This window comes from Pseudomonas sp. App30, assembly GCF_047947025.1.
GTDB lineage: Bacteria > Pseudomonadota > Gammaproteobacteria > Pseudomonadales > Pseudomonadaceae > Aquipseudomonas.
In genome coordinates, this window is sequence record NZ_CP133166.1 from 115,344 (window position 1) to 171,597 (window position 56,254).

Sequence of the window (56,254 nt, forward strand, 5' to 3'; positions counted from 1 at the left end):
CAGGTGTTGTACGGCCACGTATTACGTAACGCCATGCTGACGGTGGTCGCAGGGTTGCCCCACGCCTTGGTCCACGTGTTCTTCGGTGGGTCGCTGTTGATCGAGGTGTTGTTTTCCCTCGATGGCCTGGGGCGCATGAGCTACGAAGCCGCCGTATCCCGGGATTATCCGGTGGTCTTTGGCGCGCTGTTTATCTTCACCTTCGCGGGCCTGCTGATCAAATTGCTGGGCGACTTGTGCTACCGGCTGGTCGACCCGCGCATCGACTTCTCGGCAAGGGGGCACTGATGGGCCTTTCCCCGGTCAATCGCCGCCGCTGGCAGCGCTTCAAATCACACCGTCGCGGGTACTGGTCGTTGTGGCTGTTGCTGGCGGTATTCGCCATGAGCCTGGGCGGCAACCTGCTGGCCAATGACAAGCCCTTGCTGCTGGTCAGCCAGGGGCATTGGTATGTGCCCGTGCTGTCCAACCACACCGAGCGCGAGTTGGGTGGGCAACTGCCTTTCGAGCCGGATTACCGCAGCACCTATTTCCGCCAGTTGATCAAGCAGCAGGGCGGCTGGATGCTGTTCCCGCCCATTGCCTTCGGCGCGCAGACGGTGAACTACGACCTGCGCACTGCCGCACCCAGCCCGCCCAACCGGGAAAACTGGCTGGGCACCGACGACCAGGCTCGCGACGTACTGGCGCGGGTGATCTTCGGCGTACGCCTGTCCCTGCTGTTTGCGCTGGCACTCACGGGCATCAGCAGCCTGGTAGGCATTGCGGCCGGTGTACTGCAGGGCTACCACGGCGGCTGGGTGGACCTGTTTGGCCAACGCCTGCAGGAAATCTGGTCAGGCCTGCCCGTGCTGTACCTGCTGATCATTTTGTCGGGGTTTGTCCAGCCCGGCTTCTGGTGGTTGCTGGGCATGATGGCGGCGTTTGCCTGGCTGTCGCTGGTGGATGTGGTGCGCGCCGAGGTGTTGCGCGGCCGCAGCCTGGAGTACGTGAAGGCGGCGCGTGCCCTGGGCTTGAGCAACACCCAGGTGATGGTGCGCCACGTGCTGCCCAATGCCTTGACCGCGACCCTGGCCTACCTGCCGTTCATTCTCACGGGCGCCATCGGCACCTTGTCGGCGCTGGACTTTCTCGGCTTCGGCATGCCCGCGGGCAGCCCCTCCCTGGGTGAGTTGATCACCCAAGGCAAAAACAACCTGCAAGCGCCCTGGTTGGGCCTGACCGCCTTTTTCACCTTGGCGTTGCTGCTCAGCCTGCTGGTGTTCATCGGCGAGGCGTGCCGCGATGCATTTGACCCACGAGCCTGACATGACCAACCACCTGATTGAAATCGATGATTTGCGGGTCAGCTTCCGCGACCAGCCCGTGGTGCGCGGTGTCGGCCTGCACATCCGCGCCGGTGAATGCCTGGCCCTGGTGGGCGAGTCCGGCTCGGGCAAATCGGTCACGGCGCACGCCATCCTGCAATTGCTGCCAGCCAGCGCGCAGGCCAGCGGCAGCGTGAAGCTGTTGGGTGAGGAATTGCTGGGCACCAGCGCCGCGCGCCTGCGTGCCATACGCGGCAACCGCGTGGCGATGATCTTCCAGGAGCCTATGAGCTCTCTGAACCCGCTGCACAGCGTAGAGCGGCAGGTCGGCGAAACCTTGCGCCTGCATACCTCACTGGATGGCCACGGCATTCGCCGGCGCACCCTGGAGCTGTTGGAGCAGGTGGGGATACAGCGGGCCGAGGAACGTCTGCGCGCCTACCCGCACCAGCTGTCCGGCGGCCAGCGACAGCGGGTGATGATCGCCATGGCGCTGGCCTGCGAGCCGCAATTGCTGATTGCCGACGAACCCACCACGGCCCTGGACGTGACCGTGCAGCGCAAGATCCTGCAGTTGCTCAAGGACCTGCAACGGCAGACCGGCATGGCCCTGTTGCTGATCAGTCACGACCTCAACCTGGTGCGCCACATCGCCCAGCGAGTGGCGGTGATGCGAGAGGGCTGCATCGTCGAGCAGGCCGACTGCGAAACTTTGTTCACCCAGCCCCGGCACAGCTACACCAAGCTGTTGCTGGACGCCGAGCCTGGCAGTGATCCCTTGCCGGTGCAAACCAGCGGCACGCTGCTGCAAGGGCAGGGCATGCACGTGCGCTTTGCCCTGGGCGGGCCGTTCTGGCGGCGCCGGTACTTGGCGGCAGTGCAGGGCGTGGACCTGGTGGTACGGCGCGGCACCACTCTGGGCATTGTCGGCGAATCGGGCTCGGGCAAATCCACCCTGGGCCAGGCCATGCTCCGGCTGATCCAGGCCCAGGGGCAGGTCCGCTTTGATGGCACCTCGCTGGATGGGCTGGATGATTGGCAGATGCGCCCCTGGCGCCGACGTATGCAGATGGTTTTCCAGGACCCCTACGGCAGCCTCAGCCCACGCCTGAGCGTGCTGCAGATTATCGCCGAGGGGCTGGGGGTGCACACCGATCTCGGCGCTACCGAGCGAGAAAACGCGGTCATTGCCGTGCTGCAGGAAGTGGGCCTGGACCCTGAGGTACGTCACCGCTACCCCCATGAATTTTCCGGTGGCCAGCGCCAACGCATCGCCATCGCCCGGGCCCTGGTGCTCAAGCCCGATTTCATCCTGCTCGATGAGCCCACCTCGGCGCTGGACCGCACGGTGCAGAAACAGATCATCGACCTGCTACGCCGCCTGCAACGCAGCCACGGCCTGACCTACCTGTTCATCAGCCATGACCTGGCGGTAGTCCGCGCCCTGGCCCATGACCTGTTGGTGATGAAGGACGGGCAGGTGCTGGAACGCGGTGCCACGGCGCAGGTGTTCGATGCGCCCAGGCACCCCTACACCCGGCAATTGCTGGCCGCCGCCTTTGCGTCCGGCACGCCGGCACCGGCCGCGCTGGCCGATGTGCACTAACCCCAACTGAACCCAAGGCAGCCTGGCTGCCCCGCAATCGCTGTACAGGGAGTCGACTCAATGTTTGAAGATACATCCTCACTCAGGCTGCTGCTGTCGCGCTTCAGTCGGCTGCGCCTGGGCGCTGGCCAGTTTCACTCGCTGCGGTATGTGCAGCACGACACCGTGGGGCTGTCAGTCACCCGTAACGTCATCGACCCGCCGCGCCGCCAGTCCAGCTGCGGTGTGATGCTGTGCGTACGCGTCAATGGCAACGAGGCCTTCGCCGCCACCAGTGACTTGACGGAACAGGGCTTGAGCCGTGCATACGATCGCGCCTTGCAACTGGCTCAGGCAACGGGTGAGCTGGGTCTGTTGAAGCTGCCGTCCCTGCAGGGTGAGGCGGTACACACCGCGTATGCCTCGCCCGGCGCCGAGCAGCCTTTGCCCGACACGGCGTATTGGCTCGACGTGCTGCGTGGCGAGTCGGCCCGTGTGCCGCGCCATGAGAAGCTGGTGAACTGGTCTGCCGGGCTGCGGATCACCGACCGGCAGCAGCTGTATATCGACAGCACCGGCAGCGAAATCCTCACCCACAAGCGCCTGTTCTACCCCCGCCTGGACGTAACCGCTTTTGATGGCAAGCAAAGCCAGCGCCGCACCTGGACGGTGGCCCGCCAGGGCAGCAATGCCGTGGTGCAGGACAGTGGCTTTGTAGGCCAGATCGAGCAGGTGGCAGACCAGGCCCTGCAGTTGCTGGCCGCGCCCAATACCCCGCAAGGTCCGCGAGACCTGTTGCTGATGCCTGATCAGATGATCCTGCAGATCCATGAATCCATCGGTCACCCGTTGGAGATGGATCGCATCCTGGGCGATGAGCGCAATTTTGCCGGCACCAGCTTCGTCACCCCGGACATGTTCGGCCACTACCAATACGGCTCGCCGTTACTCAACGTGAGCTTCGACCCGCAGGTGGAGAGCGAGCTGGGCAGCTACAGCCACGACGATGAGGGCCTGGTGGCCAACAAGCACTTGCTGATCGAAGGCGGGGTGCTCAAGCGTCCCTTGGGCGGGGCGTTGTCCCAGGCTCGCACGGGCCTGGACGGGGTGGCCAACAGCCGCGCCTGCGACTGGAACCGCGCGCCCATCGACCGCATGGCCAACCTTAACGTCGAGCCGGGCGACCAGACGCTGGCCAGCATGATCAGCAACATCGAGCAAGGGATTCTCATGGCCACCAACCGCTCCTGGTCGATCGACCAGGCCCGCAACAAGTTCCAGTTCGGCTGTGAGTGGGGCCAGTTGATTGAAAACGGTCAGTTGGCCGGCGTGGTGAAAAACCCCAACTACCGCGGGGTGTCTTCGCAGTTCTGGCGCAACCTGAGCGCCGTCGGCGACCACTCCACCTTCGAGGTGCTGGGTACGCCCAACTGCGGCAAGGGCGAACCCAACCAATCGATCACCGTGGGCCATGCCTCGCCCGCCTGTGTGTTCCAGCAGATTGATGTGTTCGGGGGGCAAGCCTGATGAGCCATTTCCACTATCGAGACGCGTTCGACCACCTGGCCCACTGGCTCAATGAGCAGTTGGCCAGCGGCGAGCAGTTTTCCCTGGCCTACAGTGCCGAGGACTCGCAGTTCATCCGCTTCAACCATGGCCGCGTGCGGCAGGTCAGTGAGGTCAGGCAGATTGAAGTCACGCTGCGCTTGATCAGCGATGAACGCCACGCCAGTGAAACCCTGGCCCTGACCGGTGAAGTCGACCTGGACATTGCACGGCTGGGCAGGGCGCTGGCGCAACTGCGTGCTCTGCTGGTGCAGTTGCCCGCCGACCCTTACCTGCAATTGCACAATCAAGCGTTCACCAGCGAGCGTGAACGCGACGGTGAGGTGCCCAGTGCTGCCGAGCTGATCGAGCAGGTGGTGAGCCTCAGCGAGGGCCTGGACATGGTCGGCATCTACGCTGGCGGTCCCCTGTACCGCGGCTTCGCCAGCTCTTGGGGCGGGCGTGGTTGGCATGTGGCGACCAGCGCCAGCCTGGATTTCAGCCTGTTCCACGCCAACGGCGAGGCAGTGAAGATCACCTACGCGGCCAGCCACTGGGACCGCGATGCCCTGGCCGCGCAGTTCGCCCAGGGGCGCGAGCAGTTGGTGCACCTGGGCAAACCGCGCAAAAGCCTGAGCCCGGGCCGTTACCGCACCTACTTCGCCCCGGCGGCGCTGAACTCGCTGGTGTCGATGTTGCGGGGTGGCTTTTCCGCCCGGGCGCTGAATAACCGCAGCAGTGCCTTGCAAGCGCTGCAGTTGGGCACCGCCAGCCTGTCCGCCAGGTTCAGCCTGAGTGAATCGGCCTCCACCGGGCTGGAACCGCTGTTTAACGGCGACGGCAGCTTGCGTCAGGACCAACCGTTGATCAGCGCCGGTGAGTTGGTAGGCCAACTGGTCGGTGCCCGTTCGGCTCGCGAATACGGTTTGCAGGCCAATGGCGTGGACGGCAGCGAACTGCCTTCGTCGCTGGTCATGGCCGCAGGCGATCTGCCCACGGCCGAGGTGTTGCAGGCGCTGGGCACCGGCCTGTACATCGGCAACCTCTGGTACCTGAACTACTCGGACGTGGGCCTTGCCCGGGTCACCGGCCTGACCCGGTTTGCCAGTTTCTGGGTGGAGGACGGCCAGATCATCGCGCCCATCGACACGATGCGTTTTGACGACAGCCTTTACTCGGTACTCGGAGACAACCTGCTGGCGTTGACGCGCGAGCGGACCCTACGCATCAGCACCCGCTCCTACAACCATCGCGATGCTCAGACGGTACTGCTGCCCGGCGCCCTGGTGGAGGGTTTCACACTGACCCTGTAAGCCACGCCCCATTTCACCCTGGCGCAGCCGTTGAGGCGGCTGCGCCTCAACACTGCCAGGAAAGCCCGCTTGATGAGCGCTACCTCACGTTTTACCCACAGTATTCGCGATCTGCCGCAGATCGATCATCGCCTGACTTTACGCGAGCCGCTGCACCACAAGGATCCGCTCAAGGAGCGCCTGCATCGCAAGCAGCGCCTGGCCGCAGCCTATCGCCTGTTTGCCCAATTGGGTTTCGAGGTCGGGGTGGCTGGGCATTTCACCGCCCGCGACCCGGTGGACACCGACCATTTCTGGATCAACCCACTGGGCGTGCCCTTTTCGCAGATCCGCGTATCGGACCTGATGCGCGTGGACGGCGATGGCCGCGTGGTGGAGGGCGAGGGCGTGCTGAATACCAGCGCGCTGGAACTGCACTATGACCTGCAAAAAGCCCGCCCTGAAGTGGTCGGCATCGCCCATGTGCACGGTTTTCATGGTCGGGTGTGGTCTTCGTTGGGCAAGTTGTTCCAGCCCATTACCGCCGAGTCGAGCTATTTCCAGGGCGACCAGGTGCTGTTCCCGCGCCTGGCCCTGCGCAACGCCGAAGATGGCGTGGAGCGCGACCGCGACCGCGTCAGCCGCGCCTTCGTCGACACCTTTGCCCAGCACAACCTGCTGGTGTGGCAGAACCATGGCCTGTGGACCGTGGGCCAGAGCGTGGAGACCGCGGCCTGGCGCTTCATCCTGGCTGACGACACCGCGCGCGCCCACTTGCTGGCGTATTCGGCAGGGACGCCGGTGATACCCGACCTCGACCCACCCAAGGCAAGCGACAAGCCCGGCCAGGAGTTTTTCGCCTGGCTGAACTTCCTGCCGCTGTGGGACCGCATTCGCGCGGAACAACCGGACCTGCTCGACTGAGCCTGTGTTTACCCTTCCAAGGAGCCAACTTTGAGTCATTCCCCCAAGCAGATGATCCTGGGCGCATTCATCCCCAGCGCCGGTTTCATGAGTTCGGTGTGGCGCCACCCAGCGGCAGCCACCGATTTGTTTCGCGACTTCGACCATTTCCGCTGGACCGCGCAAACCCTTGAGGCAGCGAAATTCCATGCGGTGTTTTTCAATGACGCCGTCAACGTCGACCCGGACAAGGCCACGCTGTATGGCAGCCCGACCAGCGTGCGCTGGGACCCGTTGGTACTGCTGCCGGCACTGGCGCTGACTACCCAGCGCATTGGCCTGATCGGTACCGCCAGCACCACCTACAACGAGCCCTACAACCTGGCACGCAAGTTGGCCAACATCGACCACCTGAGCCACGGCCGGGTAGGCTGGAACCTGGTGACTTCCTTGGGCGGCGGCGAAAATTTCAACCTCGACGCCCATGTGCTGCACGCCGATCGCTACGCCCGCGCCGAAGAGTTCTACGACGTGGTCAGCGGCCTGTGGGACAGCTGGGAGGATGACGCCTTTGTCCAGGACAAAGACAGTGGGCGCTTCCTGGACGTGAACAAAATGCATGTGCTCAACCACCACGGCCAGCACTTCCAGGTGCGTGGCCCGCTCAACGCTTCTCGCCCGGTGCAGGGTTACCCGGTGATCGCCCAGGCGGGCTCATCCGACGCGGGGCGCGCCCTGGCGGCGCGTGCCGGCGAGCTGATCTTCACTGCCCAGCACACCCTGCAGCAAGGCCAGGCGTTCTACCAGGAAATCAAGCAGCGCGCCAAGGCGCTGGGGCGTAACCCCGAGAATCTGAAAGTACTGCCGGGTGTATCACCCATCGTCGGCCGCACCCTGGAAGAAGCCCAGGCGCGCTATGACCAGCAGCAGGCCTTGTTGAACCCACCAGAGTTCCTGCGTTCGATCTCGCGGTTTGTCGGCCTGGACATCGACCTGTCGGAGTTGCCGTTCGATTCCGTGGTACCGCTGCCGCCTGACGATCTTGACACCAACGGCCACAAGAGCCGGCAGAAACTGGTGGTTGACCTGATCCGCCGGGAGCGCCCCACCGTGCGCGAGCTGTTCAACCAACTGACGGCGGGCGGGCACCGCATCCTAATTGGCACGCCGCACACGATCGCCGACGATTTTCAGGCCTGGTTCGAAGGGGGCGCCGCCGATGGCTTCAACGTGATGTTCTCGGGGCTGCATCAGGGCATCACCGATTTCGCCGAACTTGTGGTGCCCGAGTTGCAACGCCGAGGGCTGTTCCGCGAGGAATACCAAGGGCAGACGCTGCGCGAAAACCTTGGCCTGCCCTTCATCGCCAACCGCCACGCCCAGGTTGTGGCGTAACTTGATTTCAGAAGGAAAGTGCTTGATGACCACGTATACCACCTTGATCGATGGGCCTGAACTGGCCGCGCTTGTGCAGCAGGGGCCCGCGCCGCTGTTGCTCGATTGCCGCTTCGACCTGGCCGCGCCAGGCAGTGGCGAAGCGGCTTTCGCCGAGGGGCATTTGCCCGGTGCGCAGTACCTGCACCTGGATCGTGACCTGAGCGGGGCGAAGACTGGCCACAATGGGCGCCATCCGTTGCCTGCGCGCGACACTTTGGCTGTCCGCTTGCGTGCACTGGGCTTGTATCAAGACCAGCAAGTCGTGGTTTACGATGCCCAGGGCGGTATGTTTGCCGCCCGCGCCTGGTGGCTGCTGCGCTGGCTGGGCCATGAAAACGTGGCCGTGCTGGACGGCGGGCTGCCGGCCTGGACCGCCGCAGGCCAAGGGTTGCAAAGCGAACGCTCGCAGCCGTTGCCGGGTAACTTTGTCAGCCGCCAGGCATTGGTCGACACCGTGGGCCGCGCGGCGGTGCTGGCCAACCTGCAAGGGCAGGGGCCGCTGGTGGTTGTCGATGCGCGGGCGCCCGATCGCTTCCGCGGCGAGAACGAAACCCTGGATGCGCGGGGCGGGCACATTCCTGGCGCGCGCAACCGTTTCTTCCGCGACAACCTGGGTGCCGATGGCCGCTTCAAGCCCGCAGCCGACCTGCGTGCCGAGTTTTCTGCCTTGCTGGGCGCCCATGAGGCGCAGCAATCGGTGCAGCAATGCGGCTCCGGTGTCACGGCCTGCCACAACCTGCTGGCCCTGGAAATTGCCGGTCTGGGTGGCGCTCGTCTGTACCCCGGCTCCTGGAGCGAGTGGAGCAGTGATCAGCTTGCGCCCATCGCCACCGGCGAGCCTGCCTGATATCACCCGGTGCCGGCAGGCGTAGGCCTGACCGGCACGTTGATCTGTCGTGTCGAACAGGGAGTCTGTGTCTTTCATGGTGGTGTTCAATCGTGTGTGCGCTTTTACTCGTCAGGCCGGGCAAGCATTGGGCCTGGTGTGGGAAACCTCCCGCGGGCTATTCCTGGGCCTGGTGCTGGCGACGCTGATCGCCGGCCTGTTGCCGGCCCTGGCGGCCTGGGTAGGGCAGCGTATCGTTGATGGCGTCGTCCAGGCCATGCAGGTTCACGCCGCCGGCCAGCCGCCGCCGTTGTGGCCGGTACTGCGTTACGTGCTGGCCGAGGCAGGGATGTTGGCGCTGCTGGCGGCGGCGCAGCGGGGGCTGTCCATGCAACAATCGTTGTTGCGGGTGCAATTGGGGCAGAAAGTGAACCTGCTGGTGCTGGAAAAGGCCCAGACCCTCTCACTGCTGCAATGTGAGGATTCGGACTACAACGACCGGTTAATGCGCGTGCGCCAGGGTGCTTCCAGCCGACCGTTGAGCCTGGTCACCAAAAGCCTGGGCCTGGTGCAAAACCTGATTTCACTGATCAGTTTTGCCGTGCTGCTGGTGCATTTCTCACCGTGGGTGCTGCTGGTTCTGGTACTGGGTGCGCTGCCGGTATTTTTCGCCGAGACGCATTTTTCCGGCAACGCGTTCCGCCTGTTCCAACGCAGGGCGCCGGAGACCCGCCAGCAGTCCTACCTTGAAACGCTGCTGTCCCATGAAGTGCATGTCAAGGAGGTCAAGCTGTTCGGGCTGGCGCCTGTGCTGCTGCAGCGTTACCGGGACAACTTCCTGCGTCTGTATGGCGAAGACCGGCGACTGACCCTGCGCCGTGACAGCTGGGGCTTTGCCCTGGGCCTGCTGGGTACCGCAGCGTTTTACCTGGCTTATGCCTGGATCGTGCTGGCCACCGTGCAAGGGGGTATCACACTGGGCCAGATGACCATGTACCTGGCGCTGTTCAAACAAGGCCAAAGCGCAATCACCGCCAGCCTCAGCGCCATTGCCGGGCTGTATGAGGACGGCCTTTACCTCTCCGACCTGCACGACTACCTGAGTGTCCACACGCCCCCCAAGCGTGGCACGCTTACCGCTGGCGTGAGCCCTGGCGAGGGCCTGCGCTGTGAGCAACTGGGTTTTCGCTACCCCGGAGCCGCCCATGCCACCCTCAGCGGGATCAACCTGCACATTGTCCAGGGTAAAAGCCTGGCCTTGGTAGGCGAAAACGGTTCGGGCAAGACCACCCTGATCAAGCTGCTCACACGGCTGTACAGCCCCCACGAAGGGCGGATCCTGCTCGATGGCAGTGACCTGCAGGATTGGGACGAAGACGCCCTGCGCCGGCGCATCGGCGTTATTTTCCAGGACTACATACGCTACCAGATGAGCGTGGGCGAGAACCTGGGGGTAGGCGACGTCAGCGCATTCGACGACCAGTCACGCTGGCGCAGCGCTGCCAGCCAAGGCGTGGCCGCCGGTTTCATCGAACGCCTCAGCAACGGCTACACCACGCTGCTGGGCCGTTGGATGGGTGGGCAGGAGCTGTCGGGCGGGCAATGGCAGAAGGTCGCGCTGTCGCGCGCCTATATGCGGCGTGACGCCGATCTCTTGATCCTGGACGAGCCCACCGCCGCACTCGACGCCGGGGCGGAGGCTGAGGTGTTCGAGCGCTTTCGCGAACACGCCAAGGGCTGCATGAGCGTGTTGATTTCCCACCGATTCTCCAGCGTGCGCAATGCGGATCACATCATCGTGCTGGATCAGGGGCGGATACTGGAGGAGGGCGACCACGATCAGTTGATGGCGGCACGGGGGCGGTACGCGAGTCTGTTTGATGTGCAGGCACGCGGATATCGATAGCCTGAAAGAGGCTTGCTAACCATTAGTCACCTCACACCTACACCGACAAGGACATCACATCAAGATTCGCCGCATCACCCCGGAGGATATCCATCAGTTTTACGCACTATTCCAAGAGGTCGTAGCGCAGCCATGAGGAGTAAGCCGCCAAGAGGACGTCGTAGGCATATCCACCGTCCTCCTGACTACTGTCAACGCTACGGCAAGGGCTGCGTCACCGGGCGGTCGGCAAAGCGATTGGCTTGCCTGTGCAGCGTCAACGATGCCTCCAGATCGGTGGCTGAGCGACCTAGAGCCACCTGGTAGTCGCCTGCGGGCACATTCCACTGGCGCTGATTGACATCAAAGTCCGCCAGTAGCCGATCATCCACCTCCACGCTGACCTGCTGGCTCTCACCCGGCTTGAGCGAGACGCTGCTCCAGCCGAGCAATCGCTGCTGGGGGCGGCCGGGAACGTGGGTCAAGTAGAGCTGTGGCACGTCCCGGCCAGCCACTTTGCCGGTGTTCGTCACGGTGGCCGTGACGCGCAGCGGGGCGCTGGAGGTCACCTTGACGTTGCTATAGGCAAACTGCGTGTAGGTCAGGCCATAACCGAAGGGGAACAGCGGCTTGGCGTGGGTACGGGCAAACCATCGGTAGCCTACGTCGGCCCCTTCGATGTCGTAGTTCACGTCCAGGCGTTCGGTGTCCTTCGCACCGAAGCTGGCTATCGCAGGGCGGGGCAATTGCTCAAGCGAGGAGGGGAACGTCACCGGCAGCCGGCCCGATGGCGCGTGTCGTCCGGTCAACAGGTCCGCGATGGCCTGGCCGCCGCTGGCGCCTGCATACCAGGCTTCCAGCACGGCAGCGGTCTTGTTCAGCCACGGCATGGCGACGGCGCCTCCTGTTTCCAGTACCACCACTGTGTGAGGGTTGGCCGACGCCACAGCATCGATCAGTTCATTTTGACCCTGGGGCAAATTAAGGTCGTAGGTGTCGTAGCTTTCCATCATCCACTGGGTGGCGAACACAATGACCACGTCTGCGTGTCGGGCCAGTTCCGCTGCCTCGCCGGGTGAGCGACCATCGTTGAACGTGATGACGCTCTGGGGCAAGGCACCCTTCAGGGCTTGCAGTGGCGAGGATCGATGCCAGACCTGAGCCCTGGTGCTGGCCAGCAGGCCTTCGCCGCCTTGCGGGATCGACAGCGCTGGCCCCTCGGGCTCGATGACCTGCGCTGAGCCCCCGCCCGATAGCACCCCAACGTCGGCGTGACCACCAATGACCAGAATGCGCTGGGCCGAGGTGCTCAGCGGCAGTGCCTGATGCTCATTACGCAGCAGTACGGAACCCTCCAGCGCTACCTTGTGCGCCACTTCCCGGCTGAGCGTATAGTCGATCGGTGTCGTGATCGGTGGATGCTCCACCAAGCCCGCCGCGAAGACCGACCGCAGAATACGAGTATTCATGTCGGCGACGCGGGTGCGGTAGGCGATATCAGCCGCGGCTTTTTGTGCCAGCGGTATCTGGAAAGGTATGCTGCCGTACAGCAGTTTGTCGATTTGCGTGCCCATTTCGATGTCGAGGCCCCTCAGCGCAGCCTCCGGGCTATGGACTGCCCCCCAATCGGACATGACAAAGCCGCGGTAGCTCCACTGGTCCTTTAGAATATCTTGCAACAGCGTTTTATTTTCGCAGTTGTACACGCCATTGACCCGGTTGTACCCGCACATGACCGCGCCTGGCTGGCCTTTCTCGATAGCCAGTTGAAATGCCAGTAGATCGCTTTCGCGCAGGGCCTGCTCGCCAATGTTGGCGCTGAGCCCCATGCGCGCGGTTTCCTGGTCATTGAGGGCAAAATGCTTGACCGTCGATAGCACGTGCTGAGCCTGCACCCCGTTGATGGTTTCCCCCGCAGTGGTGCCTGCCAGCAGAGGATCTTCACCGAAATATTCGAAGTTGCGGCCGTTGCGTGGGTCGCGCGCCAGGTTGACACCACCGGCCAGCATCACGTTGAAGCCCTTGCTCCAGGCTTCATGGCCAATCATGGAGCCAGCCTGGCGGGCGGTTTGCGGATTCCACGTCGCGGCGATTGACAGGCCAGACGGCAAAGGCGTTCCACCATCACCTGGCCGCACATTGTTGGGGTTGCCCACCCCCAGACTTGCATCGGTGACTTGCAGGGCAGGGATTCCATGCTTGCTGTCGGCGGGGATATACCCTGCCGAACCCAAGGCTCCAACAGGTACGCTGAAACCCAGAATGGGCATCGCCATCTCCGAGTGCACGCGTTGCAATTGCTCCTCCAATGTCATGTCCTTGACCACGCTTTGGGCGCGCATGTCCGGGGTCGCGTGGGCATCCGCCCAGGGTGGGGTTGCACCCGATGCGCCGGTGGCGTTCATCAACGCCAGTGTCACCAGGCTGATGGCAAAGGGCAGGGCAGGTGTTTTCATCGTCATATCCTTTAGTCGAATACTTGCATTGCATTGAGACCCATGAGGTTTCTGTTGACTAGAACGACACGCCCATCCTCAAGGCAAGCACTACGGCATCAGGCACCGAGTCTACGGCTCCGGGGTGTCGGTAATACTGGACGCCGGGTTGCAGATAGACTGAGCCCGTGGCCTGCCAGCGGTAATAGAGCTCGCTATTGAGCTCTTGTGACACCCCAGGGGAGTACAGAGGGGCATCGCTGTCATAGCCCTGCATCACGTTGTTGAGCGCCTGGTTTCTGGCCCAGCGGTCATTGATATGGGTCACGGTGGTGGCGAAACCGATGACGTCGCGGGGGCGGTTGGCGAAGGGGCCGGTGTAATAGAGGCCTGCCCCGTAGACGTAGTGGATCACCGAGGTTCGCGGATCGTTGACTTCGGCATTGGCAAACATCTGCAGGCCCTGGGCACTGCTGCCGCCCGGTCCTGTCAGTTGCTGGCTGGCATAGACCCAGGCGCTCTTGCGGTCGGTGCGCTGCTTAAACCCTGCGGAAGGATTCATTGCTTGCGCGCCACCGCTGGCGCCTTCGTAGACGTCACTGCTGTCGACGTTGCTGTAAAAGGCGCCGATGAAATAGTTACCTGCGTAACGCTTTGCCCCCCACTGAGGCTGCCAGCCGAGCAGCACGGGATAGATCTCTCCTCTGCCGCCTTTAAAACTGAACGACCACGCCCGCGACTTTTTGAGGTCATCAGGGTTCTGCTGGTATACGCCTGCCTTGACATACACGTGCTCAGTAATGTGCCAGCTGGTGGACAACCCCCAGGTCGCCACGGGCCAGCCATACCAGATGTTACTGTTGCCAGGCACCGTGCCGCAGTTCTGCAGTGCCTGGAAATCGCAACCATGTGGGTCGGGGAAATATTCCTCGGTTGGCGACATGCGCCCCACCCTGATGCCTGCTGCACCATCCAAGAGGTCACGGTGATAGGTGAAGTGGGTGATACGGGTGAACGACCCGCTGCCCCACACTTCCTGGCTCAAGTTGGTCAAGGGACCACGCGGATCATTCAAGCGGGTGGTATTGAGCAGTTGGTGGTTGTCACGGTTGGTGATCGCCAGGCTCCAGTCACCCACTATGCCCAAGGTAGGGGCCATGTTGTAGTTGATGATCAAGGCGGTCTGGTCGGAGCTGACCGTCTCATTACGGGTGTCGTGGCCCCCGTGGGTGTTATTGGCGAACTCGCTCAGGTAGTACAGGCCCACGTTCAGGCCTTGGGTTGCCAATTGCTGGCGAGAGCCACCCAGGTCGCCCAACAGCCAGGGTGAATCAGTGGCAAGGGCATCGGCGGAATGGCCGCTTGAGCTCCAGATCAGCGCCAGCAGAGCCGAAAGGCCGAGCTCCACACTTGTCAGTGGCTGTTTCATTCGCACAATCAATCCTCACGCGTCTGTGTGTGGCAGATTTTTTTGTCGTTATATCGAGGCGCTTGGCGAGCAAGGCGCTAATTGTTATTGCCATCGGTCTGCAGGAGAGGCGCAGTGACGGGAGTGCCGCCCCTCTTTTGTGATGTGTGCAACCTCACTAGGGGGCGCAGCAAACTTTATCGCAGGGACGGGGTGGTGAACCTCCCCAAGAATGATGAGGCTGTATCAGCCGGGGAGCGGCGGGAGCGAAACCAGGTGCTTGGCTGCTGTGGAGGCGAATCCGAGAAAAGCCAAGGCGTCGGGGGGGGAGGAAGAGTTACTCCAGCACCTATAGGCTGATGCATAGGGCTGGCCGTTCATCCTGAGCGTATCCGACCGTCCGCTTCTGGCCGAAGCTGGGTAAAAACGCTTTCGAGCAGCTTTGGTGGCCTGATTGGGGGCTAAAATCGCGCGCCTATGCAACTTCCAGCTCCGCTGATTAGCCAAATGCTGAAGGATTTCGCGTAGCAGCGCAGACTTCAAAACCGTGCCTGCGTTTTTACACACTCTGGGCCGAAAGCGGTCGATTACCAGATCAACAATCTTTTCGAAGCTGGCAAGCAGCTAAGGATAGCCAGCTCAACCGTTTTGCATTCATTGCACTGACCTTCAGTACAGTGGGCTGCAATCCCGTAAACGCCTTGCAAACTGAGGTGTGGGTGAACGTATATACGTGCTGGCTGCATGCGGTGGCGGTGGGTGGGTCGAAGAACTGCTGAAAATCATGAGGGAGTACAGGCGTACCCCTTGCCTTCAATTGGGTGAAGGGAATACGCGCGGAATCGCTCTGTTTTTAGGGCTGATTGATGTCTTCTTTGCCAAGTATTTCCAAGCAGGCCCCAATCAGAGCCGATGACTCGTCCAAGCCGTTCAGGGCGCTCCGCACATTAACCGCAGCCTCAATGCCTCCGCTGTTTTCAGCCCACAACGCTAGTTCTTCCACCGCCGCGCCGAGGGCGTGGTGGGCTTGCACTTGCGCCACCATCAATTTTTGCAACATTTGAATAGCCGTCATCATCGTTTCCTCCTGGTTAATTCTGAGGTTAGCAGCGGGATCCGCAGAGGTGTTTTTACGATAAGGGGCGGCGTGTAAGGCGATTTTCAGTGACCTATATACGGTGGCCGTTGCTTTCTCGCCTTACCCTGGACGTTGGGCTAATCGATATCGGGCTACGCCCGGCCAGAGTGACGCGCGGCCCTTCATTCCAGTCGCCGACCAGCGCGAGCGCCCCCACCTGTCGAAATACCTCGCCCCCAAGATTGACCCGGTGGACGATTTTACGTTTACTGTATGCATATACAGTTTTTGCAAGGCGTTCGTTATGAGCATCACATTCCTGGGACCGTTGGGTGAGGGCGGGGCCATGCTTCCGTTGTATTCGTTCAAGGTCCCTGCCGGCTTTCCTTCACCCGCAGCCGATCATATCGAGAAGCACATCTCGCTGGATGAGTTGCTGGAGATCCGCGCGCCCCATATCTACCTGGTGCGGATCTCGGGCAGCAGCATGGAGGGGGCTGGGATCTTCGACGGCGATCTGGTCGTGGTCGACCGCTCGATCACTGCCGAGCACGGCCATATTGTGATTGCCGCCGTGAATTGCGAACCGGTGTGCAAACGCCTGTGCAAGCGGGGAGATAGCATCATTCTGATGTCCGAAAATGCCGGCTACCCTCCGCGCTACATCCTCGAGGGTGATGAGCTGGTTGTCTGGGGCGTCGTGACCTTTAGCGTGCGCGCCCATGATCCCAAAGCCTGATCCTGTCTTCGCCCTCATCGACTGCAACAGCTTTTACGCAAGTTGTGAACGGGTGTTCAGACCTGACCTGCGCAGCACGCCCATCGTGGTGCTCAGCAACAACGATGGCTGCGTCATCGCCCGTAGCGCCGACGCCAAGCCGTTCGTGAAAATGGGCGAGCCGTACTTCCAGATCAAGCAAAAGCTCAAGCAGCACGGCATAGTCGCCTTCTCCTCGAACTACGCGCTGTACGGCGACATGAGCGAGCGGGTCATGACGGTCATTGAATCGCTGGTGCCGCAGGTCGAGATTTACAGCATCGATGAAGCGTTCGCTGATTTGTCCGGTGTACCCGGTGACCTGGAGCAGCTTGGCCGTCAGATTCGCGCACAGGTTTACCGGAGCACCGGCATACCCGTCGGCGTGGGGATCGCCGGCACCAAGACCTTGAGCAAACTGGCCAATCACGCGGCGAAAAAGTGGCAGGCACAAAGCGGTGGAGTGGTGGATCTGCGCGATCAGGTAAAACGCGACTGGGTGCTGAAGAAATGCCCGGCGTCGGATGTCTGGGGCGTCGGCCGGAGGATGACGACACACCTGGAGGGCATGGGTATCAAGAGCGCCTGGGAGCTTTCCAAGGCAGATCCCTGGATGCTGCGTAAGCGCTTCAGTGTGGTAATCGAGAAGACCGCGCGCGAGTTGGCCGGCACACCCTGCCTTGAGCTGGACGAGCCGGATCCGCCCAAGCGAGAGATCTGTTGCAGCCGGATGTTTGGCAAACGCCTGACGGATGTGGTGCCCATTAAAGAGGCAGTAGCGACCTACATGGCGCGCGCCACAGAAAAGTTGCGGGCGCAGCAGTCGCTTTGCAAGAAGGTCCGGGTGAGCATTCGTACCGGGTTCTTCAACCCCGATGAGGCCAAGTACGCTAATGGGGTCGTCGTCGAATTGCCCTATCCCACGGACGATACCCGGCTGATGACCAAGCTTGCCGTGGAGGCGGTGGACCGTATCTACCGAACTGGTTTCAAGTACAGCAAGGCCGAGGTTCTCTTGCTGAGCCTCTGCCAGAAAGGCGAATACACCGAGGACCTGTTCTCGATTTCGCAGCCGGCGGCCACCGAGAAGGTCATGGGGCTAATGGATGCCATCAACGGTCGATGGGGGCGGGGCACCATGCGGCTGGCCAGCGTGCCGACCAATCCTGATTGGGGGATGCGGCGGGAGATGATGAGCCAGAGCTTTACCACCCGCTTGGATCAGCTTTGGACCGTAAGCTCCAAATAATGATTGGAGAACGTTAACAGTGCACGTTGCTGTCGAGAATGGATTTGGAGACTGGCTTCTCGTTCCATATGGATGGGAATCCCGTGGTGCTCTAGCTGAGCATTGCAAAACCTGTCACTACTAAAGGGAGGGGCTGCTTTCGACCCAAAGCGGACGGCCCCAAAAGAGTCTGCTTGCGACCCATTGCGGACGGCCGGGACCAGCACTGTAGCCGCTGCCGCAGGCTGCGCTGGCCTTCAACCACACTGGAATTCTTCAGCGTACCCAGCGGCCAGCGCAGCCTGGCGGCAGTGGCTACAGCGCGTTACTGAGCCTTGGCCGTCGGGGGGGGGGGGGCGAAGGGCAGCTTCTGGCCGATAGCGGCCACTAGTGACGGGCATCAAAAGGTCCAAAGATGACGTCCGCAGGCTTGGGAAAAGGGAATGTTGGCAATCCCGTTCCCAAACCGCCCCTCCGACACTGCTAGCGTCAAATACACCGTTGTTTCAACGGCGTATTCAGCGTCGGCGTGCCTCTTTACCACCATCTTCGCGCATGCCCAGATTTTTCTTGAATCCTCGTAAGTTCATTGCGCCCAGCGCCACCTCCAGTGCAATCAGCGCGTAGGCATGATCATGCCAGCCCCAAATCACCCAGAGTGCATTGCTGAGTATGAAACACCAAAAACCGATGATCCGCCGCCTGGCCTGAGTGGAGCCGGTGAACCAGGCGGCAAAAATAGTGACCGCCATTGCCGGCCATTGCACCCAATCGATCATAGGATGGGCTTGCCGCCAGTAACGCCGTAGCGGGTGCCGGAGATGTAGCTACCTTCGTCCGAGGCCAGCAGCACATAAATCGGCGCGACTTCCACGGGCTGGCCAGGGCGTCCCAACGGTGTCTGGGAACCGAACTGGGTCACCTCTTCATCAGGCATGGTGGCCACGATCAGTGGCGTCCAGATTGGGCCCGGGGCAACGCTGTTGACCCGTATGCCTCGTTCTCCAAGTAGCTGCGCTAAGCCGGCGCTGAAGTTGGCGATGGCGCCTTTCGTTGTGGCATAGGCCAGCAGGGTCGACTTCGGTGTGTCGGAATTGACCGAGCTGGTGTTGATGATTGAGGCGCCCGCCGACATGAAGGGCACGGCGGCCTGGCAGAGGCGGAACATGGCAGTAATGTTGATATCGAAAGTCTTGACCCATTCTTCGTCCGTGATGTCCTCGAAGCGTTCGTGGGTCATCTGAAAGGCAGCGTTGTTGACCAGCACATCAATACGCCCAAAGCGGGTGACCGTATCGTCGACCAGTTGCTGGCAAACCTGTTTCTTCGCCACATCGCCTGGCAATAGCAAGCACTGACGGCCAGCGGCTTCCACCCAGCGCGCGGTCTCTCGGGCGTCTTCGTGCTCGTCCAGGTAGGCGACAGCAACGTCTGCGCCCTCACGGGCAAAAGCGATCGCCACGGCACGGCCAATGCCGCTGTCGGCGCCGGTGATAAGTGCGATCTTGCCTGCCAATCTGCCGCTGCCTTGGTAGCTTTGCTCACCGCAGTCGGGCACCGGGTCCATTTTGCGTTGCGATCCCGGCACTGCTTGAGGCTGGCTGGGGAAAGGTGGTTTTGGATAGTTGCGCATGATTCAGGTCTCCTGGAACTTGCAGCGGGTATGCGCTTGAGAACCCTGAGGCGAGGCAAAAGTTGAGTCGGATCTCGGTCTACCTCGACCAGCGGGCCGTTGGGCGCGCAGGGCTCAGGGGCAACCACGCACTGTAATTGGGCTGAACTTTCAAGCCCGTGCGGCTCTCCCTTTTGGTAACGGCTTACCAAGGACACCCCATCATGAAAACCACTCAACTGTTCGGTCTGGCCTGCTGCGTGTTCATGCTGCAAGGTTGCTTCAATGAAACCGATCACCCTGCCCAGGGCGCTGACCGCAGCAAGGCTTCCGTGCAAATGCAAAAACCGGATGCGCCCACTGGCGAGGCCACCCCGGCCGGCGAACCAGACAAAGCCAACCAGTAACTTTTAAATGTCAGGAGCACTTTCATGGAAGACTTCAAACCCTCGCGCCGTTACCTGCTACAAGGTGCTGCCATAACCGCCGCCGTCGGTTTCGCCGCACCTTCAATGGCGCAAGCGGCGACAGCGACTGCCACTGCGCCGTTGCGTAACCCGCAGGGTGGTTTCCCCAAGCCGCCGTTTACCGAGCAGTCACAACCTTGGCCGGGACTGGCAGGAAGCATGAGCCCGCGCCCGGATCACGGCGAGCATAGCTATCAAGGCAGCGGCCAGCTGGTCGGTCGCAAGGCGTTGATCACCGGCGGTGATTCCGGTATTGGCCGTGCGGTGGCGATTGCCTTCGCTCGGGAAGGCGCCGATGTCGCCATTAACTACTTGCCTGCCGAAGAGACGGACGCCAGGGAAGTGGTGAAGTTGATCCAGGACGCCGGCCGCAAGGCAGTGGCGTTGCCCGGTGATCTGCGTGACCCGGAATTTTGTCGAAGCCTGGTGCAGCAGGCCCATCAGGCCTTGGGTGGGCTGGATGTTCTGATCAGCAACGCCGGCCGCCAGCACAGCTTCGATTCGATCCTGGATATCCCAGACGATCAATTCGACTGGACGGTCAAGACCAACCTCTACGCCATGTTCTGGGTCACCAAGGCCGCAGTTGCGCTGATGCCGGAGGGAGCCGCCATCGTCTACACCTCGTCGGTCAATGCCTACGACCCGTCGAAGAATCTGCTCGACTACTCCATGACTAAGGCTGGCATCGCCAACTTCAGCAAGTGCTTGGCCAAGCAATTGGCGGATCGAGGAATTCGCGTCAACGCAGTTGCGCCTGGACCGTTTTGGACCCCATTGCAGGTCAGTGGTGGTCAAACCATGGAAAAACTGAAGGCGTTTGGCAGTGACACGCCGCTCAAACGTCCAGGCCAGCCAGCGGAAATTGCCTCACTGTACGTGCAACTGGCGTCGGCTAAGTCCACGTATGTGACCGGTCAGGTGTTCGGTGCCTCAGGGGGAGCCGGGCAGCCCTGAGTACCCAATTGCCGGTGGCGGGCTCGCTTCCCGGAAGGTAAAGGCAACTCAAGGAGTCATGATGCATCCTATGCAACTGCTTGAAGAACTGCTGTACGCCAGAGGCCCCGGGGGCGAAGAGGAAGAGGTGCGGGTGATATGCGAGCGCGAACTGCGCGAGCATTGTGATGAAACCTGGATCGATGATGCAGGAAACCTGATTGGGCTGATTCGCGCGCTCAGCGCTCCCACCGACCATGCCCAAGCTGCGCGATCCGGCATGCTGATCATGGCGCATCTGGACGAAATCGCCATGGCAGTCCGCACCATCAACGACGATGGTTCATTGCGGGTCACCGCATTGGGCGGCGCCAACCCGGTCAACTTCGGCATGTGCCCGGTCGATATTCTGGGCGATGCTGCCGTGCTGCCTGGCGTGCTTTCGTTTGGCAGCATGCATGTGACTCGGCAATCGCCGCAGGGAGCCGACGTTCAGGATGGCAATGTGCACTGGCGAGACGTGCACGTGGTCACCCGGCAAAGCCGCAGGCAATTGGAGGAGCAAGGCATTCGAGCTGGCACCCGAGTGGTGCTCAGCCAGCACTGGCGCACGCCGTTTTACCTTCAGGATGCTATTGGCGCGCACTTCATGGATGACCGCGCACCTGTGGTAGCAGTCCTGCAAGCGGCTGCCATGGTTGCCCTAACGCCAAGCCGCTTAGCCCAGGACACGTACTTCGCCTTCACCACCATGGAGGAGGAAACCAACGCAGGGGCACTGTTCGCAGCACACCATTTGCCATGTCGTACCGCCGTTGCGGTGGAAGTCGGCCCGATTGCAACGGAGTATGGCACCGAGCTATCGGCAAACCCCATCGTCGTCGTTGGCGACGAAAAAGGCCATTACACCCGTTCGGTCACCGATGCATTGATTGCCGCTACGCAACGGGCTGGCTACACGCCGCAACCGGCGTTGCTGGTGGATTTTGCCTCTGACGCCAGTGCGATATTGGCAGTAGGGGCCCTTGGCCGGGCGGGTTGTATCGCCATCCCCACCGAGAACACCCATGGCTTCGAGGTAGTGTTGCCGGCAGGTATAGAGGCCTGTGCAAAGAGTTTGACCCGCTTTCTCATCCAGGGGCAAACATGATCGCCGTCACCGCTGCGGACTTGGGTATTGATATCAACGAGCCCGGTGGCAACGGTCTGTTTAAATGGCTGCTGGCCAGTTTTTTGATCGGCAAGCGGATTCGTACCTCCGTGGCGGTGAAGGCTTTTCATCGGCTGGTCGACCAGGAGGGGGTGGGCACGCCTGAACAATTAGCCAGGTGCAGTCATGCCCAATTCGTCAGGTGGTTGGGCGAGGCGGGCTATGCGCGATATGACGAATCCACCGCGAGGCGCTTGCGGGTATTGGGCCAGCGCGTTAGCGAGGAACTGCATCCGCAACTGTGTGCGTTGTGCACTGGGGTTCACGGGGTCGCCGACTTCGAGCGCTGGCTACTAAGCTTTGAAGGAGTGGGGCCCAAAACCGTGGAGATATTCATGCATGAAGCAGCGGGAACGCTACACGATGCTTCGGCTGATCTCCTCATGCCGTCTTGATCAGGAGCAACAACTATGCAACCACAAACAGAAGGTTTGGAAGAGCAAGGTCCCGATCGCGTGCCTTTCGTCAACGACCCCGCCAAGAATCGGAAAGAACGCGATGAGCCTTCCGACGACGAGGCGGATGATGAGCCCGAGGACGAGTGAGGGGGCTGGATAGGTATGCGACAACCGCCTGAATTCAAAACAAATTTAGCTCTAGAAATACCGGCTTGATAGGAAAGTCTTCGCGAGAGAACTCCCTGACCCTCTCGGAAGCAACGCCCGGTGGCGGGCAGCGAACCGCTTCTAACGCTTGCACAACAAGATCATTTCCAGGTGGGAAGTACGCGGACATGTCGTCCCGTTCAATATCAAGAAGCACAATGAACCCACGGTCGGGCGTCACCTGACGGTCGAGTTGGTATCGAACCTCGCGAAGATTGCGCAAAGATGCGTATACCTGAATGCCACTACCAAGATATTTTCGGTGCCACTGATCCATAATCGTCTCTTGACACTCAACTATCCGTGACCGGTTCTGCAAACGATCTCAGTGCCTTGATCAGGCTCTCGGCCGACCATGGTTTGGCCAGGCAGACGATTCCAGGTTTCACCGGAATGTCCTCCAGAGCGAAGCCACTCATCAAAACCGTCACTGTCCCCGGCCATTTTTCCGCGACCATGCCGAGGAATTCCGCGCCGTGGAGCTGCCCCGGAACATCGTGATCAGCCACCACAGCGGCGCACCCCCCCGATTGCAATAGATAAACCAGTGCGTCGTCACAGTTCTGGAAGCTGTGACAAGTGTCGCTGAGATCGGCAAGGATGTCCCCCATTAGCCTTCTGAGCAATGGATCGTCCTCGACCACGACGATATCGCCCTCCAGGCGAAACGAATTCAGGCTGCTGTTCATCATCGGTGGGGGCCTTGAGATGCCATGATTTCGTCATTCTAAAGTTGTGTCCGCGCTCTGCCAAATAGCTGGACCACAATTCGACTGTATTGGCAGCGCGACGTTCCCACGTCAGCAATTGCAAACTGGAGGCCCGTTTAAAGTTTTCTGTGCGTTACCCGTAAACGACTACTGCTGCACCGCTTGCACCGACCCACCGTCCACTCGAACATTGCTGCCGTTTATGAAAGACCCCCGATGCGAGACCAGCAGCGCGATCACCGCTGCCACTTCCTCCGGCTGTCCTCGCCGCTGTTGCACGATGCCGGGCCGCTCTTCCTTGAGAAAACTCTCAACCGCTTGTTCAAAAGAGACGCCGAGCTTCTCGGCTCGCTTGCGCATCATGTCATTGGTCATTCCTGTTTCGATGAACGCGGGAGCCACGGTGTTGCACAACACGCCATGCTCGGCTTCCTTGTACGAGAGGTTCTTTACCCACGCAGCGAGGGCAGCCTTGGCAACGTTGTACACGGCCTCATCGTAGTAGGGCTGCGCGGCATTTTCCGAGGTGATACACACAAATCGCCCCCACCCCCGTGGGCGCATGCGTGGAATGGTGGCGCGTGCTACGCGCACCGAAGAGAAGAAGTCAGTTTGCCAGGCCTCTTCGTAGTCAGCATCAGAGATTTCGAGAGGATCGCCTTTGGCACCGGTAACCCCGGCAGTGTGCACGACGATGTCGATTTTACCGAAATGTGATTCGCCATCAGCCACCACCTGGTTTACGGCATGCTGGTTTGTGACATCTGCCGCCACCAACAGCCGTTCGCCGGGCAGGTTGGCGAACGCAGCCTGCAAGGCGCCTTCATCACGATCGGTCAGCACCAGAAGGACGCCTTCTTCACTCAATAGCCGCGCTATTGCTTGACCTATACCGCCACTGGCGCCCGTTATCAGCGCGACGCGCCCTGTTATTCCAAGATCCATGCGAACCTCTTCGTCGAAACAATCAAGCCGGTTGCATATGACCGGCACTGATGGTTCGACAAACGCTGAGGTACAGTGGCTCCAATAAAATACGAGAAAAAAGGCGGGTGGCTATCGAGCAACCGACTGACGCATTTCTGCGCGTGACCACCACTACTACCGGGTAGAGAAACTTTCGATAACTGTGATTGGACCAGCCTCTTAATGACGCCGGCGATAAAGGCGGGCCATCAGGTATGCGCCAACGCCCACCGCCACCAGGGCACATAGGGCACGGCTCAAGCGTCCGGGATTTGATCCACCTTGGACGGGTGTTCCCGATGGCGTGGGCATTGCGGTCGCAGGCATTGAGGCGGCCCAGGGTTCGTGCGCCTCATCAGCGTCGAGGTGGACGGGGAGTACCGCGAGGCGCAACTGCGAGCCGTCGTGCAAGGTCAGCATCAAGTCTTCGATAAAGCCCACTCTGCGTTCGGGAAATAACGGTTCACCGTTGCCGTCCAGCGCGTCGTACAAGAATTGCTGGTCTTCGAGCCAGCCCACCGCGGTCAACAGGTCGGGGCTCAGGTAATACTTTTCGTCCAGGAAGAATCCGGGAAAATGGGGGCCGTCGACTGGGTGTTCGATGTTGTACCTTTCGCCTGGCTTCATACCACTTAATGAACTCATGTTGGCAGATCTCCGGGTAATGTTCGGGGTAGTCGCGTGACCGTTATCAGCACCGCGGCTATACGCTCTGCAGTCCGGTAGCTGGGAGTGTCCAGCTCTTCACCGAACACGTCGGGGTCCAATTCCCGGTAGTCCCATTGAAACCCTGAGGCCCCCAGCAATGGCTGGACCTGCTGCAGAAACAGATCCTGGCCCTCAACAGAAGGCGCACCGGTATACAGCAGCAGCGTGCCGCCCGGTCGCAGGCGCCCCAGCGCCTGGGCGGCGATGCGCACCGACAGCGCCGAACCGAGGCCTTCGCCGCCATCGCGGTAGGCCCGCCCTTGGGTGTCGTGCATGTACGGCGGGTTGGCGACGATCAGGTCAAAGTCACCTTCGGTGCCAGCAAGGATGTCGCTGTGCCAGGCGGTGACGTTGTTCACGCCGGCCAGTGCCGCGTTGACAGCGGTGTAACGCAGCGCCGTGGGGTTGATGTCGACAGCCAGCACCTGGGCGGCGGGGCGGGCCCGGCCTATCAGCAGCGCGCCAACGCCGCTGCCGCAGCCAATGTCCACGGCGCGTTCGATAGGCTGGGTACGGCTAAGCAGGTGCGCCTCCATGGCTTGGGCGAAGCGGTAAGTATCCGGGCCAAAGAACACGGCATCATGGGCCACTGTGGGGTATGCGGAATGCACCAGTAGCAGGTCGTTCAGGCTGGACCAGCGGATATCGCTGGCCCACAGGCCCGCGTGCTCGCGCAGCACGCCGCCGCTGGCCAGTGCATCGAAGTCGGCCGCAGGCAGCAATTCACGGGCGAACGGCCGGCTCCAGCCGAATACATCGCGCACATGCCGGGCCACCCGGTTTTCGGCGCGTGCATTGTTGCGTTGGTGGCTCAGCGGGGTAACGGTGGTAAAACGGTAGCCAGACGCTTGCAGGCGACGGCCCAGTTGCAGGATAGCCAGGTCGCAGCCCAAATCGTCAGCGTCTGCGGCCGGGGGCGTTGAATGCAGGGGCTGTGAAAGCATTATTGAGCTCCTGCGCTGCTGAGCAGCCGGCTGAAAGCGCGCGTTGCGCGCATGCCATCGGGCGTTGCATGGTGGGCTGGACTTAACTGCGGGAGCAGGCAGCGCAAGGCGTCAGGCGCCGTGGCCAGCGGCTCGGCAGCGTCGCCTTCGGGCTGGGCCGCACTGCGGCGGCGAAAGCGGGCGCGGAAGGGGCGACCTTCCTGGCTGGCCTGCCAGCTGCCGGCAATCCAGTCGTGCAGCAGTTGTTGCTCATAGCCGTTGAATACGCCAAACATGGCGGCGCCAGGGCCGTCTATCAACTGCCAGAACCGGCTCAAGGCTGGGTCCTGGTGGCGCTTGATCCAGCCCGTGGCCTGGAGAGCGTCGAGAAATGCCGGAATTTGCCCGGGCTTCTGCAGCCACTGGTTGACCGTCTTGCCGTCCAGTCGGCAGTAGTCCGAATGCATGTGCTGGCCGAACTCGCGTTTGCGCTCGAGCATGGCCACCACTTCACGCGCAAGGTCGAAGGCCTGGATCACCCCTGTCGAACCCACGCCCAATTCATTCAGGTTATAGCCGGCGCGCATGCGTTGCAGGAATTGGGCGGGTACGGGGCTCTCGGCCAGGAATGCAAACACGGCCTCGATGGCTTTGCGCGCGTGCCCGCAGCTGGCGTTGTCGATAGTGACGTGCAGGGTGAAATAGTAAGGGTCGATACCCAACTCGTTGAGTTCGAACGAGGTAATCAGCAAATGCAGCGGCAGCTGTTCGTAGCCCAGGTTGTAGCCAATCAGCTCCGGCAGGTAGTCATCGCCTACCGTGCCCAGCGCCAGTTGCAGTGCACCCTGCACGTACAGGCCGGCATCCAGGGGCTGGGTGGCGGCGCAGTCGTGGTCGGCGAGCAGTTTGCGGTACAGCGCCACATGGTTGAGGGCGGGTTCACCGTCGCCCAGCTCTTCAAGATAGGTGCGAATCAGGCCCTGGTAACGCCAGTCGTCGACGTGTTGCAGTGTGCCGTACAGCCAGGCGCCATCCACCAACTTGCTGGGCGCCACCTGCTGCAGGAAATACAGCGCGTGGGCCTTGCAGCTGAAATAGCGGCGCGGGGCGCCCTCGTGGCGCTTCTCCAGGTAATGAGCGTAGTCCTGCGCGACATGCTTCACTTTCGCGGTCATCCAGCCGGCGAATGCGGCAGGGTCATCCGGCAGTTCGCAGGGCAGGGCGGCAGCGGCCGCCAAGTGCTGGTTGAGGAACGAGCGCAGGCCGTGCTCGCCGAGTCGCCCCCCACCTTGCAGCAAGTCGTGGTAGACGTTCACTGCGTCGCGGGACTCGGCGCAGGGCAGGGAGGCTATGGCAGCAAGGGGCTTGAGAACGGTCATGGCGGGATACTTTGTCGTTGTGTACCCATGTGAAACCGGCGGGGCGACGAAAATTCAACCTGATTCGCAGACGGTGACATTGGCAGGAACCAGCCGCTTCCCGCCGCCGACGTCCTTATGCTTCCTCAGGGTCCGGCTGCCCACCTGAACCCAGGTCGGCACCGGTTACCGGGTCGCTGGCGGGGTCGGACTCGGTACGGGTACTGAGTTGGAGCAACAGCGCCTGGTCCTCTTCATCAAGCTCAACGCTCGCGCTGCCGTCACCGCCATCCACGGCCGGTTCAGGGCTGGCGACAAACTCCCATTCCTCGCCGCTGTTCCAAGGCCCGCGTACTTCGCCGTCCCCTTGGGACATGTTGAAATACACGTTGGTGAACTCCGGCATGCCCGGTAGCTTGCCTTGGGGGAAATTCGGCTGGATCGCATGCAGCGCTTTCTCGAAGGACAGTTGGTGAGCGATCTCGCGGGTCATCAGAAAGCCGAGTGCTTCTTTCACGCCGGGATCATCCGTGACGTTCATCAGGCGTTCGTAGACGATTTTGGCCCGCGACTCGGCGGCAATGTTCGAACGCAGGTCGGCGGTGGGCTCGCCAATGGTGTCCACGTAGGCGGAGGTCCAGGGCACGCCGGCGGAGTTGGTCAATGGGGCGCCACAGCCATACAGCAGCGCGGTGATGTGCGAGTCATTGCCAGCGCCGTTGATGGCGCGGTACAGCTCGCCTTCCTCGTCGACGCCCTCGGCCAGGCGACCCTTGGCGCCCTTGTTGAGCATGACGATGATGGAACCGACGATTTCCAGGTGGCTGAGCTCTTCGGTGGCGATATCCATCAACAGATCCTTGCGGCCTGGATCGTCCTCGGCCAGGGCTTGGGTGAAGTAGCGCGACGCAGCGGCCAGTTCACCTTGGGCGCCGCCGAATTGCTCGAGCAGCAGATTGGCCAGGCCCGGGTTGGGCTGCGCGACGCGCACGGTGTATTGCAGACGTTTATTATGCAGGAACATGGTGAGTACCTCTCAGGCGAGGTGGGCGCGCACGGGTCAGGACGACCGTGCAACCCCCTCTAATTGTCCGAGTAGGCGTGACTCGTCATCGTTACATTTGTTTAGTAGGCAGGTGACCGAAGGGATCGACCGTGGCGCTGCCTGATTCCTCCCTTCAGGCTGACAGCCGGTACACCCTTCACCCACGAATTTTGCCAGCGAACAAACTGAAGCCAAACGTGTTGTACGCCAGCGTAATCGGCACCCATACCGCGAAACCCACCAATACGAATATCTGTGTGCGCGGCCCGGCGGCGGCCTGGGCGAGGGTAAGGGCAGGCGGCACGATGAGCGGGAACACCGCAAAGGCCAGGAGGCCGAAACCCAGCACCACCATTCCCAGTGCCGCCACCAATGGCAAGGCATCCCTTCGCCCACGCAGGCCAAGGGCAAACAGCACCATTAGCGCGGCCACCAGTCCCGTGGCAGGGGGCAGCAGGCTGAGCTGCAACAGCCGTTCGGCGTAGTGCTCATTGAGCAGGGAGGCCCAGGCCACAACGCCCGCCACCAGCACCACCGCAATGGGGGCCAGCCATGCAGCCTGGCGTTTGCTGCGCCCTTGCAGTGGCCCCTGGGTGCGCCAGTACAGCCAGCAACTGCCCAACCATAGATAACCGCTGACGTGGGCCACGGCGCAAAACAGCGGGAAGGGCCGCAGCCATTCCCAGCCGCTGCCGTTGAACTGGCCGCCGGTAGCAGCCGGCGCCCAGGTGATGCCTTGGAGCAGGGTGCCCATGATCAGCCCCTGGGCCAGCGTGGCAATCAGCGAGCCCAGCACCAGCACCGCTTCTGGCAAGCGCTTCCGGCTGACGTGCTCGCGAAACTCCAGGGCCATGGCGCGCAACACCAGCGCGGCGAACATCACCAGGAAGGGGACATAAAGGGCCGGCAACAGCAAGGCGTAGGCTTGGGGGAACAGCGCCAGCAGGCCCCCGCCGCCCAGCACCAGCCAGGTTTCATTAGCGTCCCACACCGGCAGGATCGACAGCACCATGACCTGCCGGTGTGCCTCACGGCGCTCCAGCGCCACCAGCATGCCGACGCCCAGGTCGGTGCCGTCCAGCAGCACGTACGCCAGCACCGAGAAGCCGAGGGCGCCAGCACTGAGCAGGGTTAGCCAGCTTGGCTCAGCCATGGTCGCGTGCCCCAGGCAGCCCCGGCTGCGGCCCGGCTTCCTGCGCATCCGGCGGCTGCCTGAGAAGGCGCAACAGCAACCACAGCCCCACGGCGAATACCAGCGTGTAGAACACCAGGATGGCCGCTGTCGCCGTTGATACCTGGGCGGCAGAAACCGGCGACAGGCTGTCTGCCGTGCGCAGCAGCCCATATACCGTAAACGGTTGCCTGCCCACCTCGGTGACCACCCAGCCACTGAGCATTGCCAGGAAGCCGGCGGGCGCCATCGTCACGCTGACACGCTGCAGCCAGCGGGTGGTGGCAAGGCGGCGTCGACGCCGCAGCCACAGCCCCGCCAGGCCTTGCAATAGCATCAACACCCCTAGCCCCACCATCACGCGGAAGGCCAGGAATACGGGCAGCATCGGCGGGTTGTCCTGCTCCGGGAACTGGTTCAGCCCGGCGATGGTGCCGTGCAGGTCGTGGGTCAGGTAAAGCGACGCGACGCGGGGTATGGCCCACTCGTAGTCATTACGCCGTGCGGCCATGTCCGGCAGTGCGAACAGCCGCAGCGCTTCGCCGGCACCGGGAGGCGGCCGGTTCCACGTACCCTCGATGGCCGCCACTTTCTGCGGCTGCACGGCCAGGCTATGCTCGCCATGCAGGTCGCCCACCACGATTTGTAGCGGCATGGCAACGGCCAGCACCCACAAGGCCATGGAGTATTGCAACCGCGCACGCGGATTGTCGGGGGCGTGAAGCAGTTGCCAGCCGCCGGCGCCGGCCACCAGGCTGGCGGTGCCCAGCAGCGCGGCGACAATCATGTGCGCCAGGCGATACGGGAACGAGGGGTTGAACACGATTGCCCACCAATCTTCGGCCACAAAGTGCCCCGCCGCGTCGATGGAATAGCCTGCCGGGGTCTGCATCCACGAGTTGGCTGCCAGAATCCAGAAGGCGCTGGCCAATGAGCCGGCCGCCACCGCGCAGGTGGCAAAAAAGTGCAGCCGGGGCCCGACCCGTTGCAGGCCAAACAACATGACCCCTAGAAATCCGGCCTCGAGGAAGAACGCCACCAGCACCTCATAGAACATCAGCGGCCCGATGATCGCGCCCGCCTGATTGGCCAGTGGTGCCCAGTTGAGGCCGAACTGGTATTCCATCACCAACCCCGAGGCCGTGCCCACCGCCACGGTCAAGGCAAATACCTTCAGCCAGCGGCGGTACAGGTTCATCGCGTGGGCATTGCCGCGCCACAGCCACATAGCCTCCAGCACCAGCAGCCACTGGGCCAGGCCCAGGCTGAAAGCGGCCAGCACGATATGAAAGCTGATGGTGGTGGCAAACTGAATCCGAGCGGCCAGCAGCGCCGGGGCCGCGTCAGCCAGTTCAAACAACCTGGTCACCTTGCGGCAGTTCGTTGGCCCGCTCGGCTGCCGAAGGCAGGGCAACGTGCAGGGTGATGGGCACCGATTTTGCGGCGGGCACCTTGCTGCGCTCAGCGTAATGCCACAGCGGCACCAAGGCATTGCATTCAGGGTAGTAGGCAGCCGCACAGCCGGCAGGTATGTCGTAGGCGATGATCTGGAACGGACCTACCTCGCGCCGCACCTGCGGTTCGATGGCGGTGCGCAGGGTCACCCAGCCACCCGGCGCCAGTCCCAGGCGAATGACGTCGCTTAGGTTGAGGAAGATGACGCTGCGCGTCCCCTTTACCCCGCGAAAACGATCGTCATAGCCATAAACCGTGGTGTTGAACTGGTCGTTGCTGCGGATCGTCATCAGTTGCAATACGTCGCGCCGGGTTGCCTTGATGGCGACATCGCTGTCCTCGTCGAGGCTGCGCGGGGTAACGAACAGCGCCTTGCCCGAATCGGTTTGCCAGTGGCGGTGGCTGGCGGGCAGCGGGCGGTGAAAGCCGCCAGGCTCCCACATACGGCTTTCCATGTCATGGAAGATGGCGGGATACACCTGGCCAATCGCCGCGCGAATCAGCGCGTAGTCCCGACGCCAGGCGGCCCACGGGATACGCACGCGCTCGCCGAGGGTGGCCTCGGCCAGCCCGGCGATGATTGCCACCTCCGAGCGCAAATGCTCGCCGGCCGGCTCGCTGGTGCCCTTCCAGCCGTGCACGCAGCCGGTGCTGTCCTCGGTGCTGTAGACTTGCTCCACGCCGTCTTGGCGGTCTCGCTCGATACGCCCCAAACAGGGCAACAACCACGTGTGCTTGCCGGGTATCAGGTGGGTGCGGTTGAGCTTGGTGGCCACTTCCACGTGCAACTCTAGGCCGGACCATGCCGGTTCCATGCGATGGGTGTCAGGCACGGCGCGCAGGAAATTGCCGCCCAGGCCAATGAATCCCTTGATACTGCCGTCCAGCACCCCGGTGCAAGCGTCGACAGTGCTGGTGCCTTTGCGCAGCGGCAGTTTAAAACCAAATAGCTGCTCGATGATGTCGCTGGGTACCTTGGCCGGGTCCTCGGTGATGCCCACGGTTCGCTGGCCTTGCACATTGGAGTGGCCACGCACCGGGCAGATGCCGGCGCCCGGCTTGCCGATATTGCCGCGCAGCAGCAACAGGTTGACCAGCATTTGCACGTTCTCCACGCCATGCCGGTGCTGGGTCATGCCCATGCCGTATACCACCATCACTCGCTGGCTGCGCGCGTACACGGTGGCGGCCGCTTCCAGTGCGCTGCGGCTCAGCCCCGAGCGCTGCTCGATTTTCTCCCAGGCATGGCGGTGCACCTCGGCCACGAAGCTGTCGAACCCCTGGGTATGTTCGGCGATAAAACCATGGTCGAGCACTGCGGGTTGCCCTTCGGCAAGCGCCAGCTGGTCCATTTCCAGCAGGTGTTTGGCAATGCCAATGACCGCCGCGGTATCGCCACCAATCGCCACCTGATGGTACTGGGTACTAATGACGGTGGAGTGCGGCCCGAGCATTTCACTGGGTGACTGCGGGTTGACGAAGCGCTCAAGGCCGCGCTCGCGGATGGGGTTGAAGGTGATGATGGGGACCTGGCGCTTGCGTGCCGCTTGCAGTGGATGGAGCATCCGCGGGCTGTTGCTGCCCACGTTCTGGCCGAAAAAGAACAGGCAGTCGGTCTGTTCGAAGTCGGCCAGGGTGACGGTGCCCACTGGCACGCCAATGCTTTCCTGCAGGCCCACCGAGGTGCTTTCGTGACACATGTTCGAACTGTCGGGCAGGTTATTGGTGCCATAGGCGCGTGCCAGCAGTTGGTACATGAACGAGGCTTCCAACGACGCGCGGCCGGAGGCGTAGAACACCACTTCGTCGGGCTCCAGCCGTTGCAGTTGCGCGCCTATTTCCCGATACGCCTGTTCCCACGTGGTGGGCAGGTAGCGGTCCGTCGCGGGGTCATGGCGCAGGGGATGGGTCAGGCGGCCATGCTGCTCCAGTGCATAGTCCGTCCAGCCGCGCAGCTCGCTCAGGGTGTGGCGTTGGAAAAAATCGGGGCCGGTGCGGTAAGCGGTCAACTCCCAGGCCGTCGCCTTGGCGCCGTTTTCGCAGAACTCCAGGGCATGCGGGTTGCCGGGTTTGGCCCAGGCGCAACTGACGCAGGCAAAGCCGTTGGGCTTGTTTTGCCGCATCAGCGCCAAGGGCGCGCGCTGCAAGGCTTGCTCGCGCCACAGGATGGACATCACCGAATGCGCCGAGCCCCACCCTCCGGAGGCGTGGGTGTAGGGGCGATAACGGGCGTGCGGGTGGAGTAGCTGCATGAACGTGCCTCACAAGGTGGCTGGACATCAACCGCTGCACAACGCAGCTTGCCGTTCGACGAGCGTCAGACCACGGCAGGCTGCCCCGGACCATCAACCACGGGCAGTTCGATGGGGCGGTTGCCCGGCGTGAGAATGACCTTGCGGCATTCCTCTTCTTTCTTGTCGAAAATCTTGTAGCCCTCTGCCGCCTGCTCCAAGGACAGGCGGTGGCTGATGATGGCGTCGGGCACCAGCGCCCCTGTGTCGATGTGCCCCAGCAACTCGGGCAGGTAGCGTTGGACATGGGTTTGCCCCATGCGGAAAGTCAGCCCCTTGTCGAATGCGTCGCCGAACAGGAAGCCATGGATAAAGCCCGAGTAGACCCCTGGCACGCTGACTACGCCGCCGCGGCGGACCGCTGCGATGCATTGGCGCAACGCCTTGCCGCTGCTGCCTTCAAGCTTGAGGGTAGCCAGAATGGTCTCGGTGGTACTGCCCTTGGCCTCGAACCCTACCGCATCGACCACGCCGTCCACGCCCCGCGAGCCGGGTGTCTGGCGAATGATGGTGTCGGCAGGGTCGTCGTCTTCATCGAAGTTGATCGGGATAACCCCGTAGGTGCGCTGCGCATAGGCGAGGCGGTAGGGGTGATGATCGACCATGAAAATATGCTCGGCGCCAAGCATCCGTGCCACGGCCGCACACAGCAGCCCGACCGGCCCGGCGCCATAAATGGCAATGCTTGCGCCGGCGCCGATCTCGGTGTTCTTCACCGCCTGGAAGGCGGTGGGGAGTATGTCAGACAAGAACAACACTTTTTCGTCGGCCAGGGTGCCAGGCACCTTGAAGGGCCCGGTGTTGGCCTGGGGCACACGCACATACTCGGCCTGGCCGCCGGGTATGCCGCCATACAGGTGGCTGAAGCCAAACAGCGCCGCCCCCGGGGGGATCGCCTTCTTGTTGAGGATGGCGCCGCGCCCGGTGTTGGTGGTTTCACAGGCGGCGAACAGCTCATGCTGGCAGAAGAAGCAGCTGCCACAAGCAATCACGAACGGAATAACCACCCGGTCGCCGCGTTGCACCGCCGTCACGTCACTGCCCACCTCTTCGACAATGCCCATGAATTCATGGCCGAAGATATCGCCGTGCTCGGTTTGCGGAATCTTCCCGCGGTACAAGTGCAGGTCGGAGCCACAGATCGCCGTCGCGGTAACCCGCAGGATGATGTCGTCGGGGGCGCTCAGGGTCGGGTCCGGAACCGTGTCGACTTTTACGTCGTGGGCGCCGTGGTAGGTAAGTGCTCGCATGATGTCTTCAGCCTTGGGTGGGTGTCAGACAGTCGAGATAGCGGGGCATCGGTTAGTTCAACCCGGATTCCGGACGGTGCCATGCCTATCCGACCGTCTGTTTCTGGCCCAGAGTGTGTAAAAACACCAACCGCGCTATCGCTACCGAATTTAAATGGTAAGGAATGCCAACGTTTCAAGGTCGATCTCACCGTAGCTCCCCAAATCACCCTTGTAGAGCCTGATCCTAGAGACCCCAAGCGCCCGCAAGAAAGTGACGAGCTGTCCAAGGTTGCCGTTGGCCTGCGCCGTGGTCGGACTTACGACAGTCGCACACCTAGCTCGTCGTCGTAAGTTCTGACCAGGAACATATCTCCATCGTTCTGCACGCTGTAATTATAGCCACGATACTCATACCCTAAATCGTGGTCGACATCGTCAAAACGGGTAGATTTCACTATCTTCACAGCAGCATCCAATATTCGAGTTTCAAAAGAGGGTCGTCTCGTGAAGCGCTTTGTTCAAGGGGAGAATAGAGGTCAAGGTACCTTACTTCCCCAAAGCCTCGATGACTACGTCAGCGATACCAATCCGGTGCGCATAGTCGACGTCTTTGTCGACGAACTCGACCCGGTCAAGCTGGTTTTGAAGGCGCCATACCGGCCGATACCGGCCGGCCTGCTATCGTCCCGCAATCCTCCTGCCTTGACCATTTCGTCCACCGAACGCGTCGAGACAACATGGATGTAAGCGTCTTGAATGACCGCTGCCATGGCCTTTTCAGCGGTGCGCTGTGACTTCAGGAAGCCTAGTAAGTAGCTGCCGTGGCACAGCTTGGGGATATTCAGGTCTACATCATCGGCGCGAGTTTGCCAGAGGCGATCTCGCTAGCCGTTGCGGCTGTTCACTCGGTCGGTGCTTTTAATGTCGAAGCCAGCGTTGCACAGGCCTTCGACATTGAATTCCATCATGCGATGGGCAACGAACTGGATCATTTGCTTGAGCAGATCAGCATCTGCACCTTTCTCAGGCAACTCGGTCAATGCGATAGTGGGCTTAATCATCGTGGTTTCTCTGGTGAGTGTTAGGTCTTCGCAAACTCAACGTTAGCCAAGAACCACGATGACCATCCTCTTTTGCCCGCAGGGCGCCTTCGGTTGGTTTAGTTACACCACTTCCAGGGACACGATCGCCGGATCAGAATCCTACGGGAGTAACATGAATCTTGTTGTCCGCGAACCCGGTCTCTAAAAGACCTGTTGTCGAACGCATCAAGCACTGATTTGGACGTTTTATCCGATCAAAAAAGTACGTACAGCGTTCCGAGGCCAGCGCTCACTGAGCCTGAAGCGACGTGCTTGTGTGTTGCGCTCGAAGCCTTGGTGAGGGCTCCCTGGTTGGTAGGCATCGACAAATATCGCGGTCAGGCTCGCCGTCGAAGATGCAGATCGAACGGCGAGCACGTGAATGGCATCATTCGCCAACAGGATCGGTGTCGCCGCCTGGAGTGATTGCCTTATCGCCTAGCTTGATGAGTTTGAAATCCACGTTGTGGGTGGACTCGCGGTAGGTCGATTCGCTGTCGTCGAAGGACGCCGCAACGATGCTCTGAAGGTCTTTGGCTGCCGCGAGCTTCATGAATAAGGCTTGTTGGCTTTTAGTCGCCATAGAGTGCTGCCCAGGTTCATCCAGAAGAAGAAAACCTGGATGGTTACCGTTCACCGTTGAGTGCGAAGAGGTTTCGTACAAGGTGAAGACGTAGCTCCATATCAGGCGGACAAAGTCGCTTGCGCTCGACTCTTGGGCGATGTTGCTGCTGTCTCGTGACGAGCGCTCCTCGGAGGCTTGTTTGATTTCGCTGAAATCTTTTTGGTAAATTTCTCTGAGCTCGATCTTGGCCAGTTCTGGCAAGAGATTATCTGTGTTGAAAATGATGTCTTTGACAGGTGCGCTGTGGTAATCGAATGCGCCTACGTTGGACCTGAATAGCTTCGCAAACAGATCGTATTTTTTCTGGTCTGTCTCGGAGTAGTGTTCTTTGGGCAGGTCGGCACGGGCTTTCTGGTTTAGATCGACCTCAATGGCAAGGGCTTCCAGCTTTTCCAGGCGCTCTCGGTTGCGCTGGGTAAACATTGAGGCCTCCTCGATGTCCATCTCCATTTGTAACTGCTGACGTAGATTGGCCTTCGAGACTGTGGAGGTCGTCGTAATGTCCGATCTCAGCGCGCGCAGCCTGGATTTGGATTCGGAAATGCGACGTGTCAGATCCTCACTTGTGACGGTGGTTTCTCTCATGGACAAGGCGATTGAGGCGCTGTCGCGCTCCAACATTCGGATCTGTGACTGCAGGTAGTCAATGTTGGTCTTGATGTCCATATGGGGAGTGTGTTCATGTAGGTCAGTCAGGGAGTGACCTACATCCTGGTGACACGCCGGGCAGACATCTTTGGCAATGCTCAGATCCAACGATGCGCCGAAGTTGATGAGCTTTTGCGCAGCTTTGTTTTTAATGAGTTCGTCTTGTGCCTGCTTCAGGTGAACAGTGTTAGCGCTGCGTGAAGCTCGGTGCAAGGTGAGTTCGCCCAGAGTCGCCTCATACGCAGCGGTCAATCTCAGCAGCCTTTCGGTCTCCGCCTCAATATCCTTGAGCGTGGCTTCAGGAGTTGCATCCTTCCATTTCGTTTCTTCTAGCTGAAGTCCCAGCAGAGCTTGGAATTGGCTGTTTTTGTACTCATCCAAGCTCATTGGGCCTTGAGCCGTACGCTTGAGATAGCTCACTTCACTGGCATGGAACACTGCCGTTGGCGCCGTGGGTAGACTCAAGACTTGGATCGAGTTCTTCAGCGCATCATTTGAAAGCGCCTTGATTATGTCAAGCCAGGCAGTGTTGAGTTGGACGGATTCATGGTCAAGTCTCGCGCGTTTCGCATCCAGCTCGAATACGTTGGTGCCGACGAGGTAATCCACGATTTTGATACGGGCGTCACGGACGCCAAAATAGGGCAGATTGGCAATGTAATCCGTCCACCCCCGCTTCTGCTCAATGGCCAGCGCGGCAAAGACGTACTGCAGGTAGAGCTTTGTCTGTGTACCACTCTTGTGCGGTACTTGAGGCAGGTCAAGTCCGAGGAAGTTTTCGAGGTAGGTGTAGTACCCTTCCTCGATCTGTGCGCTGCCACCGTCGTGCAGGTAGTGGTAGAGCGGTTCGGCCTGTTCGCCTTTGGTCAGCACCGCGCACTCTTGGATCTCGACAAGTCGCGGATCGACCTTTTCTTCCCTGATTTTGCGAGTCACGGTAATGGTTTTACCGTTCGACTCTAGCTCCATCATGACGAGTGAGCGGGTGATGAAGCACTTTCGCCCGCCATACTCGACATAGTCTTTCAAGACGTAGGTCAGGGCTTTGTCGTTCTGGGCACCTAGCAGCTGCTCCATGCCCAGCGCATAAAGGATGCTATGGACAATGGTACTTTTACCGGCTGAGTTACGCCCGCGAATGATGTTCAGGTTGCGCTTGAAATAGGTCAGGAAGCCAAACGGGCCTTCGTTGGTGTCAATTGAGATCTTGATCGATTTGATGAACACGGTTATTCCCATTCCTTGGATACGGTCTTAACCATATCTTCCGTAATTTTTTTGCCGATTTTGAGTAGTGCTGTTTTTTCCTCAACCATGACGCTCTTGTCGTCCATGATCGTTTTCACAAGCTGTTTGCCTTTGATAGACAGTTCAAAGCCCGTGGTAGTAGGTTCGATCAGCTGATCGCTGTAAGCGAGGTTAAGCGCCATGGAAAGGGCTGGGTCGAATCCCCAGACCGGTAGCGTGATCTGTCCGAGGTCGGCGGCAAGCTTCATCGTTTCAACACGGGGTGGCGTTTTTATCGCCCAGTTCATGAGGTGCAGTTTTACCAAACTACATTTGTCGCCACGCCCGGTCAGGTGCATGATCAAAAGGGCTTGGCATATCTTGTAGATGGGCCGCAATTCCGTCAGTACTGGGCTGGGCCGTGAGGTGAATTTGAGCGTGGCCATTAGTAGAAGTCCACCTGGCAGACGGCCAGCCAGCGAGCCATTGTCCTTCGGATGATCTCGTCGGCAGTGGTTGCATCGATGCTCAAAAGCTCATCGCCGACCAAGCGCTCCTGCAACTTGGTTTTGACCTTCTCAACCAGCTGATCAGGGTCGCCAGTGATCGTGAATTTCCACTCTTCAATGTTGTTCTCAAAGCCATGTAAGGCCCTGGCCAACTGGAAATACGTCTGAGGGTGAGAGTCGTACAGGTTCTGGAAGTAGCTGTCGTGATCGAGGAACGACTTTTTCGTGACCCTCAATAAACCCTCAGCCGCCAATGCGCCCTTTTCAGCCATGCGCAGGTTGGTCTTGCGCTCCAAGTTGTCGTCATACTCGGTGCTGCCTTCGTTGACCTTGGGTATTTCATGCAGGTCTTGGCCCAAAGAAATGGGCAAGCCCTCGAATTTCTTCTGCTGATTGATTTCTTGCATGTAATAACCGGCATCATGCACGTAAACAGTGAAATCCTCATGAAGGTGGGGCAATTTCCACTCTCTGACTTCGGTCTGTTTTTCTACAGCGTGCGACAGTATTTTGTTATGGATAACGTCAGGGGTTATCAGGTACCAGCTCTTGATCCGCGTACCACCAAGAATGGTGTACAGGCTTTTCTCGTTGTCTTTTAACTTCCTGAGATCCTGGGTCATCTTGTCCCGCTGCTTCTCATAGAGCTCTTTACGCTCATAATGGAAGTCTGGGCAATAGCATTGGAACGCGAGGCCTGTACTCCGCGTAAAACCCTCAATGCCGAAGTCACCCGGCGTAGCAGGTACATGTTGATACCCTTCAGCGCCATACTTTGCCTTTAAGACGAGCTGCATCAACGCTTCCCAACTGGTTCCGTTAAATGCGCCCACTGATGTATTGATCAAAGCTTACTTGCCCCGCTGCATCAGGTTAATCCATTCCCGACCTGTCACCCAACTGCGGCAGCCGTGTTGGAGTAAAAAGACCGAATCGAGCGACGCTAGCAAAATGCCGTCATCTAGTCTAGTTATCGCGTGGGAGGGTGATCAAGAAAAGCTGGATATAAATACAGTATAAATGGTTGATAGGGTCGTGACTGCCTAGGCAAAGGTCGACCAGGAAAGATAGAGCATGTCGAGAGTTGCGCGCACGACAGCCCCTGTTTGTCCTGTGCCTTGCTGGCAGCAACAACTCGACTCAGGAGTGCAAAAGCCAGGCTAGTTTTTTCGAAGAGACCGGTTTTCTACACCTTCGGAACGCTTGAATCCTCCAGGCCGATATGAAGATGTTCACAACCAGGTGGCGTAACCGTGCTATGGCAGCACTGTTCACCTATATGCTTGCCGGTCACTCCATCGGGTTGGACTACCAGCACCTAGGGATTCTCCGTTCAAGTCAGCGCAGGCCATCCGACCTGTGCTGAAATAGCCCTCCGTTCAACTGCCCCCAACAAGCCCGCCATCCCATAAGTTAGATGAGCTTTTCCGATTTCGAGTACGCCGGTAAACGCAAGCAAACCCGTCGCGAGCGTTTCCTTGCCGAGATGGAGCAGGTGGTTCCGTGGAGCGGGTTGGTGGCGTTGATCGAACGTCACTCCCCAAACGCTGGCGGTGGCCATAAGCCGTACCCACTGGAAACCATGCTGCGCGTTCATCTGCTGCAGAACTGGTTCTCGTTGAGCGACCCGACCATGGAAGAAGGGCTGTACGAAATCACTTCGATGCGCCAGTTTGCTCGCCTGACGCTCAGCGCTCCGATCCCTGAAGACACGACGATAATGAATTTCTGACGCCTGCTGGAGAAGCACCACCTGGCGTCGGGCATTCTGAACACCATCAACAATTACCTGCAAGAAAAGGGCCTATCGTTGCGTCAGGGCACCATTGTCGACGCTACCATCATCCATGCACCCAGTTCGACCAAGAACAACGAAAGCAAGCGCGATCCGGAAATGCATCAGACAAAAAAAATGCAACCAGTATCTCTTCGGCATGAAGGCGCATATCGGTGCAGATGTCGAGTCAGGCCTGGTGCACCACTTCCACGGTACAGCAGCGAATGTGGCTGATGTAACGGAGGTCGCTCATCTGTTGCATGGCGAAGAAAATGCTATCTGTGCCGATGCGGGTTATACCAGCGTGGAGAAACGGCCGGAGTATGACGGACGACCAGTGATCTGGCAGATCGCGGCCCGTCGCAGCACTTACACGCACTTGAGCAAACGCAGCGCGCGCTACAAAGCCAGACGCAAGATCGAGAAGGTGAAAGCGCAGGCGCGAGCGAAAGTCGAACATCCATTCTGTGTGATCAAGCGCCAATTCGGCTATGTGAAAACTCGATTCCGTGGCTTAGCGAAGAACACGGCGTAACTGACCACGCTGTTTACTCTGTCGTATCTGTGGATGTCGCGCCGGAAATTATTGCCAGCCGCGGAAGGGGTTTGCCCCTGAGGGCGGATAACCAAGGTTAGGCCTTGGTTATCCAATAATCAGCGGCTGAAAATCGGGCTATTTTCTGCATCCCCCAACCGCCCATTTTCGACTGATGAGCAACTTGTTCGGAGTTTCCCTAAGCTGGATGATGACGATAGGAAAAACCTCAAGAATCTCAACGTCTGTGATCCCTACGTGAATGAGTTCTTCTTCGGTGGACGGCAGATCATCGTTGAGGGCGACACCGAGTACACGGCATTCTCGATCATCAGGGACATGCACCTGGAAGAGTACAAGGATGTCCAAATCATCCGAGCTCGCGGCAAGGAAATCATTCCTTCCCTGGCGAAAGTCCTCCTGCAGTTCTCCAAGCAGTTCACGATCCTCCACGATACCGATTCCCCACTTACGGTGGCCGGGAAAGGCAACCCAGCTTGGGGCATGAATGGAACTATTGCCTCCGTGCTGAAGCTCGACAACGCAGAACGGTGCGTCAGACTTGTTGCGTGCCGAACATGTTTCGAGACCGCGTTGTTTTGGAAGGAGTCTAAGGACGAGAAGCCATATCAAGCGTTTGTTCGAATCCAAAATGATGTTGAATCGGCTGAGAAGGTGAAGGCTTTGCTGGATTATCTGCTGTATGCCTCGAAGCCGAAGCCAGGAAACTGCCTCGAGGGGACAGCAATTGGAGAGCTGGAGGAGGTGGGTTAAATTGACTTACGCGTCGGCCACCACCAATGACTAAAGGTTTTGGAATGGATACTTTTGTCTTGACTCAATAGTGGGTTTTGTTCCAATCCATACGTCCCAGAGAGAAGGAGAGTCCTCCGGGTCGCATTGGGTTGGATGTGTGACACTTAGCCTTCGGTCAGCCTTAGAAAGGGGTTGTCGTCGTATCTAAGTTCGCTGATCGTCTGTGAGTCCTTGAGCAGGTACCCGTTCAGTTTTCCGCGCTTCCGCGGACCTTTTACCTGGCATGTCCAGATATTCTGGCCGTCTGGCCGGCGCAGGTGAAGGTCCAGTTTTTCAAAGCGTTTCTGCACACTTAGCCAGGCTTCCGAGCTTTCAATATGGCTCCCTTCCGGTTGGCGCTCCGAGGTGTAGCGCTGGAAGATTCCTGGGGTCACCAGGAAGAACGTGCCGTTCACGGTATGCACTTTCGCTTGGCTGTCATTGATGATCAGCGAGTGGTTCAGCAATCCGGTTCGCAGCCAATCCACGAACTGGTGACCGAGATCGTTGTTGTTCTCTGGAGTCAACTCCGGCTCGCTGGAAGGGGGGGCACTAGGCTCGAACTCGGGTGTTTCAAATAGCTCCAGAAGGGGCCCTAGGTAGTCGCTGTCGTCCATTTCGGAAGGGCAGGGCTTAGTGGGGTTGGGCCGGTTCGCATTGGCTGATGCAGGATCGACCGCTGTCGGTGTGGCGTTACCGGTACCGGGCGAGGTTGGTGGTCCTGCGAGGTCGGAGGGGACCTCGAAGTCAGCCTCGAGGGTGCCGGTGAAAGTGGGCGGCCGGGTTTCATCCGCCCAGATCAATGAGGGCTGCAGGCGCAGGAAGGTGAACTGTTGCTGCCAGTCCTCATCGGTTACCGCAGCGATCCAGATTGCCTTGCCGTCAGGCGTGGCGTCGACCAACCCGTGCGACTGCAGTTCATCGAATAGGGCGATGTTGGAAGAGGGGATGCCGTCCACGGACTGGGCCAGCAGGTAGGCACGCAGCTTGTCGGTGGCGGTTTTGCTGACCAGCCACAGGTGTTCATCGGTAAGCCAACCGGCGGCGCCAGGCTGATTGAGCTTGAACTCGTTTTTCACCAGGTGGCGCAGGCCGCTGAGCAGGTGGTGTTGTAGGGAGTGCGTGGGCGCCTGCAAGGCTTTGCTGGGGTTGGCGCCGATGTTCTGCGCCGTCGAGACGCGATCGGCCAGCAGGACGAGCTCGCCGAGGATGCCGGCGTGCTCGTAGTGGTTGGCCAGCAGGTACAACAGCTTGCCCCACAGCGCTGGATAGCCGCTGAGCCAATCGAGGATAGGGCGGTCCAGCACCTGGGTGTACAGCAGACCGGCAGCGGCGCCGTGCAACTGGTAATCGCGGCCCTTCAGGTAGCGAAAGCGGTAGGGCTGGTCCAGCGGGCCGTGCCACGGGTGCCAGGGCTGGCCGCCCTGGTCTTCGACCTGCAGGTCCACTGCGATCTTGCCGATGTCGTGGAGCAGGGCGCCGTAGGCAATGCCGGCGCTCCAGGCATCGGCCTGGGCTGCCTGGTCTTCCGGAGCGGCACCGCTGGGCAGCAGATGGGACTGGCGCAGCTTGAGGCTGCAGGCCACCAGTTCCAGGCCATGGTCGAGCATGCCGCCGGGGTAGGCATGGTGGTGGCTTTCGCTGGCCGGCAGCTGCTGGACATAGTCGGCGTAGCGGCGGATCGGTCTCAGGTAGAGCTGCTCGAACTGCGGCTGGGATAGCGCCGTGTATTGCCAGATGCGCTCGAGCAGCTTCTGTCGATGCTCCGCGGCGAGCAGCGCTTCGGCCGTCATCGGCGCGTAATAGCCCTCGGCAATGGGGACAGTTGAGGGCGTGGGGACTTTGGCCTTTTCATGCGTGAACCAACTCGGCATCGTCGCCACCTCGGTTGACTGCCCATAAGGTCCTTTTGCCTTTTCGGATAAGCCTCTTACCCTTGCCAGCCCTTCCTTTGCCGCCTTTACCCTTTACCCCTTTTCCCTTTGGCTCGCGTGCGGGAATGTGAAAGTGCAGGTATCGAGTACTGGGATCAAGGTGATCAGCCGAAGGTGTCGGTGCTGGTGCCTGTTCGCGAGGTGGGGGCCACGGTGCTCATTCCAGGTGCAAGAACGATCGGCACGCGGGGAAGAGCACCAGAGCGAAACGTGGGCTATTGCGTTTCGGTGATACGCGTCTGGGTCATGGAGCGGATGGCAATCTCCCGCGCACGCTGTGCCCCCATCGCCAAGGCCTTGCCGACGGAGGCGCCCGGCAAGTCGGCGTAGCTTTCTTCGGCCAGCATGCGTCCATCGCCTTCATAGACACTTAAGAACATTTGCGTCGCGCCGCTGCGCGCAATCCTGGCCCTGACATCAATCTCAGTACCGTCGTCCAGGGTCTCCGCGTGGACCACGGCGTAGATCCTGTGATCCTCCCACGCGGTGAAGCATGAGCCTCGTTGACGCATGACACCCTTCTCCTCTCCAGCGCCTGTGTGACCGGGTGGACACCATGGCGTGCACCTAGGATAGGAGCAGATGATCGAAATGGGGGAGATGAGGGTGGCAATAAAGTGTGTGACGGTATGTCTGAATTAACTACGCCATCGAGGCTGCCCGTGCTGTATTGTTCGATGCACACTGTCCCAGTTTCGTCCTGGACTGACTTGATCTACGCTTGCCAAGTCGATTAGGCTATTTTCCATCCCTTTTACAAGTTATTGCGCCCATCCGTGGCGTGCGGCCTGTGCTGTTGAAACACCCTTGAGTATTTGAAGATGCATGATTCGCTGACAGAACAACAAATGCGTGAAGCATTATTCGGCCCTTCTGCTGCAGCTGCGCCTGCGGAGACTGTGGACTCGACAGAGCTCCGGTTCGTGCCGACCAAGCGTGCGGCGGCTAAACCCATCGCGAAGAAGGCGAAGCCTACGTCATTGTTCCCGAAACTGCGGGTCACGATGCAGGTGACCAAGACCTTCGAGGGGGAAGTTGAAACCCTGGTCCATGAAGCACGGACATTGAGCTCGCTGCTGGCGGAGCAAGAGGCGCGGGACTTGGCCAAGAAAAAGAAATTCAAGTACATCGACATCGTCTCAATCGAGCAGGTTTAGCCAGCGCTGGAATGCATTGCTGATCTCAGTCTAGTGGTTGTCCACGAAATCTCGGCTATCGGTTGTTCTAGTTGCGTATCCTGGGTGAAATACTTCTGAACCTTTCGGGTATTATTTTTCCTAAACTACTTCAGACAATCATCCTCACTCTTGCAAAAGGATTTCCCATGTCAAAACTTGCAGAATTCAAAGCCCTGGAGGCGCGACTCGCCGCGCAAATTCAGCAGTTGGATGCCTTGAAAAATGATGCCGAGCTGAAACGGGAGATCGAGTTCGAGAGCAAGCTCAAGGCGTTGCTGGAAGAGTACGGGGTAAGCCTGAAGCACATCATCGCTATCCTTGACCCCGTCAACGCTGGCGGGCGCTCGGCCGCTAAGTTCTCCGCCACGCCGCAGCGCAAGCTACGTGAGCTCAAGCGCTACAAGCACCCGCACAGTGGGGAAGTGGTGGAAACCAAGGGTGGCAACCACAAGATCCTCAAACAGTGGAAGCAGGAGCATGGGGCGGACACGGTGGAAAGCTGGCTGCAGTAGTCTAAGACGGTGTTAGACATCGACCGAGCGCCTCTCCGGCCTTCTTGTTTTACCACCGCAGATGCAGCACTCGGCAGGCGCAAACGGAGCCAGCTTGCAAGACAGTCGGGCGCCCTTCGGGCGGCTGTTGATGGGAACCAGGCGACATGCACACCGTCCGTTGACGTTGGCCCAAATTGTCAGTCGCCAGCCGGCGCCGATTGATCGAAGACTGACAGCAAGAGCTTTTCCAGGTCCAGCCACGGATGCTGGCTGCCTTCTGACTGAGCGCTGCATCGCGCGGCATGGGGAAACAGGCTATAGGCCTGCTGCGATGGCTGAGTGTTGCCGCACTGGCAACATTGAATCGTTGTCTCAGAGAGCCGCCAAGCGGCGTTCCAATGCTGCAATCTGCGCTGCCGATCTGGCATATCGCTACCGCCTTTAAGTGATGCACAAGCTTCCACGCTTTAGTGGCCAATAGCTAGCTGGTCTCCCTCCGCTTATCGGGCTGTAGCCGCTTGATCAAGAACAAATTCCTCGCATCGCAGCAGTTTATTTAGGTCAATTGACTAAGGATCCAACAAGGCAGGATTGGTCGAGGTTTTCAACGGGCAGATACAGATGACCAAGGGGACGGACGCCGGGTGATCCAACGATTGGGGCACGATCTCAGCGACCGGCCCTGAGACCTGCTGGCCAACTTTTAGCCGCAGCTCAATCGCAACCTTGAGCACATGGAATCTGGAGCGAGGCGATAGGGCCGGAGCAGGCCAGCCCCACGCTTGAGCTTGAGTGCCATCTGCTAGGCTGGGTATCTGCGCAGCAAGCGCGTAGGACGCTGGTAATTCATCGGCGTCTACTGGAGTAATCCGTGTTATCAACCCTCGAATTACGTCACGTTATCGAAACAGCTTTCCTGCCCGGCGAATGTGAATGCGAGATATCAGACGATGGGATCGTCTCTATCACATTACTCAACAACGCGGATCATCAGTCCGACTATTTCATTTCGGGCATTCACGTATCGGAACTGGCAACCAGCCGGTCTATTGCATCCCTGGTCATGGTACTTAAAGAAGAGGCGCGCCTTTCCAGAATTCTCGCTGAGTATCGCCGCAAGCGAGCCCCGTGAGGCAAAAAAAAGCCCGCGATGGGGGGGCGGGCGGGGATTTCAACGAATCACAAAGGAGTGCTTGTACCCTACGGTAGAGGGTGTGAAAACTTCGTGATGGAAACCATTAGCGCTCGCTGGTGCTGACTTTCACGGCATCTGGTGGCAGGTCCGCAAGCGTCGGTAGGGCTGGAGGCTGAGCATTCCACGTTGGCGCAGCCTGATAAACGAATGGAGTGGGCTGTGGCTCAAAATACCGGTGAAGGTACTCAAGCTCCTGCGCTACCAGGTGGCCGACACAGGCTACCCCGACAAACGCCATGAAAAGGCCCGCGCAGTCAACAATGCGTTTTGGCACAAGTCGCATGATGTTTCCTCGACCACTGGAGAAATGGATGGTAATTCGTGGCTGAGGAAACGCAAAGCTCATCCGGCGGCAATGAGACGGCTGCGCGCTCTGCGGTCAAGCTTAACCCCAGTTCTACATCCATACCCGATAAAGCAAAGGCCCCAGTGGGGCCTTTGGTGGTAGGGCTCGCTTACGCGGTCAGTCGCTCACAGGTTGCGGCCGGTTCAGCTGACTGCAGTGCCAACAGATACTCCGAGGCCTCACGGGCCAAGCCGCTGGCACGGAAGATGGCGCGCTTGTCCTCCCGAAGAATGCTTAACCACGAGGCCAGGTACTCTTCATGACGCAGCTCTCCCTGAATGCCGGTGAGGGCGCACAAAAACGCTGCGCCCATCTCCGCCACCAGTTCTTCGAACGCATATTCCGCAGAACCGAAGCGGTGTCCGCCGGTGATGCCGTCGCGCTTGAGGCGCGATTGATGGCCGGACCAATGCGTCAGCTCGTGCAGGGCCGTGGCGTAGTAGCTGCCGACGTCCTCGAACTGGGCCTTGGTGGGCAGCTGTATCAGGTCGCGCAGGGGATGGTAGAAAGCATCATCTCCAAAGCGATGCTCGATGCGCGCACCTGATAGCTCCAAGACTCGCTCGGCTGGCCCATGGTCGATGAAGGGGGCGGCGGGTTCTGCCTCACCTGTATCCTCAGGCTCGCTGGCCAGGCCCTCGGTCTGCTCGATGTTGAACAAGCAATGGGTACGCAGCAGTGCGAACTGCACCATCTTGATGTTGCCCTGTTCATCCCGAACAACCTCGCCATGCTCGTCCTGGGCTTCCTTGCTCATCGGTTTGTACAGCACCGCCAGGGTCGATTGCTCGCCTCTGCGGATATGCCCGCCCGCCTTGCGTGCCTGGTTGAAGGTCAGCCATCGGTCCTGACGATAGCCGCGCAAGCGCGCCTCCGCCCAGAGCAGGGGGATGTTGATGCCGGCGTACGCTCGTCGGGTGATGGCGTTGGTGGGGAAGGGTGAGTCCACACCTGCGCCAGGGGTTGACCAGGGCTTGATCCAGGGAACTACCCCTTGATCGAGAGCGGTAATGATTTTGTTGGTGACGTCGAGGTAGATGTCGGACATGACGTTCTCCTGAGGTGGGAGGGAACGCCGCCCGACCGGGAGGGGTTCCCGGTGGGGTGAAAGGAGTGTTGCAAGGTGGTGTTGGCCGGCTGCTTTCAGGGGCCGACTGTTGCCTCGCTGGGTAGGTGAATCAACAGAAACGCAGGTTCTCCGGGAGGGTCCATCTTGTTGACCTGCACATGCTGCAACGAGCCCACTGGGAGGTCGGCGTCGAGCTCCAGGTCGACTGCAACGCCGTTAAAGCCGGCACTGGCCAGCGATAGGGTGGAACGCAGCAGGAATGAAAGACGCTGGCTCGAAAGCCCAGATAGAGGACTTCCACCGTTGGCTTCCATAACGTATTGCCATACGCCGGGACTCAGTACGATGGCAGTAGACAGGGGGCTGGGGTTAAGCATTGCTACCTCCCAAATCTCGGCTGAGCACGGCACCGGGCATATAAACAGGTGGCTGCTCGTCGCAGGTTTGATGTGAAAAGCATTGCTGATGACTGTGGTTTAAACCCAGCTGGGCGAGGCGTCAATCCAGGCTCGCGCAGCTCAATGGCATGCGGCATCCAGTGAATTCCAGGGAAGACAGTGCAGCCTAGAAACCAGATGAGCGGCTGATGTTGCCTCGGTCGTTGCTGCCGGCGCCCCTCGTAATGAGGGGCTACCGGCACAGGTAGTGATGGATTGGCTCACAGCTTTCCAGGAACGGTAACTTCGGCTGCCAGGCACAGGTGTGTAGGAGTGGCTTCAAGCAGCAAAGAACCCGAGGTACCGCGAAGCGCGGCCAGCACGGGATCGTCGACGTTGAAGTATTCGACAAAGTCGTCACCACCAAACTCATCCCGAGCGCGGTGCCACCATGACTCGAAGTCGTCAATTTCAGGATTGCAGCCGGTTGCGTAAGCAATCCGCTTGCGCCCACCTTCTGGTTTGGACTCGCCGATCTCGGACATCAGGTAAACGCCTTGATCCTTGACCAGGATGACTCGGCAGCCGTTGATGCCGGCCTCAGCCAGCACTGCTTGCAGTTCGGTTCCCGTGAATCGAAGCATGATAAGTTCCTCGAGCAATAGCACTGAGGAATGCCGCCCGGCTGGGAGGAATTCCCAGCAGTGGAGCGGTTGGTATGAAGGCCGAGGTAAGCAGGGCCTGTCGGGAGAGCGTTCATCTCCGCGGGGGCGGCGATCGAGTGAGCTGCCGAACGCGAATCACACTTGGGAGAACCATCGTTGAAGCGACGTAGCCTTCAAGGTTCTGGCTACCTGGGTGCTGTGGAACCAGCGGTTGCAAATCCGGTTTATCAAATCGATCGGAATAGCGTCAATGGGTATTGAGGTCTTGCGTGAATTGCCCGGTTCACGAAACTCCACTGGGGTCTTCTCTAAGAAATGAAGTGATGAACGGTTGGGATTTTTTGAGGAGCAAGAGTAAACTGAAGTCTGGATCCAATCGCTTGGGTATTTTAACTTTCAGTTACAAGAGATGCCCTGAGGATTACACATGACATTTCATAGGACTTCTAGGTTGAATCAGGCACCAAGCCGTCAGCATATGGTGAATGCCGCAATTCATGCCGGCCGCTGGGTCAAATGCTTTGAGGTTGCCGCTGTAAGCTCCCCTAGGCTAGCTGCTATTCCATTGACGTACCGCCAAATCGGGTTTCAGGCGGTCAAAGTATTCGTCTCATGTGTTATCGCATTGTATGTTGTATTTTTGACGCTGGTGACGATTGCTGTCTGGGTAATGGCTGTTCTGCCTATGCCTCGTCCAGATGACGAACCCGATATTTTTCAAGTAAGTCATCCTCAGCACCGAGTGAAACACCCAGAGATGTACGATGAAAATGGGGATCTTCTTTAATAGGTTTACTTTAATTTTCTAGCGGCACCGAGTATCTCGGAAGATCCTTTACCGGCTTGGAGTTTGGAGGATTCTGAACCTTGGTTAAGAAGGCTCTGGACGCCGGCCCCTATGCTATACCCTGCCCAGCTCATCGTGCCAAGGAACAGAGTGGGTAACACCACGAACATCGCTCCCATCACGTATTCAATAACTTGCGCTGTGACAGTCCCATCCATGAAACCGGAGGTGGGCAGCGACAACAGCGTTTGGTCAGTCGCCGACACCTGGTTATACAAGGCGTCCAACATGCTCGAGTCCACCCACCGGGCCAGCTCCCACCAGAAGCTCAGCATGTGCAGAGTGAATAGCGCGAACGTAGCTGTCATCAACGCCTTCAACTGGTAGGTGCTGATCAGCAGTACCAGTGGCAGGCTGATGACGGCACCCAGGATCAGGAACGCCTGCACCATCGGCAGTGCTGCCCGCAGCGCATTCATCGCCGGGAAATTGCTGAATGAGCCAAGCGCCAGCCCGGTGTTGGTGGCCAGGTTGTTCAACCCCTGCGTGATCGAACCGCCTCGGGCGCTGCTGCCATAGTCCTGGAACACCTGGCCGGGGGACATGCTGATGGACTGCTGCCGCGGGCTCACCAGCTCGCGTAGCGTGGCACCTTCGACCTCGGTGTTGGTACGGCCCGTCAACCAGCCCTCCAGGCGCGAGATCAGCGAGGGATCTACCTCGGCCAGCAGGCGCGCGCGCAGGCCAACATCGGCATCGCTCCACCATTGCTTGCAGTTGGGATAGCCCGCGCCGTTGGCCAACTGAGGTAACGACGTGTCGCGAGCCTCGTCGTAGGGCCATGCGACCCTCGGTGTCCGCGAGCGGTCGATATCGTAATAACCCGCGGTATTGAGGAAGTAGCTCGAGCCAATCCAGGAGGCGTCGTAGCTTTGCGCCTTGTCGAGCTCTGGCCGGTTGGTAAACAGCCGCGACCGTGAGTAGCCATAGCAGTCTCGAGTGAAATCCGCGACCTCCTGCAGCAGCACCTGGTTGCTGATGCGGGAGCTGTCGATCTCCATGCGCATTTCACGGATATCGGGCGCGCAGGGGATGGCGGCCGTGGCCGCCGCAGTGACGCCCTTGCTTAACGCATGCACGAGAAACCACCACACCGGTACGTTCGCCGACTTGTCGCCGATCGTGTTAAACGTTGTGCCCCAGGACGTATCAGCCGGCTTGGCCAGTGAGACGCCGCAGCGCTGGCTGGCCGCGTCATCGAAGGTAATCGACGACAGGTTCAGCGGGAAAAAAGGGATGCAGGCGAACAGGATTACCACGTAGGCCATCCATAAACGATTTTCGACGCGGGGGATCGACAGTAGTCCTTTGTTGCCCTCATCAGCGCCTTGTTGCCTTGCTGACAGCCACTCCTGGAGGATGATGGCCCCGAAGGGCACGGCGAACAGCCCCGTGTCGACCAGGGTGTTCCAGATGCCGTTGTTGATGATCCAGGCCAGTAACGACAGGTAAAACTCCAGGTAGCTGTTGGTGCTCAGGGTCATGGTTCACCTCACAGGCGTGTCAGTTCAGCCAACGCAATGGCACTGAAGCCGATCAGCGCCAGGCACTTCAGTCGGCGCCGGCCTTCCATAGAGCGCTGAGCCCGGAATGCACGCCACCATCCGGCGCTGATCAGGCTGTAGAGCAGGCCGCGCCAACACTCGAGGTAGCCGCTTAGGGCGCGCGGGATCGTTGGCCATTCAGGCCACACGTTCAGGGAGTGAACGGCCAACCAGGAGATCGACAGCAGGGCCACGCATGCGCCACTACCGAGCAGCACGCCTATCAGACCTGCTTTGAGGGTGGCCATCGTCATGGCGTGTTCCTGCCTTGATCGGCGCGCTGGAGCCTGCCAGGTTCCGGGTCGCGCTGATCGATGATGCGCGAGGCGTCTGCACCGCCGGCGTGGCGGTCCAGCACCAGGCTGGCGGTATTGGTGGCCAGGGACTGCCGCACCTGCAGTTCGGTCTGCAGCAGGCGAATTTCGCGGTCCAGGGTTTCGACGTTGTTGTTCAGCGCGTTGGTTGCGGGCTGCGCCGATGCCACGTTGGGCTCATGACTGCCTGCCAGTAGGGTGCGCTGCAGCAACATGGCCTTGTAGATGACGCTCGACAGCGCGGTTTCGCTGGCCAGACGCCGGGCGAGCAAGTCCTGGTCGGGGTCATCGCGCAAGCCTTCGATCACGCCGCGCGACACCGGTAGCAGCGGGCTGGATACCTTGCTCAGATTCTCGGGCGTGGGTTGATCTGTGCCCGCTACCAGCCGCTGCAGGCCGGTCAACTGCTCGGTGTAGGCTTCCTGGATCAGAGGCGAAAGACCGGTACCTGCCGTCGCCCGCAGGCTCTCACAGTCGTCACAGGTCTCCACCTCGGTCTCGCCCAGCACCCGGGTCGCCCAGTCGGAGGCTTCACCCGGGCTGGACCAGGCTTGGCAAATAGCGCCGTTCTGGCAGGTAGCGCCCATAGTGGAACTGTCGTCCAGCGAGCGGTTGTGCAGCAGGTTGTAGCCCGCCTTGACGACGTCGGCGGTCACCCGGATGGGCGCTTGGGCTCGTCCACCGGCTTTCTGCCCCCCGACCCAGCTGACGCCGTTGTTGCCGTTGTTGGTCTCGGTGTTTTTCACCGCGGTTACCGCGTCGCCGCCGGACTGCTCAAGGTTGGCCTGCATCTCCTGGTTCTTCGCCATGTCGCCCCAGCCGGCTTGATCGACCTTGTCGGCCATCTTGGCGGCCATGGCCTGGCAGGTGAGCTTGGAGCGGTCGAAATCGAGCCGCCCCTGCAGCACTCCGTTGCTGAGCAATTCGTAGAGGCCGGGGTTGGCACGCTGGATGATCATCGCCGGCAGGGACATCACCGCCTGCGTGGCATTCTGGATGACGTTGCCCATGATCTGCTGGAAGCCCTGGGTGGCGCCGTTCAACTGGTTCTGCAGCGTGTTGGCGAGGTTCATGTTTCCGCACATCATGTTGGCGCGCCATGACAGCCCCACGCCCAGGCCACTGGGGCGGTACAAGGAGGAGGGGGCTCCTGCGGCCGAGCCACCACCGATGGTGTACATCACCCGGTCATCCAGTACCTGCCCTTGATCCCCAAGGTGGTAGTCACTATCCGCCGCAGCGCTGGAAGCGCACGCCAGCGCACCCATCAGGCCGAGCAGCATGGCGATTGGGTAGTGCCATTTGCGTGCACTCATCAGTGGCCTCCGTCGAAGTCGATGCTGAACAGGAAGGTCTGGCCCATGCGCTGGCAACAGCGGTAGGGCCTCCATAGCGACCAGGCATAGGCACCGTCGTCGCTTTGAATCGCTGGGCTTGGAAACACCGCACATGTGGTCTGCAGTTGTGGGTAAAGCAGCTGCCATCGATGGTTGCTGATGTCGTTTTCCATCACCGGCAACGGCGGCCAGTAGCCGTCATAGGGTGTGGGCTGAAGTGGCAGATAGACGTGAGGTTGGCCCACACGGGTGATGAAGTCGCTGGCGCGTTGGGCCATGACGGCGGCGGCTTTGAAGTCATCTGGCTGGACCAGGAAGCCTTGGCGGGGATAGACGTTGCCCCACATCTCGCCGACCGTTTGGCTGCCGATTTCGCGAACGCCGGGCACCAGCGCCTGGGGGTAGGCCGATTCTGGAATGCCGTGGCGCCAGCCGAGTGGGTCAAGGGTGCTGAGGAAATAGGGGGTGAGCGGGATTGCGCCGGTCGGGCAACTGTAGCCAAAGCGCTGGGCCAAGGCCGTCAGTGCCAGCCCGCCGGGATGGCCGATGGCGTCGACATTCTTGAAGCGAGGTAGGTTGTCGCGTCGCGGGGAGGGGGTAATGAGGTTACCCCCTCCCTCCGAACTGGGAACAGGCATCGACAGGGGCGACATTTCCAGCCAAGAGTTGGCTCCGGTGTTGGCGTAGCTCGATACCACCAGTTCGGGAATGAAGTGGCGGACTTTGGGTGAGGTACGGACCGTGCAGCCGAAGGGGGTGCACAACAACCAGTAGCAGATCCCGACGACCCGGTACTCCAGGCACTGCAGTGAGTTGATCGAGGCAACGATGGCCGGCGTCGTCAACGCGTAGCACGGTGTGGAAACGATGATGGAGGCGAGGGCAATTAGCTGCCGACGTAGTCTGCAACCGAGTCGCTGGCTGAAGGCTATCGGCCTTGAAGGCCTGGGGATGCATTTGAAGATACTTAGGTTCATGAAAAGCGCTCAGCAGCTCAACCGTTTTGCATCCATTGCGCCGACCTTCAGCATCGTGGATTGCAACGCCGTAAGCGCCTTGCAAATTGAGGTGCGGGTGATCGTATTTGCGGGTTGGCTGCAGGCAGTGGTGGTGGGCGAGTCGAAGAGCTGCTGAAAATCATGAAAGAGTACAAGTGTACTCCTCGTCATTAATAGCGACCTGTGAGCGAGGTTGGTGGGAAGCAGCAGGGCGAGTTTTGGCAGGCGCCGCTGCTTAGCTGGCCGTTTGGGCGCAGTCGTTTTGCTCAACGCACATTGTGGGCTCCGCCACGAAGGCCGCAGGTTGCTACAACCACGCGGCCGGTGTATGGGTGACGGGAGTGCACGCGGAAACGCTCGATTTTCAGGGCTGATTGATAGCTTCTTTGCCAAGCGTTTCCAGGCAGGCCCCAATCAGAGCCGATGACTCGTCCAGGCCGTTTAGGGCGCTCCGCACATTAACCGCAGCCTCAATGCCTCCGCTGTTTTCAGCCCACAACGCCAGTTCCTCCACCGCCGCGCCTAGGGCGTGGTGGGCCTGTACTTGCGCCACCATCAATTTCTGCAACATTTGAATAGCTGTCATCGACGTTTCCTCCTGGTTAATTCTGAGGTTAGCAGCGGCATCCGCGGAGGTGTTTTTACGATCAGGGGCGGCGTGTAAGGCGATTTTCAGTGACCTACATACGGTGGCCGTTGCTTTCTCGCCTTACCCTGGACGTTGGGCTAATCGATATCAGGCTACGCCCGGCTAGAGTGACGCGCGGCACTTCATTCCAGTCGCCGACCAGCGCGAGCGACCCCACCTGTCGAAATACCTCGCCGCCAAGATTGACCTGGAGAACGAATTTACGTTTACTGTATGTATATACAGTTTTCGCAAGGGGCTCGTTATGAGCATCACATTCCTGGGACCGCTGGGTGAGGGCGGGGCCACGCTTCCGTTGTATTCGTTCAAAGTCCCTGCCGGCTTTCCTTCACCCGCCGCCGATCATATCGAGAAGCACATCTCGCTGGATGAGTTGCTGGAGATCCGCGCGCCGCATATCTACCTGGTGCGGATCTCGGGCAGCAGCATGGAGGGGGCTGGGATCTTCGACGGCGATCTGGTCGTGGTCGATCGCTCGATCACTGCCGAGCACGGCCATATTGTGATTGCCGCAGTGAATTGCGAACCGGTGTGCAAACGCCTGTGCAAGCGGGGAGGCAGCATCATCCTGATGTCCGAAAATGCCGGCTACCCACCGCGCTACATCCTCGAGGGCGATGAGCTGGTTGTCTGGGGCGTCGTGACCTTCAGCGTGCGCGCCCATGATCCCAAAGCCTGATCCTGTCTTCGCCCTCATCGACTGCAACAGCTTTTATGCAAGCTGTGAGCGCGTATTTAGACCTGACCTGCGAAGCACGCCCATCGTGGTGCTCAGCAACAACGATGGCTGCGTCATCGCCCGTAGCGCCGACGCCAAGCCGTTCGTGAAAATGGGCGAGCCGTACTTCCAGATCAAGCAAAAGCTCAAGCAGCACGGCATAGTCGCCTTCTCCTCGAACTACGCGCTGTACGGCGACATGAGCGAGCGGGTCATGACGGTCATTGAATCGCTGGTGCCGCAGGTCGAGATTTACAGCATCGATGAAGCGTTCGCTGATTTGTCCGGTGTACCCGGTGATCTGGAGCAGCTTGGCCGTCAGATTCGCGCACAGGTTTACCGGAGCACCGGCATACCCGTCGGCGTGGGGATCGCCGGCACCAAGACCTTGAGCAAACTGGCCAATCACGCGGCGAAAAAGTGGCAGGCACAAAGCGGTGGAGTGGTGGATCTGCGCGATCAGGTAAAACGCGACTGGGTGCTGAAGAAATGCCCGGCGTCGGATGTCTGGGGCGTCGGCCGGAGGATGACGACACACCTGGAGGGCATGGGTATCAAGAGCGCCTGGGAGCTTTCCAAGGCAGATCCCTGGATGCTGCGTAAGCGCTTCAGTGTGGTAATCGAGAAGACCGCGCGCGAGTTGGCCGGCACACCCTGCCTTGAGCTGGACGAGCCGGATCCGCCCAAGCGAGAGATCTGTTGCAGCCGGATGTTTGGCAAACGCCTGACGGATGTGGTGCCCATCAAGGAGGCAGTAGCGACCTACATGGCGCGCGCCACAGAAAAGTTGCGGGCGCAGCAGTCGCTTTGCAAGAAGGTCCGGGTGAGCATTCGTACCGGGTTCTTCAACCCCGATGAGGCCAAGTACGCTAATGGGGTCGTCGTCGAATTGCCCTATCCCACGGACGATACCCGGCTGATGACCAAGCTTGCCGTGGAGGCGGTGGACCGTATCTACCGAACTGGTTTCAAGTACAGCAAGGCCGAGGTTCTCTTGCTGAGCCTCTGCCAGAAAG

53 protein-coding genes and 3 pseudogenes (2 of these 56 only partly in view) are annotated in these 56,254 nt (G+C 60.1%); 26 read left to right on the forward strand and 30 right to left on the reverse strand.

Annotated elements, in window-relative coordinates:
• From RAM80_RS31530 to RAM80_RS31570, 9 genes are all read left to right on the forward strand, one after another.
• A protein-coding gene (locus RAM80_RS31530; protein WP_416427627.1) for a microcin C ABC transporter permease YejB crosses the window boundary here: on the forward strand, positions 1–288 show its end. It extends 783 nt beyond the left edge of the window; only the last 288 of its 1,071 coding nucleotides appear in the window; its start codon lies off the left edge, out of view; its stop codon occupies positions 286–288.
• Entirely contained in the window at positions 288–1,307 is a 1,020-nt protein-coding gene (locus RAM80_RS31535; protein ID WP_416427629.1) for an ABC transporter permease, read from the forward strand. The genes RAM80_RS31530 and RAM80_RS31535 overlap by 1 nt, the downstream gene beginning before the upstream one ends.
• Position 1,308: 1 nt before the next feature.
• Positions 1,309–2,913 (forward strand): ABC transporter ATP-binding protein, encoded by a 1,605-nt coding sequence (locus tag RAM80_RS31540; RefSeq protein ID WP_416427630.1) that lies wholly within the window; start codon positions 1,309–1,311, stop codon positions 2,911–2,913.
• 60 nt (positions 2,914–2,973) lie between these two features.
• On the forward strand, positions 2,974–4,419 hold the full coding sequence (locus RAM80_RS31545; RefSeq protein WP_416427631.1) for a TldD/PmbA family protein: 1,446 nt from the start codon (positions 2,974–2,976) through the stop codon (positions 4,417–4,419).
• Positions 4,419–5,750, forward strand: a complete 1,332-nt coding sequence (locus RAM80_RS31550; RefSeq protein ID WP_416427632.1) for a TldD/PmbA family protein — start codon at positions 4,419–4,421, stop codon at positions 5,748–5,750. Before RAM80_RS31545 ends, RAM80_RS31550 begins: the two co-directional genes overlap by 1 nt.
• A gap of 72 nt (positions 5,751–5,822) precedes the next feature.
• The gene (locus RAM80_RS31555; RefSeq protein ID WP_416427633.1) at positions 5,823–6,653 is read left to right on the forward strand and encodes a class II aldolase/adducin family protein; all 831 of its coding nucleotides are present in this window, start codon (positions 5,823–5,825) and stop codon (positions 6,651–6,653) included.
• Between the two features lie 51 nt (positions 6,654–6,704).
• On the forward strand, positions 6,705–8,027 hold the full coding sequence (locus RAM80_RS31560) for an LLM class flavin-dependent oxidoreductase (RefSeq protein ID WP_416427810.1): 1,323 nt from the start codon (positions 6,705–6,707) through the stop codon (positions 8,025–8,027).
• Between the two features lie 25 nt (positions 8,028–8,052).
• Positions 8,053–8,916 carry a sulfurtransferase gene (locus RAM80_RS31565; RefSeq protein ID WP_416427634.1) on the forward strand — a complete coding sequence of 288 codons (864 nt, stop codon included), beginning with the start codon at positions 8,053–8,055 and terminating at the stop codon, positions 8,914–8,916.
• A 76-nt stretch (positions 8,917–8,992) separates the two neighbouring features.
• A complete protein-coding gene (locus RAM80_RS31570) occupies positions 8,993–10,801 on the forward strand; it encodes an ABC transporter ATP-binding protein (RefSeq protein WP_416427635.1) in 1,809 nt (602 codons plus the stop codon).
• A 197-nt stretch (positions 10,802–10,998) separates the two neighbouring features.
• Here the strand turns inward: RAM80_RS31570 and RAM80_RS31575 are convergent, their stop codons facing one another.
• From RAM80_RS31575 to RAM80_RS31585, 3 genes are all read right to left on the reverse strand, one after another.
• Positions 10,999–13,236, reverse strand: coding sequence for a beta-glucosidase family protein (locus RAM80_RS31575; protein ID WP_416427636.1), 2,238 nt, complete (start codon positions 13,234–13,236; stop codon positions 10,999–11,001).
• A gap of 58 nt (positions 13,237–13,294) precedes the next feature.
• Positions 13,295–14,644, reverse strand: a complete 1,350-nt coding sequence (locus RAM80_RS31580) for a carbohydrate porin (protein WP_416427637.1) — start codon at positions 14,642–14,644, stop codon at positions 13,295–13,297.
• 832 nt (positions 14,645–15,476) lie between these two features.
• Positions 15,477–15,701 (reverse strand): hypothetical protein, encoded by a 225-nt coding sequence (locus RAM80_RS31585; protein ID WP_416427638.1) that lies wholly within the window; start codon positions 15,699–15,701, stop codon positions 15,477–15,479.
• Positions 15,702–16,005: 304 nt separating this feature from the next.
• Between RAM80_RS31585 and RAM80_RS31590 the strand changes: the two genes are divergently transcribed.
• On the forward strand, positions 16,006–16,440 hold the full coding sequence (locus RAM80_RS31590; RefSeq protein ID WP_268150780.1) for a LexA family protein: 435 nt from the start codon (positions 16,006–16,008) through the stop codon (positions 16,438–16,440).
• Positions 16,427–17,707, forward strand: coding sequence for a translesion error-prone DNA polymerase V subunit UmuC (gene umuC / locus RAM80_RS31595; protein WP_416427811.1), 1,281 nt, complete (start codon positions 16,427–16,429; stop codon positions 17,705–17,707). Before RAM80_RS31590 ends, umuC (RAM80_RS31595) begins: the two co-directional genes overlap by 14 nt.
• 497 nt (positions 17,708–18,204) lie before the next feature.
• Here the strand turns inward: umuC (RAM80_RS31595) and RAM80_RS31600 are convergent, their stop codons facing one another.
• Together RAM80_RS31600 and RAM80_RS31605 are read right to left on the reverse strand one after the other, a co-directional pair.
• Positions 18,205–18,465 (reverse strand): hypothetical protein, encoded by a 261-nt coding sequence (locus tag RAM80_RS31600; protein WP_416427639.1) that lies wholly within the window; start codon positions 18,463–18,465, stop codon positions 18,205–18,207.
• Complete coding sequence (locus tag RAM80_RS31605; RefSeq protein ID WP_416427640.1) at positions 18,462–19,319, reverse strand: SDR family oxidoreductase; 858 nt, start codon at positions 19,317–19,319, stop codon at positions 18,462–18,464. Before RAM80_RS31605 ends, RAM80_RS31600 begins: the two co-directional genes overlap by 4 nt.
• A 203-nt stretch (positions 19,320–19,522) precedes the next feature.
• Between RAM80_RS31605 and RAM80_RS31610 the strand changes: the two genes are divergently transcribed.
• From RAM80_RS31610 to RAM80_RS31630, 5 genes are all read left to right on the forward strand, one after another.
• A complete protein-coding gene (locus RAM80_RS31610; protein ID WP_416427641.1) occupies positions 19,523–19,705 on the forward strand; it encodes a hypothetical protein in 183 nt (60 codons plus the stop codon).
• A 24-nt stretch (positions 19,706–19,729) separates the two neighbouring features.
• A complete protein-coding gene (locus RAM80_RS31615; protein ID WP_416427642.1) occupies positions 19,730–20,722 on the forward strand; it encodes an SDR family oxidoreductase in 993 nt (330 codons plus the stop codon).
• Between the two features lie 70 nt (positions 20,723–20,792).
• Positions 20,793–21,851 carry a M42 family peptidase gene (locus RAM80_RS31620; protein ID WP_416427644.1) on the forward strand — a complete coding sequence of 353 codons (1,059 nt, stop codon included), beginning with the start codon at positions 20,793–20,795 and terminating at the stop codon, positions 21,849–21,851.
• Positions 21,848–22,306 carry a DNA methylase gene (locus tag RAM80_RS31625; protein ID WP_416427645.1) on the forward strand — a complete coding sequence of 153 codons (459 nt, stop codon included), beginning with the start codon at positions 21,848–21,850 and terminating at the stop codon, positions 22,304–22,306. Before RAM80_RS31620 ends, RAM80_RS31625 begins: the two co-directional genes overlap by 4 nt.
• A gap of 15 nt (positions 22,307–22,321) precedes the next feature.
• Entirely contained in the window at positions 22,322–22,456 is a 135-nt protein-coding gene (locus RAM80_RS31630) for a hypothetical protein (RefSeq protein WP_416427646.1), read from the forward strand.
• A 34-nt stretch (positions 22,457–22,490) separates the two neighbouring features.
• On the opposite strand, the gene RAM80_RS31635 is transcribed toward RAM80_RS31630, so the two are convergent.
• From RAM80_RS31635 to RAM80_RS31685, 11 genes are all read right to left on the reverse strand, one after another.
• Positions 22,491–22,793 carry a hypothetical protein gene (locus RAM80_RS31635; protein ID WP_416425028.1) on the reverse strand — a complete coding sequence of 101 codons (303 nt, stop codon included), beginning with the start codon at positions 22,791–22,793 and terminating at the stop codon, positions 22,491–22,493.
• A gap of 16 nt (positions 22,794–22,809) precedes the next feature.
• Positions 22,810–23,208 (reverse strand): response regulator, encoded by a 399-nt coding sequence (locus RAM80_RS31640; RefSeq protein ID WP_416427647.1) that lies wholly within the window; start codon positions 23,206–23,208, stop codon positions 22,810–22,812.
• A 165-nt stretch (positions 23,209–23,373) separates the two neighbouring features.
• Positions 23,374–24,171, reverse strand: a complete 798-nt coding sequence (locus RAM80_RS31645; protein ID WP_416427648.1) for an SDR family NAD(P)-dependent oxidoreductase — start codon at positions 24,169–24,171, stop codon at positions 23,374–23,376.
• A gap of 201 nt (positions 24,172–24,372) precedes the next feature.
• Positions 24,373–24,837 (reverse strand): short chain dehydrogenase, encoded by a 465-nt coding sequence (locus RAM80_RS31650; RefSeq protein WP_416427649.1) that lies wholly within the window; start codon positions 24,835–24,837, stop codon positions 24,373–24,375.
• On the reverse strand, positions 24,834–25,844 hold the full coding sequence (locus RAM80_RS31655; RefSeq protein WP_416427650.1) for a methyltransferase: 1,011 nt from the start codon (positions 25,842–25,844) through the stop codon (positions 24,834–24,836). The genes RAM80_RS31650 and RAM80_RS31655 overlap by 4 nt, the downstream gene beginning before the upstream one ends.
• Positions 25,844–27,202: an iron-containing redox enzyme family protein gene (locus tag RAM80_RS31660; RefSeq protein WP_416427651.1), complete on the reverse strand. Its 1,359-nt coding sequence runs from the start codon at positions 27,200–27,202 to the stop codon at positions 25,844–25,846. Before RAM80_RS31660 ends, RAM80_RS31655 begins: the two co-directional genes overlap by 1 nt.
• A gap of 115 nt (positions 27,203–27,317) precedes the next feature.
• A complete protein-coding gene (locus tag RAM80_RS31665) occupies positions 27,318–28,205 on the reverse strand; it encodes a manganese catalase family protein (protein ID WP_416427652.1) in 888 nt (295 codons plus the stop codon).
• A gap of 178 nt (positions 28,206–28,383) precedes the next feature.
• Entirely contained in the window at positions 28,384–29,379 is a 996-nt protein-coding gene (gene cydB / locus RAM80_RS31670) for a cytochrome d ubiquinol oxidase subunit II (protein WP_416427653.1), read from the reverse strand.
• Entirely contained in the window at positions 29,372–30,748 is a 1,377-nt protein-coding gene (locus RAM80_RS31675; protein WP_416427812.1) for a cytochrome ubiquinol oxidase subunit I, read from the reverse strand. Before RAM80_RS31675 ends, cydB begins: the two co-directional genes overlap by 8 nt.
• Position 30,749: 1 nt before the next feature.
• A complete protein-coding gene (locus RAM80_RS31680; RefSeq protein ID WP_416427654.1) occupies positions 30,750–33,104 on the reverse strand; it encodes an FdhF/YdeP family oxidoreductase in 2,355 nt (784 codons plus the stop codon).
• A gap of 65 nt (positions 33,105–33,169) precedes the next feature.
• Entirely contained in the window at positions 33,170–34,393 is a 1,224-nt protein-coding gene (locus tag RAM80_RS31685; protein ID WP_416427655.1) for a zinc-dependent alcohol dehydrogenase, read from the reverse strand.
• A gap of 486 nt (positions 34,394–34,879) precedes the next feature.
• Here RAM80_RS31685 and RAM80_RS31690 point away from each other — a divergent pair.
• A pseudogene (locus tag RAM80_RS31690) lies at positions 34,880–35,064 on the forward strand (IS5/IS1182 family transposase); the annotation flags it as partial.
• Here the strand turns inward: RAM80_RS31690 and RAM80_RS31695 are convergent.
• From RAM80_RS31695 to RAM80_RS31710, 4 genes and pseudogenes are all read right to left on the reverse strand, one after another.
• Positions 35,050–35,436: pseudogene (locus RAM80_RS31695) on the reverse strand (transposase); the annotation flags it as partial. The pseudogenes RAM80_RS31690 and RAM80_RS31695 overlap by 15 nt on opposite strands.
• Positions 35,437–35,845: 409 nt before the next feature.
• On the reverse strand, positions 35,846–37,957 hold the full coding sequence (locus tag RAM80_RS31700; RefSeq protein WP_416427656.1) for an AAA family ATPase: 2,112 nt from the start codon (positions 37,955–37,957) through the stop codon (positions 35,846–35,848).
• 2 nt (positions 37,958–37,959) lie between these two features.
• Positions 37,960–38,403: a hypothetical protein gene (locus tag RAM80_RS31705; RefSeq protein WP_416427657.1), complete on the reverse strand. Its 444-nt coding sequence runs from the start codon at positions 38,401–38,403 to the stop codon at positions 37,960–37,962.
• Entirely contained in the window at positions 38,403–39,263 is an 861-nt protein-coding gene (locus tag RAM80_RS31710; protein ID WP_416427658.1) for a hypothetical protein, read from the reverse strand. Before RAM80_RS31710 ends, RAM80_RS31705 begins: the two co-directional genes overlap by 1 nt.
• A 620-nt stretch (positions 39,264–39,883) precedes the next feature.
• Here RAM80_RS31710 and RAM80_RS31715 point away from each other — a divergent pair.
• Positions 39,884–40,859, forward strand: a pseudogene (locus RAM80_RS31715) (IS5 family transposase).
• Between the two features lie 177 nt (positions 40,860–41,036).
• Positions 41,037–41,552, forward strand: a complete 516-nt coding sequence (locus RAM80_RS31720) for an ATP-dependent endonuclease (RefSeq protein WP_416427659.1) — start codon at positions 41,037–41,039, stop codon at positions 41,550–41,552.
• Between the two features lie 146 nt (positions 41,553–41,698).
• Here the strand turns inward: RAM80_RS31720 and mobH are convergent, their stop codons facing one another.
• Together mobH and RAM80_RS31730 are read right to left on the reverse strand one after the other, a co-directional pair.
• Positions 41,699–43,447, reverse strand: a complete 1,749-nt coding sequence (gene mobH / locus RAM80_RS31725; RefSeq protein WP_416427660.1) for a MobH family relaxase — start codon at positions 43,445–43,447, stop codon at positions 41,699–41,701.
• A 275-nt stretch (positions 43,448–43,722) separates the two neighbouring features.
• On the reverse strand, positions 43,723–44,019 hold the full coding sequence (locus RAM80_RS31730; RefSeq protein ID WP_416427661.1) for a hypothetical protein: 297 nt from the start codon (positions 44,017–44,019) through the stop codon (positions 43,723–43,725).
• A 309-nt stretch (positions 44,020–44,328) separates the two neighbouring features.
• Between RAM80_RS31730 and RAM80_RS31735 the strand changes: the two genes are divergently transcribed.
• From RAM80_RS31735 to RAM80_RS31745, 3 genes are all read left to right on the forward strand, one after another.
• Positions 44,329–44,664: a hypothetical protein gene (locus RAM80_RS31735; protein ID WP_416427662.1), complete on the forward strand. Its 336-nt coding sequence runs from the start codon at positions 44,329–44,331 to the stop codon at positions 44,662–44,664.
• A gap of 167 nt (positions 44,665–44,831) precedes the next feature.
• The gene (locus tag RAM80_RS31740; protein WP_416427663.1) at positions 44,832–45,197 is read left to right on the forward strand and encodes a histone-like nucleoid-structuring protein, MvaT/MvaU family; all 366 of its coding nucleotides are present in this window, start codon (positions 44,832–44,834) and stop codon (positions 45,195–45,197) included.
• Between the two features lie 853 nt (positions 45,198–46,050).
• Entirely contained in the window at positions 46,051–46,311 is a 261-nt protein-coding gene (locus RAM80_RS31745) for a DUF1652 domain-containing protein (protein ID WP_416427664.1), read from the forward strand.
• Between the two features lie 518 nt (positions 46,312–46,829).
• On the opposite strand, the gene RAM80_RS31750 is transcribed toward RAM80_RS31745, so the two are convergent.
• The 3 genes from RAM80_RS31750 to RAM80_RS31760 all read right to left on the reverse strand — a co-directional run bounded on the left by RAM80_RS31750 (position 46,830) and on the right by RAM80_RS31760 (position 48,810).
• A complete protein-coding gene (locus tag RAM80_RS31750; RefSeq protein WP_416427665.1) occupies positions 46,830–47,768 on the reverse strand; it encodes an ArdC family protein in 939 nt (312 codons plus the stop codon).
• A 95-nt stretch (positions 47,769–47,863) separates the two neighbouring features.
• Entirely contained in the window at positions 47,864–48,166 is a 303-nt protein-coding gene (locus tag RAM80_RS31755) for a hypothetical protein (RefSeq protein WP_416427666.1), read from the reverse strand.
• Between the two features lie 281 nt (positions 48,167–48,447).
• Positions 48,448–48,810, reverse strand: a complete 363-nt coding sequence (locus RAM80_RS31760; RefSeq protein ID WP_268150635.1) for a DUF3085 domain-containing protein — start codon at positions 48,808–48,810, stop codon at positions 48,448–48,450.
• Between the two features lie 472 nt (positions 48,811–49,282).
• Here RAM80_RS31760 and RAM80_RS31765 point away from each other — a divergent pair, with 472 nt between their 5' ends.
• A complete protein-coding gene (locus RAM80_RS31765) occupies positions 49,283–49,618 on the forward strand; it encodes a hypothetical protein (RefSeq protein WP_416427668.1) in 336 nt (111 codons plus the stop codon).
• A gap of 5 nt (positions 49,619–49,623) precedes the next feature.
• Here RAM80_RS31765 and RAM80_RS31770 read toward each other — a convergent pair whose 3' ends face one another.
• The 4 genes from RAM80_RS31770 to RAM80_RS31785 are packed head-to-tail and all read right to left on the reverse strand — an operon-like array spanning position 49,624 to position 53,850.
• Positions 49,624–51,162: a conjugal transfer protein TraG N-terminal domain-containing protein gene (locus RAM80_RS31770; protein WP_416427669.1), complete on the reverse strand. Its 1,539-nt coding sequence runs from the start codon at positions 51,160–51,162 to the stop codon at positions 49,624–49,626.
• An 8-nt stretch (positions 51,163–51,170) separates the two neighbouring features.
• Complete coding sequence (locus tag RAM80_RS31775) at positions 51,171–51,476, reverse strand: hypothetical protein (RefSeq protein ID WP_416427670.1); 306 nt, start codon at positions 51,474–51,476, stop codon at positions 51,171–51,173.
• A complete protein-coding gene (locus RAM80_RS31780) occupies positions 51,473–52,819 on the reverse strand; it encodes an integrating conjugative element protein (protein WP_416427813.1) in 1,347 nt (448 codons plus the stop codon). Before RAM80_RS31780 ends, RAM80_RS31775 begins: the two co-directional genes overlap by 4 nt.
• Before the next feature lie 32 nt (positions 52,820–52,851).
• Positions 52,852–53,850, reverse strand: coding sequence for a TIGR03756 family integrating conjugative element protein (locus RAM80_RS31785; RefSeq protein ID WP_416427672.1), 999 nt, complete (start codon positions 53,848–53,850; stop codon positions 52,852–52,854).
• Between RAM80_RS31785 and RAM80_RS31790 the strand changes: the two genes are divergently transcribed.
• The gene (locus tag RAM80_RS31790) at positions 53,849–54,007 is read left to right on the forward strand and encodes a hypothetical protein (protein ID WP_416427673.1); all 159 of its coding nucleotides are present in this window, start codon (positions 53,849–53,851) and stop codon (positions 54,005–54,007) included. The genes RAM80_RS31785 and RAM80_RS31790 overlap by 2 nt on opposite strands.
• Positions 54,008–54,235: 228 nt before the next feature.
• Here the strand turns inward: RAM80_RS31790 and RAM80_RS31795 are convergent, their stop codons facing one another.
• Positions 54,236–54,457: a hypothetical protein gene (locus RAM80_RS31795; protein ID WP_416427674.1), complete on the reverse strand. Its 222-nt coding sequence runs from the start codon at positions 54,455–54,457 to the stop codon at positions 54,236–54,238.
• A gap of 307 nt (positions 54,458–54,764) precedes the next feature.
• Between RAM80_RS31795 and RAM80_RS31800 the strand changes: the two genes are divergently transcribed.
• Positions 54,765–55,199: a LexA family protein gene (locus RAM80_RS31800; RefSeq protein ID WP_416427675.1), complete on the forward strand. Its 435-nt coding sequence runs from the start codon at positions 54,765–54,767 to the stop codon at positions 55,197–55,199.
• Positions 55,186–56,254, forward strand: the 5' portion of a protein-coding gene (umuC, locus tag RAM80_RS31805) for a translesion error-prone DNA polymerase V subunit UmuC (RefSeq protein ID WP_416427814.1). It continues 212 nt past the right edge of the window; 1,069 of the gene's 1,281 nt are visible here — the first part of the coding sequence; its start codon is at positions 55,186–55,188; the stop codon falls past the right edge of the window. Before RAM80_RS31800 ends, umuC (RAM80_RS31805) begins: the two co-directional genes overlap by 14 nt.

Excerpts from the sequence above, each read along its gene's own strand:
- RAM80_RS31550 (WP_416427632.1), top strand. The coding sequence starts at position 4,419 with ATGAGCCATTTCCACTATCGAGACGCGTTCGACCACCTGGCCCACTGG.
- RAM80_RS31635 (WP_416425028.1), bottom strand. The coding sequence starts at position 22,793 with ATGGATCAGTGGCACCGAAAATATCTTGGTAGTGGCATTCAGGTATAC.
- RAM80_RS31620 (WP_416427644.1), top strand. The coding sequence starts at position 20,793 with ATGCAACTGCTTGAAGAACTGCTGTACGCCAGAGGCCCCGGGGGCGAA.
- RAM80_RS31605 (WP_416427640.1), bottom strand. The coding sequence starts at position 19,319 with ATGCGCAACTATCCAAAACCACCTTTCCCCAGCCAGCCTCAAGCAGTG.
- RAM80_RS31630 (WP_416427646.1), top strand. The coding sequence starts at position 22,322 with ATGCAACCACAAACAGAAGGTTTGGAAGAGCAAGGTCCCGATCGCGTG.
- RAM80_RS31770 (WP_416427669.1), bottom strand. The coding sequence starts at position 51,162 with ATGACCCTGAGCACCAACAGCTACCTGGAGTTTTACCTGTCGTTACTG.
- RAM80_RS31590 (WP_268150780.1), top strand. The coding sequence starts at position 16,006 with ATGAGCATCACATTCCTGGGACCGTTGGGTGAGGGCGGGGCCATGCTT.
- RAM80_RS31680 (WP_416427654.1), bottom strand. The coding sequence starts at position 33,104 with ATGCAGCTACTCCACCCGCACGCCCGTTATCGCCCCTACACCCACGCC.
- RAM80_RS31585 (WP_416427638.1), bottom strand. The coding sequence starts at position 15,701 with ATGATGACGGCTATTCAAATGTTGCAAAAATTGATGGTGGCGCAAGTG.
- RAM80_RS31615 (WP_416427642.1), top strand. The coding sequence starts at position 19,730 with ATGGAAGACTTCAAACCCTCGCGCCGTTACCTGCTACAAGGTGCTGCC.
- RAM80_RS31705 (WP_416427657.1), bottom strand. The coding sequence starts at position 38,403 with ATGGCCACGCTCAAATTCACCTCACGGCCCAGCCCAGTACTGACGGAA.
- RAM80_RS31555 (WP_416427633.1), top strand. The coding sequence starts at position 5,823 with ATGAGCGCTACCTCACGTTTTACCCACAGTATTCGCGATCTGCCGCAG.
- cydB (WP_416427653.1), bottom strand. The coding sequence starts at position 29,379 with ATGGCTGAGCCAAGCTGGCTAACCCTGCTCAGTGCTGGCGCCCTCGGC.
- RAM80_RS31645 (WP_416427648.1), bottom strand. The coding sequence starts at position 24,171 with ATGGATCTTGGAATAACAGGGCGCGTCGCGCTGATAACGGGCGCCAGT.
- RAM80_RS31535 (WP_416427629.1), top strand. The coding sequence starts at position 288 with ATGGGCCTTTCCCCGGTCAATCGCCGCCGCTGGCAGCGCTTCAAATCA.
- mobH (WP_416427660.1), bottom strand. The coding sequence starts at position 43,447 with ATGCCGAGTTGGTTCACGCATGAAAAGGCCAAAGTCCCCACGCCCTCA.
- RAM80_RS31660 (WP_416427651.1), bottom strand. The coding sequence starts at position 27,202 with ATGACCGTTCTCAAGCCCCTTGCTGCCATAGCCTCCCTGCCCTGCGCC.
- RAM80_RS31755 (WP_416427666.1), bottom strand. The coding sequence starts at position 48,166 with ATGCTTAACCCCAGCCCCCTGTCTACTGCCATCGTACTGAGTCCCGGC.
- RAM80_RS31795 (WP_416427674.1), bottom strand. The coding sequence starts at position 54,457 with ATGACAGCTATTCAAATGTTGCAGAAATTGATGGTGGCGCAAGTACAG.
- RAM80_RS31750 (WP_416427665.1), bottom strand. The coding sequence starts at position 47,768 with ATGTCCGACATCTACCTCGACGTCACCAACAAAATCATTACCGCTCTC.
- RAM80_RS31800 (WP_416427675.1), top strand. The coding sequence starts at position 54,765 with ATGAGCATCACATTCCTGGGACCGCTGGGTGAGGGCGGGGCCACGCTT.
- RAM80_RS31640 (WP_416427647.1), bottom strand. The coding sequence starts at position 23,208 with ATGATGAACAGCAGCCTGAATTCGTTTCGCCTGGAGGGCGATATCGTC.
- RAM80_RS31540 (WP_416427630.1), top strand. The coding sequence starts at position 1,309 with ATGACCAACCACCTGATTGAAATCGATGATTTGCGGGTCAGCTTCCGC.
- RAM80_RS31710 (WP_416427658.1), bottom strand. The coding sequence starts at position 39,263 with ATGCAGCTCGTCTTAAAGGCAAAGTATGGCGCTGAAGGGTATCAACAT.
- RAM80_RS31575 (WP_416427636.1), bottom strand. The coding sequence starts at position 13,236 with ATGAAAACACCTGCCCTGCCCTTTGCCATCAGCCTGGTGACACTGGCG.
- RAM80_RS31570 (WP_416427635.1), top strand. The coding sequence starts at position 8,993 with ATGGTGGTGTTCAATCGTGTGTGCGCTTTTACTCGTCAGGCCGGGCAA.
- RAM80_RS31545 (WP_416427631.1), top strand. The coding sequence starts at position 2,974 with ATGTTTGAAGATACATCCTCACTCAGGCTGCTGCTGTCGCGCTTCAGT.
- RAM80_RS31760 (WP_268150635.1), bottom strand. The coding sequence starts at position 48,810 with ATGCTTCGATTCACGGGAACCGAACTGCAAGCAGTGCTGGCTGAGGCC.
- RAM80_RS31665 (WP_416427652.1), bottom strand. The coding sequence starts at position 28,205 with ATGTTCCTGCATAATAAACGTCTGCAATACACCGTGCGCGTCGCGCAG.
- RAM80_RS31775 (WP_416427670.1), bottom strand. The coding sequence starts at position 51,476 with ATGACGATGGCCACCCTCAAAGCAGGTCTGATAGGCGTGCTGCTCGGT.
- RAM80_RS31730 (WP_416427661.1), bottom strand. The coding sequence starts at position 44,019 with ATGCGTCAACGAGGCTCATGCTTCACCGCGTGGGAGGATCACAGGATC.
- RAM80_RS31650 (WP_416427649.1), bottom strand. The coding sequence starts at position 24,837 with ATGAGTTCATTAAGTGGTATGAAGCCAGGCGAAAGGTACAACATCGAA.
- RAM80_RS31610 (WP_416427641.1), top strand. The coding sequence starts at position 19,523 with ATGAAAACCACTCAACTGTTCGGTCTGGCCTGCTGCGTGTTCATGCTG.
- RAM80_RS31655 (WP_416427650.1), bottom strand. The coding sequence starts at position 25,844 with ATGCTTTCACAGCCCCTGCATTCAACGCCCCCGGCCGCAGACGCTGAC.
- RAM80_RS31625 (WP_416427645.1), top strand. The coding sequence starts at position 21,848 with ATGATCGCCGTCACCGCTGCGGACTTGGGTATTGATATCAACGAGCCC.
- RAM80_RS31560 (WP_416427810.1), top strand. The coding sequence starts at position 6,705 with ATGATCCTGGGCGCATTCATCCCCAGCGCCGGTTTCATGAGTTCGGTG.
- RAM80_RS31790 (WP_416427673.1), top strand. The coding sequence starts at position 53,849 with ATGAAAAGCGCTCAGCAGCTCAACCGTTTTGCATCCATTGCGCCGACC.
- RAM80_RS31785 (WP_416427672.1), bottom strand. The coding sequence starts at position 53,850 with ATGAACCTAAGTATCTTCAAATGCATCCCCAGGCCTTCAAGGCCGATA.
- RAM80_RS31735 (WP_416427662.1), top strand. The coding sequence starts at position 44,329 with ATGCATGATTCGCTGACAGAACAACAAATGCGTGAAGCATTATTCGGC.
- RAM80_RS31685 (WP_416427655.1), bottom strand. The coding sequence starts at position 34,393 with ATGCGAGCACTTACCTACCACGGCGCCCACGACGTAAAAGTCGACACG.
- RAM80_RS31580 (WP_416427637.1), bottom strand. The coding sequence starts at position 14,644 with ATGAAACAGCCACTGACAAGTGTGGAGCTCGGCCTTTCGGCTCTGCTG.
- RAM80_RS31565 (WP_416427634.1), top strand. The coding sequence starts at position 8,053 with ATGACCACGTATACCACCTTGATCGATGGGCCTGAACTGGCCGCGCTT.
- RAM80_RS31600 (WP_416427639.1), bottom strand. The coding sequence starts at position 18,465 with ATGATCGATTGGGTGCAATGGCCGGCAATGGCGGTCACTATTTTTGCC.
- RAM80_RS31740 (WP_416427663.1), top strand. The coding sequence starts at position 44,832 with ATGTCAAAACTTGCAGAATTCAAAGCCCTGGAGGCGCGACTCGCCGCG.
- RAM80_RS31780 (WP_416427813.1), bottom strand. The coding sequence starts at position 52,819 with ATGCTGCTCGGCCTGATGGGTGCGCTGGCGTGCGCTTCCAGCGCTGCG.